At 63.1% G+C, this 46011-nt stretch carries 46 protein-coding genes and 1 tRNA gene (1 of these 47 cut by a window edge); 31 read left to right on the top strand and 16 right to left on the bottom strand.

What is annotated here, in order from left to right; translation table 11 throughout:
* Positions 1–133, bottom strand: the start of a protein-coding gene (locus JHD67_RS05110; RefSeq protein WP_199097979.1) for a ligand-binding sensor domain-containing diguanylate cyclase. The gene continues 2879 nt to the left of window position 1, outside the view; the window shows 133 of its 3012 coding nt (coding positions 1–133); its start codon is at positions 131–133; its stop codon lies off the left edge, out of view.
* A gap of 205 nt (positions 134–338) precedes the next feature.
* Here JHD67_RS05110 and JHD67_RS05115 point away from each other — a divergent pair, with 205 nt between their 5' ends.
* From JHD67_RS05115 to JHD67_RS05175, 13 genes are all read left to right on the top strand, one after another.
* A complete protein-coding gene (locus tag JHD67_RS05115; protein ID WP_199097981.1) occupies positions 339–1004 on the top strand; it encodes a response regulator transcription factor in 666 nt (221 codons plus the stop codon).
* Positions 988–2370: a histidine kinase dimerization/phospho-acceptor domain-containing protein gene (locus JHD67_RS05120; protein ID WP_199097983.1), complete on the top strand. Its 1383-nt coding sequence runs from the start codon at positions 988–990 to the stop codon at positions 2368–2370. Before JHD67_RS05115 ends, JHD67_RS05120 begins: the two co-directional genes overlap by 17 nt.
* Before the next feature lie 109 nt (positions 2371–2479).
* Positions 2480–3505 (top strand): efflux RND transporter periplasmic adaptor subunit, encoded by a 1026-nt coding sequence (locus JHD67_RS05125; RefSeq protein WP_199097985.1) that lies wholly within the window; start codon positions 2480–2482, stop codon positions 3503–3505.
* Position 3506: 1 nt separating this feature from the next.
* The gene (locus JHD67_RS05130; RefSeq protein WP_199097987.1) at positions 3507–6575 is read left to right on the top strand and encodes a CusA/CzcA family heavy metal efflux RND transporter; all 3069 of its coding nucleotides are present in this window, start codon (positions 3507–3509) and stop codon (positions 6573–6575) included.
* Between the two features lie 116 nt (positions 6576–6691).
* Positions 6692–8008, top strand: coding sequence for a TolC family protein (locus tag JHD67_RS05135; RefSeq protein ID WP_199097989.1), 1317 nt, complete (start codon positions 6692–6694; stop codon positions 8006–8008).
* A gap of 46 nt (positions 8009–8054) precedes the next feature.
* The gene (locus JHD67_RS05140) at positions 8055–9398 is read left to right on the top strand and encodes a replication-associated recombination protein A (protein ID WP_199097991.1); all 1344 of its coding nucleotides are present in this window, start codon (positions 8055–8057) and stop codon (positions 9396–9398) included.
* A 67-nt stretch (positions 9399–9465) separates the two neighbouring features.
* On the top strand, positions 9466–10041 hold the full coding sequence (locus JHD67_RS05145) for a hypothetical protein (protein ID WP_199097993.1): 576 nt from the start codon (positions 9466–9468) through the stop codon (positions 10039–10041).
* A gap of 142 nt (positions 10042–10183) precedes the next feature.
* Complete coding sequence (serS, locus tag JHD67_RS05150) at positions 10184–11464, top strand: serine--tRNA ligase (RefSeq protein ID WP_199097995.1); 1281 nt, start codon at positions 10184–10186, stop codon at positions 11462–11464.
* A 10-nt stretch (positions 11465–11474) separates the two neighbouring features.
* On the top strand, positions 11475–11837 hold the full coding sequence (locus tag JHD67_RS05155; protein WP_199097997.1) for an LrgA: 363 nt from the start codon (positions 11475–11477) through the stop codon (positions 11835–11837).
* 430 nt (positions 11838–12267) lie between these two features.
* Positions 12268–12357 (top strand) — tRNA-Ser (locus JHD67_RS05160).
* Between the two features lie 294 nt (positions 12358–12651).
* Complete coding sequence (locus tag JHD67_RS05165; protein WP_199097999.1) at positions 12652–13914, top strand: site-specific integrase; 1263 nt, start codon at positions 12652–12654, stop codon at positions 13912–13914.
* A gap of 29 nt (positions 13915–13943) precedes the next feature.
* Entirely contained in the window at positions 13944–15719 is a 1776-nt protein-coding gene (locus JHD67_RS05170; RefSeq protein ID WP_199098001.1) for an AAA family ATPase, read from the top strand.
* A gap of 17 nt (positions 15720–15736) precedes the next feature.
* Positions 15737–16171, top strand: coding sequence for a hypothetical protein (locus JHD67_RS05175; protein WP_199098003.1), 435 nt, complete (start codon positions 15737–15739; stop codon positions 16169–16171).
* A 3-nt stretch (positions 16172–16174) separates the two neighbouring features.
* Here JHD67_RS05175 and JHD67_RS05180 read toward each other — a convergent pair whose 3' ends face one another.
* Positions 16175–16459, bottom strand: a complete 285-nt coding sequence (locus JHD67_RS05180) for a hypothetical protein (RefSeq protein ID WP_199098005.1) — start codon at positions 16457–16459, stop codon at positions 16175–16177.
* A 380-nt stretch (positions 16460–16839) separates the two neighbouring features.
* Between JHD67_RS05180 and JHD67_RS05185 the strand changes: the two genes are divergently transcribed.
* On the top strand, positions 16840–18504 hold the full coding sequence (locus JHD67_RS05185; protein ID WP_199098007.1) for a MobA/MobL family protein: 1665 nt from the start codon (positions 16840–16842) through the stop codon (positions 18502–18504).
* Between the two features lie 26 nt (positions 18505–18530).
* Here JHD67_RS05185 and JHD67_RS05190 read toward each other — a convergent pair whose 3' ends face one another.
* From JHD67_RS05190 to JHD67_RS05200, 3 genes are all read right to left on the bottom strand, one after another.
* Positions 18531–19193 carry a hypothetical protein gene (locus JHD67_RS05190; RefSeq protein ID WP_199098009.1) on the bottom strand — a complete coding sequence of 221 codons (663 nt, stop codon included), beginning with the start codon at positions 19191–19193 and terminating at the stop codon, positions 18531–18533.
* 348 nt (positions 19194–19541) lie between these two features.
* Complete coding sequence (locus JHD67_RS05195) at positions 19542–20240, bottom strand: hypothetical protein (protein ID WP_199098011.1); 699 nt, start codon at positions 20238–20240, stop codon at positions 19542–19544.
* Positions 20241–20515: 275 nt separating this feature from the next.
* A complete protein-coding gene (locus JHD67_RS05200) occupies positions 20516–20824 on the bottom strand; it encodes a helix-turn-helix transcriptional regulator (RefSeq protein WP_199098012.1) in 309 nt (102 codons plus the stop codon).
* A gap of 185 nt (positions 20825–21009) precedes the next feature.
* On the opposite strand from JHD67_RS05200, the gene JHD67_RS05205 reads away from it, so the two are divergent.
* Positions 21010–21366, top strand: a complete 357-nt coding sequence (locus tag JHD67_RS05205; RefSeq protein WP_199098014.1) for a hypothetical protein — start codon at positions 21010–21012, stop codon at positions 21364–21366.
* A gap of 8 nt (positions 21367–21374) precedes the next feature.
* Positions 21375–21944 carry a hypothetical protein gene (locus JHD67_RS05210; RefSeq protein ID WP_199098016.1) on the top strand — a complete coding sequence of 190 codons (570 nt, stop codon included), beginning with the start codon at positions 21375–21377 and terminating at the stop codon, positions 21942–21944.
* 64 nt (positions 21945–22008) lie between these two features.
* Here the strand turns inward: JHD67_RS05210 and JHD67_RS05215 are convergent, their stop codons facing one another.
* Complete coding sequence (locus JHD67_RS05215; protein ID WP_199098018.1) at positions 22009–23670, bottom strand: site-specific integrase; 1662 nt, start codon at positions 23668–23670, stop codon at positions 22009–22011.
* 205 nt (positions 23671–23875) lie between these two features.
* The gene (locus tag JHD67_RS05220; RefSeq protein ID WP_199098020.1) at positions 23876–24319 is read right to left on the bottom strand and encodes a hypothetical protein; all 444 of its coding nucleotides are present in this window, start codon (positions 24317–24319) and stop codon (positions 23876–23878) included.
* 274 nt (positions 24320–24593) lie between these two features.
* On the opposite strand from JHD67_RS05220, the gene JHD67_RS05225 reads away from it, so the two are divergent.
* Entirely contained in the window at positions 24594–24926 is a 333-nt protein-coding gene (locus JHD67_RS05225; RefSeq protein ID WP_199098021.1) for a hypothetical protein, read from the top strand.
* Between the two features lie 119 nt (positions 24927–25045).
* Here the strand turns inward: JHD67_RS05225 and JHD67_RS05230 are convergent, their stop codons facing one another.
* A complete protein-coding gene (locus JHD67_RS05230; RefSeq protein ID WP_199098023.1) occupies positions 25046–25288 on the bottom strand; it encodes a hypothetical protein in 243 nt (80 codons plus the stop codon).
* Positions 25289–25463: 175 nt separating this feature from the next.
* The gene (gene arsH / locus JHD67_RS05235; RefSeq protein ID WP_199098025.1) at positions 25464–26186 is read right to left on the bottom strand and encodes an arsenical resistance protein ArsH; all 723 of its coding nucleotides are present in this window, start codon (positions 26184–26186) and stop codon (positions 25464–25466) included.
* A 40-nt stretch (positions 26187–26226) separates the two neighbouring features.
* On the opposite strand from arsH, the gene JHD67_RS05240 reads away from it, so the two are divergent.
* From JHD67_RS05240 to JHD67_RS05265, 6 genes are all read left to right on the top strand, one after another.
* The gene (locus JHD67_RS05240) at positions 26227–26571 is read left to right on the top strand and encodes a metalloregulator ArsR/SmtB family transcription factor (RefSeq protein ID WP_199098027.1); all 345 of its coding nucleotides are present in this window, start codon (positions 26227–26229) and stop codon (positions 26569–26571) included.
* A 17-nt stretch (positions 26572–26588) separates the two neighbouring features.
* Positions 26589–27101 carry an arsenate reductase ArsC gene (locus JHD67_RS05245; RefSeq protein ID WP_199098029.1) on the top strand — a complete coding sequence of 171 codons (513 nt, stop codon included), beginning with the start codon at positions 26589–26591 and terminating at the stop codon, positions 27099–27101.
* Entirely contained in the window at positions 27094–28182 is a 1089-nt protein-coding gene (gene arsB, locus JHD67_RS05250; protein WP_199098031.1) for an ACR3 family arsenite efflux transporter, read from the top strand. Before JHD67_RS05245 ends, arsB begins: the two co-directional genes overlap by 8 nt.
* Before the next feature lie 95 nt (positions 28183–28277).
* Complete coding sequence (locus tag JHD67_RS05255) at positions 28278–28598, top strand: hypothetical protein (RefSeq protein WP_199098033.1); 321 nt, start codon at positions 28278–28280, stop codon at positions 28596–28598.
* A 19-nt stretch (positions 28599–28617) separates the two neighbouring features.
* Positions 28618–28902: a hypothetical protein gene (locus JHD67_RS05260; RefSeq protein WP_199098036.1), complete on the top strand. Its 285-nt coding sequence runs from the start codon at positions 28618–28620 to the stop codon at positions 28900–28902.
* 45 nt (positions 28903–28947) lie between these two features.
* Positions 28948–29196 (top strand): hypothetical protein, encoded by a 249-nt coding sequence (locus tag JHD67_RS05265; RefSeq protein ID WP_199098038.1) that lies wholly within the window; start codon positions 28948–28950, stop codon positions 29194–29196.
* Between the two features lie 360 nt (positions 29197–29556).
* Here the strand turns inward: JHD67_RS05265 and JHD67_RS05270 are convergent, their stop codons facing one another.
* Positions 29557–30426, bottom strand: a complete 870-nt coding sequence (locus JHD67_RS05270; protein WP_199098040.1) for an EamA family transporter — start codon at positions 30424–30426, stop codon at positions 29557–29559.
* 227 nt (positions 30427–30653) lie between these two features.
* Between JHD67_RS05270 and JHD67_RS05275 the strand changes: the two genes are divergently transcribed.
* Positions 30654–31190 carry a hypothetical protein gene (locus tag JHD67_RS05275; protein ID WP_199098042.1) on the top strand — a complete coding sequence of 179 codons (537 nt, stop codon included), beginning with the start codon at positions 30654–30656 and terminating at the stop codon, positions 31188–31190.
* A 74-nt stretch (positions 31191–31264) separates the two neighbouring features.
* On the opposite strand, the gene JHD67_RS05280 is transcribed toward JHD67_RS05275, so the two are convergent.
* The gene (locus JHD67_RS05280; protein WP_199098044.1) at positions 31265–32101 is read right to left on the bottom strand and encodes an META and DUF4377 domain-containing protein; all 837 of its coding nucleotides are present in this window, start codon (positions 32099–32101) and stop codon (positions 31265–31267) included.
* Between the two features lie 186 nt (positions 32102–32287).
* Between JHD67_RS05280 and fabV the strand changes: the two genes are divergently transcribed.
* Complete coding sequence (gene fabV / locus JHD67_RS05285) at positions 32288–33493, top strand: enoyl-ACP reductase FabV (RefSeq protein WP_199098046.1); 1206 nt, start codon at positions 32288–32290, stop codon at positions 33491–33493.
* Positions 33494–33710: 217 nt separating this feature from the next.
* Positions 33711–35129, top strand: a complete 1419-nt coding sequence (locus JHD67_RS05290; protein ID WP_199098048.1) for a deoxyribodipyrimidine photo-lyase — start codon at positions 33711–33713, stop codon at positions 35127–35129.
* Here JHD67_RS05290 and JHD67_RS05295 read toward each other — a convergent pair whose 3' ends face one another.
* Both JHD67_RS05295 and JHD67_RS05300 read right to left on the bottom strand, forming a co-directional pair.
* Positions 35130–36335: a cation:proton antiporter gene (locus JHD67_RS05295; RefSeq protein ID WP_199098050.1), complete on the bottom strand. Its 1206-nt coding sequence runs from the start codon at positions 36333–36335 to the stop codon at positions 35130–35132.
* Positions 36336–36370: 35 nt separating this feature from the next.
* The gene (locus tag JHD67_RS05300; protein ID WP_199098052.1) at positions 36371–37867 is read right to left on the bottom strand and encodes an MFS transporter; all 1497 of its coding nucleotides are present in this window, start codon (positions 37865–37867) and stop codon (positions 36371–36373) included.
* Positions 37868–38125: 258 nt separating this feature from the next.
* Here JHD67_RS05300 and rnk point away from each other — a divergent pair, with 258 nt between their 5' ends.
* The 4 genes from rnk (at position 38126) to JHD67_RS05320 (ending at position 42582) form a co-directional block, all read left to right on the top strand.
* The gene (gene rnk, locus JHD67_RS05305) at positions 38126–38536 is read left to right on the top strand and encodes a nucleoside diphosphate kinase regulator (protein WP_199098053.1); all 411 of its coding nucleotides are present in this window, start codon (positions 38126–38128) and stop codon (positions 38534–38536) included.
* A gap of 275 nt (positions 38537–38811) precedes the next feature.
* A complete protein-coding gene (ligA, locus tag JHD67_RS05310) occupies positions 38812–41229 on the top strand; it encodes an NAD-dependent DNA ligase LigA (protein ID WP_199098055.1) in 2418 nt (805 codons plus the stop codon).
* A complete protein-coding gene (gene epmA, locus JHD67_RS05315) occupies positions 41226–42182 on the top strand; it encodes an EF-P lysine aminoacylase EpmA (RefSeq protein WP_199098057.1) in 957 nt (318 codons plus the stop codon). Before ligA ends, epmA begins: the two co-directional genes overlap by 4 nt.
* Before the next feature lie 4 nt (positions 42183–42186).
* Positions 42187–42582, top strand: a complete 396-nt coding sequence (locus tag JHD67_RS05320) for a VOC family protein (RefSeq protein ID WP_199098059.1) — start codon at positions 42187–42189, stop codon at positions 42580–42582.
* 97 nt (positions 42583–42679) lie between these two features.
* Here the strand turns inward: JHD67_RS05320 and aqpZ are convergent, their stop codons facing one another.
* Positions 42680–43378 (bottom strand): aquaporin Z, encoded by a 699-nt coding sequence (gene aqpZ / locus JHD67_RS05325; RefSeq protein ID WP_199098061.1) that lies wholly within the window; start codon positions 43376–43378, stop codon positions 42680–42682.
* Positions 43379–43591: 213 nt separating this feature from the next.
* Between aqpZ and JHD67_RS05330 the strand changes: the two genes are divergently transcribed.
* A complete protein-coding gene (locus JHD67_RS05330; protein ID WP_199098063.1) occupies positions 43592–44920 on the top strand; it encodes an MFS transporter in 1329 nt (442 codons plus the stop codon).
* 9 nt (positions 44921–44929) lie between these two features.
* On the opposite strand, the gene hflD is transcribed toward JHD67_RS05330, so the two are convergent.
* Entirely contained in the window at positions 44930–45553 is a 624-nt protein-coding gene (gene hflD / locus JHD67_RS05335) for a high frequency lysogenization protein HflD (RefSeq protein ID WP_199098065.1), read from the bottom strand.
* Positions 45554–45563: 10 nt separating this feature from the next.
* The coding region (locus JHD67_RS05340; protein ID WP_343214309.1) for an aminomethyltransferase beta-barrel domain-containing protein at positions 45564–46011 on the bottom strand (448 nt) is incomplete at its 5' end.

Here is a 46011-nt window from a genome sequence, read left to right on the forward strand (position 1 = left end):
GCGGCAGACCATCGCTGACGCTCAGGCGTTCGAACCACGGGGTATCGAATGGCGCCCATGGATCATTGGCCAGCACGACATGACAGGGCAGCAGGTTCAGCAACAGAGCCGCCAGCCAGGCGATCCAGCGCATGCCTGGGGCGATACTTGCCCTGCGGAGGTCTTGCGTTTTGGCCATGTGCCTCGCCCTGCGCCCCACGCCTTCGTGGCGTCTGGGCGAACATGATAGCGGCCAGACCCTATTGCCACATGCTCTATGATGCCGCGGACCTCGGGCAGGCGCGTTCGTCCAGCGCCCTTGTGTCATTCCCGCATCTCCCGACCGAGCCCGTATTGTCATGCGTCTTTTGATCGTTGAGGATTCACCCGCCCTGGGCCGCGATCTGCAGGCGGCACTGTCACGCGACGGTCATGCCGTGGATCTCGCCGGCGATGGCGCACAGGCCTTGGCGTTTGCGGGGGCCTACGCTTATGACGTGCTGGTGCTTGATCTGATGCTGCCCAAGGTGGATGGCTGGGAGGTGCTGCAACGGATTAAACAGGGGCAGGGCGCGCCGGGCGTGCTGGTGTTGTCGGCACGCGATCAGGTTACGGATCGGGTTCAGGCCCTCAACCTGGGTGCCGACGACTATCTGGTCAAACCCTTTGCCTACGATGAGCTGCTGGCGCGCATCCTTGCCGTGTCGCGGCGCGGCGGTAGCCAGTTGCCGCTGCTTGTCGCAGGTGCGCTGGAGGTGGATCCTCGCGCGCGGCTCGCACGTGTCGACGGCAGCGTACTGGCGCTCACGCCCAAGGAATACGGTCTGCTGGAAACCTTGCTCAGCCAGCGCGGCACCGTGCTGGCGCGAGGCGCCTTGTTCGAACATTTGTATGACGCGCAAAGCGAGGCATCGGACAAAGTGATCGAGGTACTGGTGAGCACGTTGCGCGGCAAGCTTGCCCGCGCCGGTTTGCCCGACCTGATCGAAACGCGGCGCGGGTACGGCTATGTCATCGCTGCGTAGTTGGTTGTTCCAATCCATTCACGGGCGCCTGCTGCTGACGCTGTGCGTGGGCCTGAGCCTGCTGATGGCCGCCATGTTCGTGGTGCTCGACTACAACATCGACCGTCGCATCTACGAGCGCCTGGATAGCGATCTGTTGCAGCGCGCCCATGGCATCGTGAAGCTGCTGGAGACGCCGCCGGCCGAGGTCGCCATGGCGCGCCTGCAGACCTTGCATCCGGCCTACGCCGGGGGCGGCCATACCGAATACCTTCAAGTCTGGGATGCTCGCGGGCGCACCTTGCTGGTGTCCGGCAGCAATGCGGCGGGGCGGCTGGAGATGCCCGCGCAGGTGCCCGCCCATCGGCCGCTGTTCTACGATCTCGCCTTGCCCGACAACCATCGCGGACGTGCGGTGGCGCTGACCTTGCTGTTTCCCGGTTCCACCGAGCCGGCCACTATCGCGGTGGCCGAGGAGCGCGAGCATGTGGATCGCTTTGAGCGAAATATCCACGTGGCATTGCTGGGTGGTGTGCTGGGCACGGCCTTGTCGGCCGCGTTGTTGGCGATCGTCACGGTGCGGCGCGGCTTGCGGCCGCTGTTGTCGTTCGGTGAAGCGGCGCGGGTGCCGGAAAAGCCGCCACACCTGCCTCATCAGCATTTGCCGCAGGAGCTGACGCCTTTTGCAGAAGCGCTCAACGGCGCGTTTGATCGGCTGCATGCCGGCATGGAGCGCGAGCGGCGATTCTCGCGTGATGTCGCCCATGAACTGCGCACACCACTGGCCGAAATGCGCGCGGCGGTGGAGCTTGCCCAGCGCGACGCGGTGGTGCCCGGTGCGCTGGATGGCGTAAAAGCCGCCATGGATCGCATGCAGCGTTGCATCGATGGCTTGCTGGCCTTATCCAGCTACGAGTCCGGCCTGGCCCGGCCCGAGCTGGAGCCGATGGATGTGGTGCCGCTGCTGCGGCGTGCCGGTGCCGATACGCGTGTGCATGCGCCCTTGCCGGCAGAGGCATGGGTGCAATCCGATTCCGCACTGCTTGAGCGCATCATCGATAACCTCATGCTCAACGCCCTGGAGTACGCGCCACCGGATGCGGTGATCGACGTGGCGCTGATGTCCCAGCAGGGCGCGTGGTGGCTGCACATCGGCAACGTGGCACCGGATCTGGAGGCAGCCGACCTGCCGCATTTGGGCGAGCGCTTCTGGCGCAAGTCGCCCGCGCGCGAGGCGAATAGTCACGGCGGCCTAGGGTTGGCGCTGGCCGCCACCTTGGCGGCCGTGCTGGGGCTGCGGCTGAGCTTCCGCCTGGATGAGGGCATGTTGTGGGCCTCGCTGGGGCCGCTGCCCGATATCCAATCCATTGCCCTGCCTGAGCGGTAAGCCCTGGCCGTGACCATGCGCCGCAGTCAACGCATCGGCGGCTTTTCTTAAGCGCAGCCAAAGCTCCGCGTTCCGATACTCGCCACCGAAGCGATATCGGAGATTAAGCATGCGGTGCTGGCTTGTTGGCTGCGGGTTCCTAGCCCTTTACACGGCGGCGGCCTGCGCTGTAGATGCATCCGCGCAGGTGCCCATGGCGGTGGTGACGCGGATTGAGCGCGTGCCCCTGGAGCAACTCCCCGCGACCGCGCGGTTGCCGCTGCAAGGCACCGCCGTGGTGACCACGCCGCTCCCCGGCGTAGTGCTTGCCGTGCTGGCGCGCGAGGGCGATACGGTCAAGCGCGGACAGGTGCTGGCGACCGTGCAAAGCCGCGAAGCGATGACGCTGGGGGCGGAATTGGCGGCGGCGCAGGGCGCTTATCGCGTTGCCTCCGCGCAGGCGGAACGCGATCGGCAATTGTTGAGCGAAGGCATCGTGCCGCAGGCGCGCGTGCAGGCCAGCGACGCGTCGCGTGATGCTGCCGCCGCTCGCCTGCGCGAACTGGATGCGGCCCGCCGATGGGCACCTGCCGCCCCGGGCGGCATGGGCGTTTATGAACTGCGCGCGCCCGCGGATGGGCGCATCGTTGAACGTAGCCTGCAGCCTGGCAGCACCGCGGATGCGCTGGCTAAGGCATTCGTGCTGGTAAGCGCGGAGCGTGTGATGCTGGAGGTGCGCGTACCCGCGTCCGTGGCGGGTGAGGTGCGGCGCGGCCAGGACGTGCAGACGCGCGATGGCGCGCGAGCGCGTGTAACCGAGTCGGCGGGCGTGCTCGATCCCGCCAGCCAGACCGTGTTGATCCGCGCCGAGGGCGAGGCGGCAGGTCTGCTGCCTGGCGCACAGACGCACGTCACCCTGTGGTTACCCGCGCCACCGGAGGTGGTATCGGTGCCGTTGGCGGCGCTGCAAGGCGAGGAAGGTGGCGAACGGGTGTATGTGCGGCGGGGCGCGAGCTTTCAAGCGGTGAAAGTGAGCACCCTGGCGCGCGATGGCGATACGCGTCGCCTTGTGCGCGGCGGGTTGAAACCGGGCGAGCAGGTGGCGACGGGCGCGCTGGATGCCTTGCAGGCCGGCGCGGCGGCGGAAGGGCGTTGACATGCTGCAGCGGTTGATCGCCTTCTCCCTCGCGCAGCGGTTGCTGGTATTGCTCGCGGCGCTCGCGCTGGTCGCCGCTGGTACATGGGCCTTCCTGCGCTTGCCCATCGATGCGTATCCCGATATTGCGCCGACCCAGGTCAAGTTGATTCTCAAGGCTCCTGGCATGACCCCCGAGGAGGTGGAAAGTCGCGTGGTCGTGCCGTTGGAAATGGAGCTACTGGGCATTCCGCAGGCGGCGATGCTGCGCTCCACCACCAAGTACGCCATGGCCGATATCACGCTCGACTTTGCCGAAGGCACCGATATCTATTGGGCGCGCCAGCAAGTGTCCGAGCGTTTTGCCAGCGCTGCGGACGCGCTGCCTGGCGATGTGCGTGGCGGTCTTGCGCCCATCGCCACGCCGCTCTCGGACATGTTCATGTTCACCATTGAAGGTGGTGGGCTGAGTCTGGCTGAGCGCCGCAGTCTGTTGGACTGGACCATTCGCCCCGCGCTACGCACGATTCCTGGCGTGGCCGATCTCAATGCCTTGGGCGGCGAGGTGCGGAGTTTTCTGGTAACGCCCGATCGTGCGCGGCTGTCTTCGGCCGGCTTGCATTTTCGTGACGTGGTGGATGCGATCGAGCGTAACAACCGTAACGATGGCGCGGGCCGTTTGCGCGACGGCGACGACACACTGATCGTGCGTGCCGCCGGGGCCATGGTTACGCTCGATGATGTGCGGCAGGCGGTAGTGACCGTGCGTGATGGCGTGGCAGTGCGCGTGGGCGACGTGGCGACGGTGAGCTATGGCGCGCTCACGCGCTACGGTGCGGTGACGCGCGACGGTGAAGGCGAGGCGGTAGAAGGCCTGGTGGTGGGTTTGCGCGGTGCCGATGCCTCGCAGACGGTAACGGCGGTGCGCGAGCGACTGGCCGAGTTGCAACGCGGCCTGCCCGCCGGTGTACGCATCGAAACCTTCTATGACCGCAGCAGCCTCATCCAGCGCGCGGTGCGCACCGTGCAAGATGCCCTGATCGAAGCCAGCGTGCTGGTAGTGCTGCTGTTGCTGTTGTTCCTGGGCAATGTGCGTGCGGCACTGGTGGTGTCCGTCACACTGCCGTTGGCGGTACTTTTCACCTTCCTGCTCATGCACCTGTTTGGCATGAGCGCCAACCTGATGAGTCTGGGTGGCCTCGCTATCGCCATTGGCATGCTGGTGGATGCCGCAGTGGTGGTGGTGGAGAACGCGGTGAGCCGGCTGGCGCCCGAGGGCGAGTATGCCCAAGCCTCGACGCCTTTGCAGCGCATCTATCTCGCAGTGCGCGAGGTGGCGACGCCGGTCACCGCGGGCATCGTCATTATCGTGCTGGTGTTCATGCCGCTGCTCAGTCTGCAGGGGCTGGAAGGCAAGCTATTCGGTCCGGTGGCGCTGACCATCGTATTTGCGCTGGCCGGTTCCCTGCTGCTGTCGCTCACGGTGATCCCGGTGTTGTGCTCCCTGGTGTTGCGCGAGGGCGCGCATCGTGAGCCGTGGCTGATGCGCCAGCTCGAGCGCGGTTATCGGCCGCTGCTGGATGGGTCATTGCGTCATGGCCGTGCCATGGTGGTGATCGCGTTGCTGAGTCTGGGCGTGGGTGCACTGGCCTACATCAACGTTGGCAAGACCTTCATGCCTACCATGGACGAAGGCGACATGTTGATGCAGTTGGTCAAGCCGGCGTCGATCTCGCTGGAAGCCTCGCGCGATCTCGACCTCAGGATCGAACGTGCCGTACGTGCCAAGCTGCCCGAGGTAGCGCATGTGGTGGCGCGACTGGGTTCGGACGAACTGGGCCTGGACCCCATGGGGCTCAACGAGACCGACATGTTCCTGCAGCTCAAGCCGCGCAAACAGTGGCGCGGCCCGGATACCGCATGGCTGGAAGGTCAGCTGCGCGAGGTGATGGATGGTTTCCCGGGTATCGAATACGGCTTTACCCAGCCGATCCAGATGCGTGTATCGGAGATGCTCACGGGGAGTCGTGGCGACGTTGCCATCAAGGTATTCGGCCCGGATTTGTCGCGCCTGAACCATCTCGCCAACCAGGTGGCGGCCATTCTCGAACGCACCCGCGGCAGTCAGGACGTGATCGCGCAAACGCAGGAAGGCATGCGCTATCTCGGCGTGCGCATCGACAGACAGGCAGCGGGGCGCTATGGCCTGGATGTGAGCACCGTGCAGGACGAATTGCGCGCGCAATTGGAAGGCCGCAATGCCGGCACGGTCATCGAGCAGCAGCGCCGTACGCCCATCGTGGTGCGTGGCGCTGAACAGATCGCCAGCGCGCCCGAGCGATTCGGGCAGATCAGCGTGGCGCGTGGCGACGGCGGCGAGGTGCCGCTGGAGCAGTTGGCGACGCTGGAATCCACCAGCGGGCCCGTGCAGGTACGCCGCGAGAACGCCTCGCGCTTTGCGTTGGTGCAGGCCAATGTGAGCGGGCGCGATCTGGTCGGTTTCGTCGATGAGGCCCGTGCCGCCGTGGAGCGTGAGGTGCATCTTCCCGCCGGCTACAGCGTGAGTTGGGGCGGCCAGTTCGAGAATCAGCAACGCGCCGCCGCACGCCTGGGATTTGTCGTGCCGGTGTCGCTGGGCATGATCTTCCTGGTGCTGTTCTTTACCTTCGGCCGCGTGCGCGAGGCGTTGTTGATTCTCTGCAACGTGCCATTCGCCCTGGTGGGCGGCGTCGTGGCGCTATGGGTTGCCGGGCAGTACCTGTCGGTGCCGGCGGCGGTGGGCTTTATTGCCCTGCTGGGCATTGCTGTGCTCAATGGCCTGGTGTTGGTGTCGCACTTCATTCAACTGCGCACCAGCGGCATGGCGATGCCTGAGGTGGTGCGCGAGGGCGCATTGCGTCGCCTGCGCCCCGTGCTGATGACTGCCTGCATCACCGCCTTGGGGCTGGTGCCGCTGCTGCTGGCGAGCGGCCCCGGTTCCGAGGTGCAGCGACCGCTGGCCGTGGTGGTGATCGGCGGCCTGGTGACATCCACCGCGTTGACCTTGCTGTTGATGCCAGTGTTGTTCCGACGCTTTGGCGCGTCGAGGTAGGAAGGCATGCAAAACGTACTGAAACGACGCGCCCTGAGCGCACCGTGTCGACGGGCGAAGGTGTCGGCCTCGACCTGGCTGCCTAAGCGACCGATGGACCACGAGGGGGCGCCGATATGAAACGGCTTTGGTGCTTGCTCAGCCTGGCCTGTGCGCCGGCATGGGCGGTAGAAGCGGCGGACCCGATGTTGCCGCCGGCAGAGCTGGTGCTTCGCGCGGTAAGCGAAGTGCCCGAAGTGCGGGGTGCCGAGGCGGGCCTGGCGCGTGCGGACGCCCAGGCACGTATGCGCGCCAGTGGCAGTTATGAAACCCAACTTACCCTGATTCCGCAGCAGCGCCGCGTGCCCGGCGATCGCAACTACAACGAGTGGGAGATGGATCTCACCCGCTCGGTGCGCTTGCCCAGCAAGGTGCGACTGGATCGCGAAATCGGCGCGAGCGGTCAACAGGCCGCCCAGCTTGGGCTGGAGGATGCGCATCATGCGGCCGCGCGTCACTTGCTGGCCTATTGGTCCGATTGGCAGCGTGCCCGGGTGGAGCGCCAGCAGTGGGAGCAGTTGGTGGCCATTGCCCAGCGTGATCGCGACGCCGTGGCGCGTCGGGTGGAGCTGGGCGATGCGGCGGTGCGCGATCGGCTGGCCGTGGAGGCCTTGCTGGCCCAGGCCCAGGCGGCGCTGGCGCGCGCGCAGTCGGCGCAAACGCAAGCCGAGCTGGCCTGGAACAGCAGCTTCACCCGTTTGCCGCTACCGCAGCGCGAGCCGCTGGCCGATTACACGCCACCGGCATTGGAGGGCAGCGATGAAGGCTGGGTAGGGCAGATCGTGGCGCGTAGTCACGAAATCGGCGCCACGGCTGCATTGGCCCGGCAAAAGGACGCGCAGGCACGTCGCGCACGGGCCGATCGCCTACCCGACCCCACCGTGGGCATTCGCGTGCTCAACGACCGCAATGGCCGCGAGCGCGCGTACGGCCTGGTGGTGGGCATTCCCCTGGGCGGCAGCTATCGCCGCGCGGAAGCTGCGTCGACGGCTGCCGATGCGCAGCTTGCCGAGGCCGAGCTGTCCCTGGTGCAGCGGGATATCGAGCGTCAAGCCCGGTCCGAAGTAGCCGCCGCGCGGGCGCAGCGGGAGATCTGGCAGCGCCAGCGCGAAGCACGCGACGCCGCCCGCGAGCACGCCGGCAAGGCCGCTCGCGCCTATGCACTGGGCGAGAGCGGTATGGCTGAACTGTTGGCGGCCCGCCGTATCGAACAGGAGGCCGTGCTGGCCGAGCGCCAGGCCGCCATTGACGCGCTGGAGGCGGTGGCTCGCGTGCAGGTGGACGCTCACGCGCGATGGCACCGCCACGACGACGCCGATGACGCCGCGGCCGGTGATACGCCGAGCGCTGCCGGCATACGCCTGCCGGCGTTGGGCAATCAGGCCGGTAGGTAGTCGCCGGACGGGCCGGCGGCCGGGCCAATGCCCTATCATGCAGGGCATGTCACGCAGCGATTTGTACGATGCGCCGGGCTTGTTCGCCGAGCCCGACGACCTGAAACCCCTGGCCGAACGCATGCGGCCGCGCAGCCTGGATGAAATCGTCGGCCAGCAGCGCGTGCTCGCGCCTGGCAAGGCGTTGCGGCGCGCGCTGGAAGCCGGCCGTGTCCACTCGATGGTGCTGTGGGGGCCGCCCGGTTGCGGCAAGACCACACTGGCCTTGTTGGTGGCCCGCTATGCGGACGCTGATTTCCGCGCCATTTCCGCCGTGCTCTCCGGCCTGCCGGACGTGCGCAAGGCGCTGGCCGAGGCGGAAGGGAATTTCGCCCAGGGGCGCCGCACCGTGTTGTTCGTGGATGAGGTGCACCGCTTCAACAAGGCGCAGCAGGATGCCTTCCTGCCGCACATCGAGCGCGGCATCATCATTTTTGTGGGCGCCACCACCGAGAACCCGTCGTTCGAACTCAACTCCGCCTTGCTCTCGCGCTGTCGCGTGCACGTGCTGGAGGCGGTAACGGCCGACGATATCCAGGTGGCTTTGCGGCGCGCGCTGGGCGATAGCCAACGCGGCCTGGGCGACATGAATCTGGAGGTATCGGACGAATCGCTGCGCCTGATTTCGCAGGCTGCCGATGGCGACGTGCGCCGCGCGCTGACCCTGCTCGAAATCGCCTCCGAACTGGCGCAAGACCACCGCATCGACGAGGCCACGCTGACCCAGGTGCTGGCCGACCGCACGCGCCGCTTCGATAAGGGCGGCGAGCAGTTCTACGACCAGATCTCGGCGCTGCATAAATCCATCCGTTCCTCCGATCCGGATGCCGCCGTGTACTGGCTGTGCCGCATGCTCGATGGTGGCGTGGACCCGCTGTATCTGGCGCGCCGGCTCACCCGCATGGCCGTGGAGGACGTGGGCCTTGCTGAGCCGCGTGCCTGGCGCATGGCGCTGGATGCCTGGGATACCTTTGAGCGGCTGGGCAGCCCCGAAGGCGAGCTTGGCCTTGCGCAGTTGGCCATCTGGCTCGCCATCGCGCCCAAGAGCAACGCCGCCTACATGGCCTACAACCAGGCGCGAGCGGTGGTGCAAAGCACCGGCACCCTGGATGTGCCCATGCATCTGCGCAACGCGCCCACCAAGCTGATGAAGGGTCTGGGTTACGGCCAGGGCTACCAATACGACCACGACGCCGAAGGCGGTATCGCGCTGGATCAGCAGTGCCTGCCCGATGCATTGGAAGGCACCGTGTTCTACGAGCCCGTGGAGCGTGGCCTGGAGCTGAAGCTGCGCGAGAAATTGCTGAGTCTGCGCGAGCAGCGGCGCGAGGCGCGTGCCCGCCGCCGCTAGTGCTTGCCGGGTTGGCAATGCGGGCATAGATTGCCTGCACCAACAATCGCGAGAGGAGGGCGCAGTCATGCGAGTACTCGTTGCCGCACTGATGGGCGGAATCGTGATGTTCCTGTGGGGCGCCGTGGCTCACATGGCGCTGGGCTTGGGCAATGTCGGCATGCACCAGCCGGTGGCCGAGGACACCGTACTCGCCGCGCTGCATCCCGGCCTGGGTGAGCAGCCCGGCGTATACATCCTGCCGTCGATGGACCCGGCCAAGTTCGGCGACAAGGCGGTGACCGACGCGTATGCCGCCAAATCCAAGGCCTCACCGTACGCCTGGGTGGTTTACCTGCCGCAGGGCGAAAACCTGATGGATATGAGTGGCCAGCTACCCCGCCAATGGGCATCGGACACGTTATCAGCGCTGGCTTTGGCCTTTGTGATGGGGCTGGCCGCCTTCAGCTTCGCCACGCGCGTGAGCATTGCCCTGGCAGCGGCCGTATTTGCCTGGCTCAGCACCATGGTCCCGTACTGGAACTGGTACCGCTTCCCCCTCAATTTCACTCTCGCGGCGTTGATCGAGCAGGTCATCGGCTGGTTACTGGCGGGTGCGGTGATGGCCTGGTGGCTAGGCCGAAACCGCCGGCGCGGCGCTTAGCCGTAGGCTCGTTACCCCGCATGGAGCGGGGTAACGGCGTGCTGGCTATCCGTGCGGCGGGCGCAGCCCCGGCGCCGACATTGCGGCTTCCACGGCCCCGCAGCGATAATCGGTCGTTCTGAGTCAATTACCTGGATTGATCATGCTGGACCCCGCACTGCTGCGTTCGCGCCTGGCCGAAACCGCCGCGCGCCTCAAGGAAACCCGTGGCTACGAACTGGATGTAGTGGCCATCGAGGCGCTGGAAACCCAGCGCAAGCAGCTGTCTACCGAGACGCAGGAGCTGCAGAACCTGCGCAATACGCGGTCCAAGGCCATTGGTCAGGCCAAGGGCAAGGGCGAAGATGTCGCCCCGTTGATGGCCGAAGTGGCCGGCATCGGCGACAAGCTCAAGGCCAACGAAGCCGCCCTGGCCGACGTGCAGGCCCAGTTGGCCGCCATTTCGCTGGGCATTCCCAACATCCCGCACGAGTCCGTGCCCCTGGGCAAGGACGAAACCGAAAACGCCGAGCAGTTGCGCTGGGGCACCCCGCGCACGTTCGACTTCGACGTGAAGGATCATGTGGACCTGGGCGCCCGCCATGGTTGGCTCGACGCCGATGCCGGCGCCAAGCTTTCCGGTGCGCGTTTTACCGTGCTGCGCGGCCAGCTTGCACACCTGCATCGCTCGCTCGCGCAGTTCATGATCAACCTGCATACCGGTGAGCACGGCTACCTGGAATGCAACGTGCCGCTGATCGTCAATGGCGACACCATGCAGGGTACCGGTCAACTGCCCAAGTTCGAGGAAGACCTGTTCTCCACCCACGTGGGCGACGCCAAGCGCTACCTCATTCCCACCGCCGAAGTGGCACTGACCAACCTCGTTGCCGACAGCATCGTGGAGGCCGATGCGCTGCCCATGCGCCTTGCCGCACACTCCATGTGCTTCCGCGCCGAAGCCGGCAGCTACGGTCGCGATACGCGCGGCATGATCCGCCAGCACCAGTTCGAAAAAGTCGAAATGGTGCAGATCGCCACGGCGGAGCAATCGCACGCGCAGCTGGAGGAAATGGTCGGCCACGCGGAGAAAGTGCTGCAACTGCTCGGCCTCCCGTACCGCAAGGTGCTGCTATGCACCGGCGACATGGGCTTTGCCGCCATCAAGACCTACGACCTGGAAGTGTGGCTGCCCAGCCAGAACACCTACCGCGAAATCTCCTCGTGCTCCAACTGCGGCGACTTCCAGTCGCGTCGCATGCAGGCCCGCTGGCGCAACCCCGCCACCGGCAAGCCGGAGCTGGTGCACACCTTGAACGGCTCAGGGCTCGCTGTGGGTCGCACCCTGGTAGCCGTGATGGAGAACTACCAGAACGCCGACGGCTCCATCACCGTGCCGGAAGCGCTGCGCCCCTATATGCGCGGCCTGGAAAAGATCGCCTGAGGCCGATGGCATGAGCAGCGCGCGCTGGGACAAGGTGGAGTTCACCGCCAGCTACACGCTGCTGGCCATTCTCGCCACGGAGCTGCTGACACGCCTTGGCCTGGTCAGCATGTTCCCGGTGCCCACGGTGGATCTGGTGCTTTCCATCACCGCCACCGTGCTGGTGCTCGGCGCCTTCTGGTTCGCCCGCCGCAGCCGCGCCGCGCGCCTCTGGGTCATCGCCTTTGCCGCCGCCACCCAACTGGTGCCCATGGTGATCCGCCAGCCGGTGCTGCTGCTCCCGCTGCTAGGCGCCGCCATTCCTGTGGGCATCATGCTGTGGGCCATGATCGCGCTATCAAAGAAAGGGCAGGGCAGCACGCCCCATTCCTGATAGCATGTAACCCCCGTCAGGCGATGGGATACGCTACCGCAACCGCTCCGCCCGGCATTCCTGCAAGAGCAGGAACCCAACGCCCTCAACCGGCGTTGCATAATTTCCGGAGCGATGGTCGAGTGGTTTAAGGCAGCCGTCTTGACGCGAAGGCAGGAGCCGAAGCGAACATCGACGCATGTCGATGGCCCTGAGGGGGCGAAGGGCAGGATGCCCGGAGTCAAACTGCCGTAGCGGCGCGTATGGCGCGCCTGTTGCGGAGACAAATCGGAGAGATGGCCGAGTGGTTTAAGGCAGCAGTCTTGACGCGAAGGCAGGAGCCGAAGCGAACATCGACGCATGTCGATGGCCCCGAAGGGGCGAAGGGCAGGATGCCCGGAGTCAAACTGCCGTAGCGGCGCGCATGGCGCGCCTGTTGCGGAGACAAATCGGAGAGATGGCCGAGTGGTTTAAGGCAGCAGTCTTGAAAACTGCCGTAGGTGTAAGCCTACCGTGGGTTCGAATCCCACTCTCTCCGCCACAACCGTAAGTCTTTCATTACTGGACGTTTGCCAGTAATCGAAAAGGCGGCACCGGGCCCTTCGGGGTTGGTCAACCGCCCATGCGTCTCGCACATCATCTCCTTCGCCGCGCCAGCGGCATGTGGCACTTCCGCATCTATATCCCCAGAGACCTGCGACCGGTCTTTGGCGTCTCCGTCCTCAAACGATCCCTGGGCACCCATGACCCGGGTGCCGCACGGGCGTGTGCTTACGCATTGGGGGCTCGGTGTGCTCAAATCTTCGCCAGTGCCCGAGCCAAGGGAGAGGGGACCATGGCGCATGATCTGGATGATCTGCTGGCAAACATCCGGCGTTTCGAACTCAATGATGGGCCAGAAGGCCTGTCACTCAAAACCACCGGCACCGCTGCGGACAACGCAGCGGCCTTGAAGGCCCTCCAAATGGCGATGGCCCGGCGCGCTTCCATTGCACCGATGGAGAGTGATGGTGCCCCCGCCTCCGCGCGCATCGTCCCCAAGCCTCGAAGCAGCGCGCCCACCCTGGCCGAGGCAACCAAGGAATACGAGGAAGTTGACGCTAAGAACGTCAAAGCCAACACCTGGGAGCAACGGCAACGGTCATGCGCCTCCTTCCTCAAATACATCGGCGCTGGGGTGAAGGTAGACGAGGTCACGCGCCCTATGGCTGCGGCCTGGGCCAATCAGCTCCAACGCGATGGCCTTACCAAGCGCTATGTGGCCAACATGGTTTCCCATGTTGCCCAGATCTTCGAAAGCCAAATCCGGATGGGTCACCTCACGGTGAATCCCGTCAGGGGTGTCGTGGTCATGAAGGCCGCGGACAAAGCGGCCCGGCGCAATCAGGGGCATGCCTGGGAGGCGTTCGAGTTGGCAGATCTGCCAAAGATCTTTGACCCCTTGGCGATGAAGCGTATTCGGCAGGCGCACGTCCGATGGGGAGCCTTGATTGGTTTGTATAGCGGTGCGCGCGTGTCCGAGGTCGCCCAGATCTACCTGCGGGACTTTGAAGAGATTGATGGCGTGCCCTGTGTTCGTATCACCAACGATAACGATGGTCAGTCGTTGAAGAACGAGAACAGCAAGAGACTGGTTCCCTTGCATCCCGACTTGATCCGCCTGGGCCTCTGGAAGCGAGTGGAGGCACTGCGAGAACGCGGGGAGGATCGCTTGTTCCCCACTATTCCGGTGAACCCCAAGGTTAGTCCTGGCAACGCCATTTCCAAGGGTTTCTCTTACCACCTTAAAAGCGTTGGTATCCAACCCCGGCGGGCGGTCGGCACCATTGGCTTCCATAGCCTCCGAAAGAACATGATCCAAGTGCTTCAAGGGTCACCGTTGCCAGCGGAGCGCCGCCGCGCTCTTGTAGGGCACGAAGCGGGAGAGGATGTCCATGAGGCGGACTACATGCGTGCCTGGACGCCTAAGGAGCTCTCTCAGTGTTTTCCCGAAATTCCTTGGGGGAAGTGGCTCAACTTCAAAGGACTGTTGCCGCTCCTTGATTTGGAGGCCGCTTTGATCGAGCGCAGGTCGGCCCCGAGGCGGACCAAGAAATAGTTGAACGACCAGGACACAGGGGAAAGGGAATGCACGGGCTCAGTCACCTTTACATCGAGAATTTTAGGGCATGCCGGCGCGTGCTTCTCACGCTGGGGGACTACACACCCTTGGTCGGACAGAACAACACCGGCAAATCCACGATACTGGAAGCCATCAAGCTCGTTCTGTCGGCCAAGACCCTGGCCAAGACGGACGCCGCTGATCCCCAGCAGCCGGTGATCATCGCCGCCTGCATCCAGGGCATCACCCCGGAACTGCTCGGGCTGATTCCAGCCCAGAACCATCGGGCAGCGATCGAGCCTTACTGTGGTGATGGCCATCTCTGGATCCGTATCGTGGCTGCCGGCGCCAAGCCCAAGCAGGAGGTATGGCAGCCCGCTGATCCGCTGGACGAACTCGGTGTGCCCACGGGATGGCGCAGCTACCCCACGGGCCTTCCCGATGCGGTGCGCGCGCTCTTGCCGGAAGCCCTGCACGTCGTTGCGATGGATGATGTCGAGGAAGACTTGGGCAAGGGCAAGGCCGGCAGCACCATCCGTGGGTTGCTCGATGAAATCATGGCGCCGGTGCTTGAAGCTCATGCGGAAATCCAAAACGCTCTTGATGCCGTGCGGAATGTCCTGGGTGTAGACGGGGCGCAACGGTCTCGCTTACTCACCCAGTTCGATGCCGATGCGACCAGTGCGTTGTCCGAACTGTTCCCGGGTCTCTCGTTGGGCATGGACGTGCCTGAGGTCGAGATCAAAGAGTTTTTCAAGACTGGCGATTTGTATGTGACGGATGCCGTCAGTGGCGAGCGCCGACGATTTGATCAGATGGGCACAGGAGCCCAGCGCGCCATTCAGATGGCCTTGATCCGATTGCTTGCGGACATGCGGCACGGGCAAGCCCGAGGCATTGCCAGGCGCGTGCTGCTCATTGATGAGCCCGAGCTGTTCTTGCACCCACAGGCTGTCCGCACGGTTCGAGAGGCTCTGAAAACCCTTTCCGCTGGTGGCTTCCAGGTGATTTTCGCCACCCACTCACCGTTGATGATCAGCCGGGACAATGCACCGGACACCGTTATTGTTCACCGCAATCAAGCCGGAACGGCGGTCAAGCGGCCGTTGCGGGAAGCGGTGATGCAAGCGGTTGAGGCAGGCCCCGATCAGGCACGCACGCTCTTCACGCTTGGCAATGTTGCCGACATTTATTTCTCAGACAAGGTGATCTTGTGTGAGGGCAAGACAGACCAACGATTGCTTCCCTTGATTTACGAGAAGCTGAGGGGGAAGCGACCCGAGCTGGATCATGTCTGCCTCGTCTCTCTGGGTGGGGCCGCCAACATCATCAAGGGCATGGCCGTCTTAAAAGCCATGGGAATCAAGTGCGGTGCCATCGTTGATCTGGACTTTGCCTTTGTGGATGCCCGCAAGGGAACAGGGGCATTGCTCGACAAGGATGGAGCGGACATCGCCAAGGCCAAGGCGGTGCTTCAACGGTTGCAGGGAGAGCTCGGGTTCCGGCTGGGTGACAATGGTTTGCCAGCAAAGTCACCGGATTTCACCGCAGCCCAGGTCTGGTCGGCGATGGCTGCTGACGAATACGGGGCCCTCGTTGCTGGCGAGGTTCACGATGCGCTGGTGGCCCAAGGTGTTTGGGTCTGGTCACAAGGCTGCATCGAAGACGTGCTGGGCATTGACGATAAAGGTGAGGATGCCATCCAGGGGCAAGAGGATCGTTTGGTCGGCTTGACTATCGCTGAGCTAAGGGCGCAGCTTCCGGTGACGGAAGAATGTATTGGTTGGATGGCTATGGCGTGAGGAAGGGGTAAATCAAGATGACACCAAAGCGTATTTCCGCGAGCGGTTCTGGCGCGTATCAAGTTGCTCGTTGGGCCGAAGAAACTCAGGAGCCAAACGGTGCCCAGAGTTTGAGGAATGAATACTTTGTTGTGGAGCTGCAAGGCTTCGGGCCAATTTCTGACGGACTATCTGAGGGGGTTGCCAGGGCAGAAGTAGAAGATCGGAACAAGGACTTTTTGCTAGGTGTTCAGAACAATGGCTCATCACGATTGGCAGACGAATACAGGAAAAAGTTAGATCCGGAACGTTTGCGAGCCTTTAACCAAGCGCTTCGTGAGGCCGCGGCGCATCTCACCCATGCCGACGATGACATGTCAGAACCATCGTTGGGCGATTTGGAAGGAGATGAAGAGCCCCCAAAGCACCCGAGGCTTCGCCGTCGTAGACCTGGGAGCCCCACTATTAGTTAATTGTCATGACTGTTCATTGTGCTGTCCCAAATCATTGGGAGCGGGCTCTTCCGGCGGATCGTTGAACCTCACGACAACGCGATGCCCAACCGGGTAGTTGTGGATGAACTGCCAAGTCCGCACCCATTTGGGGTTCTCCCAACGCTTCTCGCTTAGTTCAAGAGCGCGATCGGCGGCTTCCACGGCCTCCTCAGGAGACATGTGGGTCAGTAGTGCGGTGAATGATGCCAGCCAAACTTGTTTCTTGGTGGGTTCATGGGGGTTGATCTGATAGGGGTAGGTGTTCACTCGGAGCCTCCGTTTTGCCGGAAACCTAGCCCAAAGCGACCGGCCGTCAAGGTGGCGTGGCCGCGCACCTAAGACGGGGCATCAAAGCCCCGATCAAGAGCAAAACACTAACTGCAAAACCAAGGCGCGTCTTAACTGTTGTTCCAACAGGACGCTCAGAGCAAGGTAACCCCTGAGATCAAGAGATAACCATCAAGAGCCACGGCTTTGAACGGATATCGCGACCATAAAGTTAGCCGTCACAGATGCAAGATTTTGTCGGCCCTTGGTCCTTGACGCGCTGCGGTTCTTTGCTTGCATGTCTCGATGTGCTGAGAACCTGGCAACTGGTGCTCAGCGCACCCTGATCAGGATGATCTCCCACCTTTAAAAGGACTTCGATGACACTGCATGCGCGCCCACACCTTTCCACCCATGGCCGCTCTGATGGCCATAGCGCCGTGGCTGGCGTCGCCTACCGGCTCGGTCTCAGGCTTTACGACGAGCGCGCCAAGAAATGGCACGATTTCCGGCAGCGCCGCCTGGGCGATCACATCGCCGATGCGTTGACGATCGTTCCCGATGGCGCTCCGGAATGGGCGACGGATCCACAGATGCTCTGGAATGCCGTGGAGGCCGCAGAGAAACGAAAAGATGCCCAACTTGCTCGGGACTATCGAATACCCATCCCCCTTGGTGTTGGACTGGAAGAGGCCAAGCAGATGGCCATTGCTGTGGCTCGCCAGATCGTTGAACGGTTGCATACCCCCGTATCGATTGGCCTGCACCGTGATGCAACCAAGACTGCCTTGGGCTTGCCGAAACCTGCGGCCAAGAGGGGTTATCACGCGCACCTGTATTTCCCAACGCGTGCGCTTGAAGAAATCGGTCAGGCCGATGGCAGCTCTGCATGGGGGTTGGGAACCAAGTTCTCGTTTCTCACCAACAAGCGGACTTCCGCGGGCTTTGTTGAGGGCTTGAATGCAGCATGGGCTGACCTCGCCAATCACTTTGCCCAGGTGGCTGGACTGACGGCCACCTATGATCACCGAAGCTATGTGCGCATGGGGCTGGACGTCGAGCCGCAGCGAACTCTGGGGGCTGCCGTCACGGCGATGGAGCGCAGGGGTTTCTGGACTAGGAAAGGTGAGGAACTCCGAGGACAAATCGTGGTGGAAAGCGAAGTGCTCCGGGTCTCACAGGCAGATGCTCTCGAAGCGCAGCATGCACAGGCAGTGCAGGACGTCATCCGGGAATGTGTGGCCGATCAGTTGGCTGGCTTGCAGGTGGCACAGGAGGAGGTCGCCGCGGTCGTCCAGCAAACCCCGGTGACCGTTGATGAAGTGCCGGCGTCCGACCTGCCATCCCCCGGGGCTGCCGACGCCTTGCCTGATGGAGAGCCTGGGTCACTACTGCACCGTTTCCGTCAGGCGGTGCCGGTGCCTGAGGATCCAGATGCATTGCGTGTCTATGTGCAGGTCGTGGGCATCATTCGGTTGGTGGAGCGAGTGCTGTCGGCGCTGGCCAATCTAGTGAGCCGGAAATCCCAGCATGAGGAGGACCGGAGTCGACGGGTGATGGCTCGACTGGATGCCGAGTTTCAGGTGGATCAGGCGCGCCGGAGGCGGACAGCGGCGAGAGAGCACTTGCAGGCATGGGAGGAGGAACACCCGGTGCGCATGGCAGCGGCTAAGGCTGCGGGGCGGAAGCCTGCTGAGTGGGTCTCGTTGAACGATGTGGTTGATCAGGAGGACACCAAGGTCCAGGAGGCCAAGGCTGCGCGCCAGTTGCACATGACTTATATGGAAGCCATCGACCAAGCGGGTGCTCAGATCGTCACCGAAGAAAATGTCCAGAAGAAAGAGCTTAGCCAGGCGCTCGATGGCATCCAGCAGCTCAGTCCAATCCTGGTGACCAAACTGTTGTCCGTCAGTGATCAGGGTGAACGTGCGTGGCTGGAAGCAGCCAAGCCATCTGAGGAACAACAATCACACGGCGAGGCCCTCCCCGCAGTTTTGCCGAGGGTGGAAAAGTTCGAGTTCCGGCGGCACCGCAGAATTCATTGATCCAGTCCAGAAGACCCGGCGCGCGTTCAAAGCCGCGCGTCGCCTGATCGGGCAGTTTTGGTCTGGGTCCCCTTGCGCCTTCTTCGGTTCCACTCTTTTTGGGCCAGCACCAAGTCCATAGCAATCTTGGTGACTTCCGGCTCCAACTCGGTGCTCACCTCCCACATGTCGTCGCGCAGTTTCGACAAACCCTTTTCCGTATAGACATCGTATTTGGATTTGTAGAGGCGCTCGCTCTTCGGGGGCGCCCCCAGATACCTATGAGCCAGCGTGTTTCTCAACTGGTTCAGTGCTTGCACATTGGATTTGGTCTGCTTGGAAACTGCCCGGAACCCCGCGACAAGATCCAGCTTCTGGATCAGGTAGGTCTTGTCCAGCATTGCCTGGACCGTGCGCCGTTGAGCAGTGTTTCGACGGCTCTTTCCAAAGAGGTGCCTGAGAATAAGCCGCGTCAGGGTGTCGTCGAGTTCGACGTAATGAGTAAGGACAATGGATCTTGTCACTCGATCTTTCATCTGGCGAAGCTGAGCAATGACCCCATCCCGGTCCCCTGTCCAAAAATCGGTGACCGCCCGAGGGGTCAGTTCATTCTGATAGAGGATGCGATCGAGCTCGATATACAGGCGTTGCTCATAGGGCGAGAGCGTCTCCTCCTCTACTGGGGCGATCGAGAGCTTTTTTGGAGCCATATGTTCGACCTCAGGTGATGATTGAAGACGCTGCCCGACGGCTGGTCACTTCTTTTTCGTAGGCGGGGCCTTGGGTGGTGGCGTGGTGCTCTGTTTTGTCGGCAGCTTTTTAATGGTCGGTGGCGAAATGCCATCGTTGGCCATGACCGGGATGGATTTACGTGGTGGCCGGGTCATTGTGCTTCCTCCATGTTCGGTAGAAGGGGCATTACTTCTTTGGCGGCGGCGGTGCCGGAGCTGGTGCGGGCGCTGGTGCAGGGCTCGGGGGAAATGGTTTGATGTTCGGAGGTGGTAGGCCCTTTTCTAAACGGTCATGCGGCATGGCAGGTGTCCCCCTGTCTGAGTGTTTCAACGAGAGGCCTTCGATTGATCTCGGCTATCTGTATTCGTTGCGGCCCTAGGTGGCTGTTTAGGGGCGTTGAGTTGTGGTTCGGATGGTGGTTGAGAAGCAACGATGGGTGCATCGTTTAAGGTGATGGTGGTGCTTCCAGTGGGCTGGCTCGTCGGGTAAGCCAAGGCAGCCGGGTCTTCTCGCTGGGCCACATTGTTAGCCACAAACCAGGTCATCAGTGCCACGCCCAGAACAAAGCACGCGCCCGAACCGACATTCAAATAGTCAGTCCATGCTGACCAGTGGTTGTGTTCCGGTTTGGCCTTGTCCTGTTCCCCTTCGCAATAGACCTCATAGGCCAGATCTCTCTGGCGGCGTATTGCTTTCTGGCCTACGAGATAGGAGATCAACACGATGATCATGGCGGCCAGAAAACCTCCCCAGGAGGCGTAAAGGGCCCATAGACAGACCGCTTTTCCAGCGGGAACGATGTCTTTGATGAATGTGAGCGACAAACCCAGTGCCCCTGTCGAATACAGAAGGACGGCTTTGTCATAGGCCTCTGCGTTTGAGACCTCGCGCTTGAACAGTTCGGCCTCGAATGCCTGATACGCCTGCACGGCCTCCGGTGACGGAACGAAGGGTGTCTGCCCGTCCGTCGATGGGTTTGTGCCAGCCCCGGCACCATCCGGGTGCTTGTTGCTCTGCTTCGTCATGCCTGACTGCGCCCCCTGTTGACGCATCTTGGGTGGACAAGGCCACCGTCTTGGGCGGCGGCCATTGTCACGTTATCTCATTTCTTTGGGGGCGGCGGAGCGGGAGCAGGAGCGGGCGCGCTGGGGACCGTTCTGGGAATGCTCGGCGGCGGAATCCCGCCTTGATGTCCGCTTCCGGGCGGTGCGCTCGTGGGACTTGGAGGTGATGCGACCATGGCAGCGAACTCCTTTCGGCTGGACAGCGATTGGACGTGTGGGTTGATGCTGACCTTCAACTACTTTGAGGCTGGCTTCTTTCGGATGAGCGATTTGGCAGGAGCGGTTCCCGCTTGCAAACGCTTTTCCAGTTCTTTGACGAAGGCAATCCAATCCCCTCCATAGATGCCAACCAGGTCCCTGACCACAAGCAGCGGCAGGGTTCGATCACTGGCTTCCAGGTCGCTGATGCCCGTCTGGGCGATCCCCAGGCGGGTGGCGGCTTCCAATTGGGTCATGCCAGCGGCCACACGCAGTTCCCGCAGTAGCTGGGCGAGGACCGCGTGGTCTGGCCGATGTAGGGAAGTCGGTTTGTGCGTCTTGGGCATGGCGGCCACCGTAGCCGCGGCCTCTGGATACCCCAAATTCAGATATTGATCCCAAATAGGGATATTCTTCGACCGCGCAAGGGGTCTTAACGGTCTAGGTACCACTCCTTGCTAAGCGCCAGGGCCGGAGAGTTGTTGGGCGTTCGCCGGCTGGGTAACCGACATCAAGAATGAGGGAGCAGGGTATGAAGATCGCAGCGGTGAAAGTGGCAGTGGTGGCCTTGATGGTGCTCTTGCTGAGCGCGTGCGCCACTCAGCAGATCGGCAGGGATTTCGATGAGACGCAACTGTCCACCTTCAAGCCCCACGAGACCACCATGGCCCAGGTCATTACAGCCCTGGGGCAACCGGTGGAGAGGGAAGCCTCTGACCAGGGCACGCGTTTGCATTACCAGTGGATCAAAAGTGGCGTGAGTGCCGCGAGCCTCATTCCCTTTGTCCACACGACTGATCAGACGGATGCCAAGGATGCTTTCCTGTATTTCGACAAGGAGGGCAAATATCTCCGGGCCGAAACGAACGAAACGCACGACCACGCGTGAGCCCGACGATGAAACCTAACTATCGTGTGGTCGAGGCCGACGGCTGGCAGTTGATCGAGACGCAACCTGCGCCATTGCCGAAGCGGCTGGTCTTTTTCGGTGCCGTATTCGGGTTCGTCCTGGCGTTTCTGGCCACCGTGTTCACGCCACCGCACTCCGCCTTTATCGGTGCCGGCGGGAGCCATTTTCTTGTCTTCGTCATCGTGGGTGTGCCCGCTGGCGTTTGGTTCTTTCGCTGGCGGGCGGCTCGGACACGCCGCGTGCCAATTGCACCTTTCGCCATTCGGTGGGATGCGATTCGTTTGCCCTCGGGTGACATCATTGCCCGAGAGCGGATTGATCGCCTCGTGTTGAGCAACACCCAGCAGGTCAGCCCAGTGTTGGTCGGCGGGACCGGCATGCGGGGCGCGACGATGCTGGCGCAAGGCGAGGCCCGGGAGCGGTTGGCAAGCGTGAGCTACGCGGTGGCCGTGGAACACCATGGCGGCAGCAGCGTGCTGGCCGCCGGTTTGACCTTGCCGCAGGCCAATGCCCTGTTCGTGGAGGTGACGCGTCGTCTGGACGGTTTCCAAGCCTGACCGGAACCGGCGAGACCATGAGTGAGGGTCGCATCTCCATCCTTGGGGGTGCGACCCTTTTTCTTCATGCTTTTCGAGGCCCATACACGGCGTCCAGTTTGGACAGCTGCTGCGAGAGGCGGGCCGCCTTCTCGAAGGCATGATCAAAGCGGGACGGCTCATAGGGTGCGTGCTCGATCAAGGGAAACTGGATCGCTTTGAGGTCCGCGTCGAGGTCCTTGGGGCCACAGTTCTTGATGTAGTGCTCCCGCAGCACGCTTTGGCCGGCGCTGTGCCCGAGAAGCAAGGCGAGCCGATCGTGGCGCACGTTGCTTCGGTCCCCCAGGGTGGCAAAGCAGTGACGGAAGGAATGGAACGTCAGTGACGGATGCACGATGCCGCACGATCTGCGGAGGAAGATCCGGTTGAACCAATCGGAAATGCAATCGCCTGGCCCATTCGTTCCCCAAACCACGTCGGGAAAAAGAGTGGTCCGTTTCCAGTGCCGGGCTTGTTCAGCGAAGTCGATAAACCCACATTCGAGGATCTTAGGATGGATGGGCAGGAGGCGGCGGGACATCCGGTTTTTCAGGCGCTGGCCTGGGCGGTCACGAGTGACATCGATGCACCACATCCCGCTCATCTGCACCACGTCATCAACGTATAGCTGCCCGATTTCGTTCACGCGCATCCCTTGATAGAGGCCAAGGATGGGTGCCCAGTATTGATACGGCGTCTTGTGGGCGATGTTCTGGTGAACACCGAACATCCGCTGCAACTGTTCATCGGAAAACGGTGCGCGCGGTCGTCCGAAGTCCTGATGTCGTTGATAGAGCCTCACTCCACGAAGCAAGCCTGGGGTGATTTCCCCGCGCCTTTCAAGCCAGTGAAAGAGGGCTCGCAACCGTTCGATGTGCTTTTGCTGGGTGCGCAGATTGAGAGGTGGCCGGTGAAGCCGTTGAGCCTTGGCGATGATTTCAGGGGCCCTCATGTTCCGGAACTCCCGACGTTTGCTGGCATGGGCAGGCCACATGCTCAATGCATGGATGAACATGTCACCATCGGTCACATTGATTTCTTGCAGCTGTTTGTCACCGACGAGCTCCATGAAGATCCGATAGGTCCATAGGCTGTCCACGAGCACGGACCGGCTGCATCGCCGTTGTTGCAGGAGCCCCAAGAACGTCGGCAGACGATCAGACAACCGCAGGGGCTCTGCTTGGGTCGTGATGACCGGGTGTGATGAGTGCCAGGACACTAAGTGATCGTGGTGCTGACGCAGCTGTTGCATCAGGTGGTGGCCCTGGGGCGGCAAGCCAGGGATGTAGAGCCCATTGCGATGGCGCGGCCCCTCAACAACGGGGTGGTCGGATGCTTCGAGGGATGGTGTGCCGTGGGGGAAGAGGCTGCGCTGATGTCGCTCCGATGGACGCTCACGGGCTTTGCGTTCTGTCCCACCCACCCGCATTGGCGTCCCAGCTTTCCCTTGGCGGACTTCAGTGATCAGAGCGTTTGCCTTTCCCTCTAACTGGGCCAGGGCAACTTCAACGGACTGGTTGGAACGGACAATGACACGTTGCCCATCTTCCGTGGTGGCATAGAAGCGGTGGCGTTCTGCGGGCGGCGGTGCGGCGCCGATGGACTGGATGATCTGGTCGGCCAGGGCGGCGGCTTCCGACGAGGGCGCGCGGGCATGGGGCAAAGAGGGGATGGGTCGCAAAGGGCGACCGGCGCGGGAGGGGGACATGATGGCTCCGAGAGGGATGGGGGAACGACAAAGGCCGTGAGACATGGTTGTCTCGTCCCTCATCCAAGCCTCGTCCCAAATTTTGTCAACGAAACTTGGGCCGCTCAGTTAGACGAATCCCCTATAACTGCGAACGGTAATGATCGTCAGAGAACGCGCACCAAAATGCCGATATCTCCGGGGGCGTGTATCGAGACCATTGCTGTCACTGGGTTGCGATCAGGCGCACCACATGGGCGGCCTGTGCTTCGAGCGCGGTCTCGGGCACGTCTTCCCACCCCGAGCGCTTCAACAGCCCCCGGATCACAGGGATTGCCTCAGTCTCGCAAGGTGACTGCCAGCGCTCCCAGTCAATGGGTTCTAGCCCACGCGTGTGCAGGTGCCCGTGCAAGCGGTGCTCCCTCAGTTTCATCAGTGCCCGCCCGATGTCCCGGATGCTCAGCCAGCGATTGATCGCCTGGGCAACCAGCCGCAGGCGAACACGGTGTCGATGGAGCGCCAGCCGCGGATCTAAGTGGATCAGTTGAAGCACCAGGTGTTCGGGCTCCGTCAGCGGCTCCATGCATACCGGCGGCTCATGCAAAAGCGACAGCGCCTGCGCGCCGCCGCTTTGGGTTTGCGTAACCGTTACATCGCTTTCCGGTGTCATCACTCATTACGACGTCTGGGGTTTGGTGGAGGTGGCATGACCCCAAACCCACACTGGAAAACGTAAATAACGGAGAGCGCCGCGCGTGGGCGCGAAGCATGCGCCCCCAAACCGATCAATCCCTTGTCTTCACACTGGATTGCAATGAAGGTTGTCGGCTGCCGTTACCGTTACACACTGACTGGCGGGGCGGCAGACTGAGGCGACAGCGTCACACTTGCGCAAAGGCCGTGTTCGCCTAGGGTGCGTTGACGTCTCCATGCAAGGATTGCAGATGACTCGCGGCCAAAATCCGTTTCTTTCCTTAGTCATCGTGGTGGTGGCCTTCGGGCTCTGGGCGTTGCTTGTCGCCACTGCGCCTCAGAACCTGTTTGGGTTCTGGCCCGGCCTCCTGGTTGGCATCATCGGGTGCACTGGTTGGCGCATGCTTCGACCGCTGCCCACCCTCTGTCAGGCCCGGCGTCGGGTGTTGCTTGCAGGCGTTTTCATGGTGGCTGGGCTCGCCCTGGCGTTGAGCCCGCAGCGAGACATTCCGACCGCTGCACCGTTCGGGGGCTTGGTGTCTCTGACGATCACCTTTGCCATGGATCGCCGACGGCTCGCCTGATCTCTCATCAGGATCTTCGCCGGGCAGGCTGGGCGTTAACAAGTGGGTGGGCGCCGGCGTCGCCAGCGCCCACCCCGGGCTTACCTCAAATCAAGCGAACAGCGTTCGGGCAGGACGGATCAATCGAGCGGGCAAGCGTCCAGCAGATACACCCGGTCCACTTCCACGATCCGAATTCGTCCCTCCTCTCGAAGCTGGTAGAGGGCGAGGTTGAAGTAGAGGTCGCCGTAGGTCCGCCAGACGTCTCGCAGGCTGTCCATGGACACCTGCCAGCCGTGAGGCGGTGCCCATCCAATGACATCACAGGCCATGATGGCGTTGCGGGCGGCGTTGACGAAAACAAGGGGATGAATTTCACGCATAAGAATGGCTCCGAGTTGATGTGAAAGGGCAGGAGCGTTCGAATGGAACTCTCTTGCCAACATCAAATTGAGCGTTTGCAAAAATCGCTCAGGGGCCGGATTTCTGGGGATCAAACATCCATTTTGGAAACGCCCAATTTCATTTATTTTTTCTTCGGAAAAGTGCGGGGTTCGGTCATGCCTTCTCGATCGCGCCAGCAGCTTCCGCTAGGGTGCGCTGGATCGCATCACCTTTCCGCTCGCTGTAACGGCTGACCAGGTAGTCGCTGCGCCCGCGCACCATCAGGGTGAACTTCATGAGTTCTTCCATGACGTCCACCACGCGGTCATAGAACGCAGAGGGCTTCATGCGCCCCTGTTCGTCGAACTCCTGCCAGGCCTTGGCCACGGATGACTGGTTGGGGATGGTCACCATGCGCATCCATCGGCCAAGCACCCGCAGGGCGTTCACCACGTTGAAGGATTGGGAGCCGCCGCCGACCTGCATGACCGCGAGGGTGCGGCCCTGGGTCGGACGCACGCTGCCGTCTTCCAAAGGCAGCCAATCAATCTGGTTCTTGAAGACACCGGTGATCGTGCCGTGGCGCTCGGGGCTGACCCAAACCTGTCCCTCGGACCAGTTGGACCATTCCCGCAATCGCTGCACCTCAGGATGGGTGGCCGGCACGCTGTCGAGCAGCGGCAGCTGGTGGGGATCGAACACCCGGGTTTCGGCACCCAGGTGGCGCAAGATCCGCTCGGCTTCCAGGGCGAGTTTCCGGGAGAAGGATTGGGGGCGCAGGGAGCCGTAGAGGATCAGGATGCGGGGTGGGTGGCCGGCGTCTTCATCGGCGCGGAGCCGGAGGGCGTCTGGGCTGGGCAGCAGGTCGGCATCGAGGTGGGGCAGATCGGCATTCATGGGCTTGTTCGGAATCCAATGTTTCTATTATTCTAGTTTTATGGAAACGAATGACGCAATCGCCGCACTGACCGCGCTGGGCCACGCCAAGCGCTTAGCCATCTTCCGTCTGTTGGTGGTCGCCGGGCCATCAGGCCGTATGGCCGGGGACATCGGGGACGAACTGGGCATGCCCGGCGCCACCTTGTCCTTCCATCTGAAAGAGCTGGTGCACGCCGGCCTGATCACGGCGGAGCCCCAAGGGCGGTTCGTCTGCTACCGGGCGGCCTTCGAGGCCATGAATGGCCTGATCGCCTACCTGACCCACAACTGTTGCGCGGGCAGCCCGCAAGCCGAGTGTGCCCCCGTGGCCGCGGCTTGCTCGCCCGGCGATGCCTGCTGCTGATCACCTGAGGATTGCCCGTGACCCATCGTGTTCTGTTCGTTTGCACGGGCAACTCTGCCCGGAGTGTCTTGGCTGAGGCCACCTTGCGGGCCTGGGGTGGCGCTCGGTTCGAGGCGTTCAGCGCCGGCAGTCAGCCCACCGGTCGGATCAATCCCTATGCGTTGGAAACCCTCGTCGCCGCGGGCATGCCGACGGCCGGTCTGCGCAGCAAGTCCTGGGATGAGTTTTTGGGAGATGGGGCGCAGCCCATTGACCTGGTGGTGACTGTTTGCGACAGCGCGGCGTCGGAGCCGTGCCCGGTGTTCTTCGGCGATTTTGTGCGCACTCATTGGGGGTTGCCGGATCCGGCAAGCGTGGAAGGGAACGACGCTGAAAAACGGGCGGCCTTCGCGCAGGCGCACGCCATCATCAAGGCGCGCCTCATGGCGTTCCTCACTCTGCCAGCGGAAACCTGGGCGGACCGTGAGGCGTTGAAGGTCGCCCTGGATCGCATCGGATTCATCCAGTCCGAGGACGCCGCCCATGTCTGAGGTGGCACGTCCGGCCATCGGGTTCTTTGAGCGTTATCTGACCCTGTGGGTGGCGGCCTGCATCGTGCTGGGCACAGCGCTCGGCCATTGGTTGCCGGGACCGTTTGCTGCCTTAGGGGCCATGGAAGTGGCCAAGGTGAACTTGCCGATCGCGGTGCTGATCTGGCTGATGATCGTGCCCATGCTGTTGCGGATTGACCTGGGCGCCATGCGTCAGGTCGGCCGTCACTGGAAGGGCATCGGCGTCACGCTGTTCATCAACTGGGCAGTGAAACCTTTTTCGATGGCATTGCTGGCCTGGCTCTTCCTGCGCCACGTCTTTGCCGGGCATCTGCCTGCGGCCCAGGTGGACAGCTACGTGGCCGGGCTGATCTTGTTGGCCGCCGCGCCATGCACGGCCATGGTGTTTGTGTGGAGCAACCTGTGCCAGGGTGAGCCGAACTTCACGCTCAGCCAAGTGGCCATCAATGACAGCATCATGGTGGTGGCCTTCGCTCCCTTGGTTGCGCTGCTGCTCGGCGTGTCGGCCATCACGGTGCCCTGGGCCACCTTGGTCCTTTCCGTGGCGCTCTACATCGTGGTGCCGGCCATCGGTGCCGCGGTGTTGCGGCGGGTGATCCTGGCGCGCGGAGGAGAGGCGGCCTTGGCGAAATGGCTGCATCGCCTGGGCCCTGTGTCGCTGGGTGCGTTGCTGATCACGTTGACGCTGCTGTTCGGGTTCCAAGGCAAACAGATCCTGGCCCAACCGCTGATCATCGCCATGCTCGCGGTGCCAATCCTGGTGCAGGTCTACTTCACCTCGGGGTTCGCTTACGTGTTGAACCGCTGGCTCGGTGTCGAGCATTGCGTGGCGGGGCCCTCGGCGTTGATCGGGGCCAGCAACTTTTTCGAGTTAGCGGTGGCGGCGGCAGTCAGCCTGTTTGGCTTGAACTCGGGCGCAGCGCTGGCGACCGTTGTAGGTGTGCTGGTCGAGGTGCCGGTGATGCTGTCCGTGGTCCGCATCGTGAACCGCTCCAAGGGGTGGTATGAGGGGAAGGGGGCGCACCAACTCGCTAAGCAAGGCATCTCGACACCCGAGTAGGGGCGGGGCTCGGTGACGTCGCCAAGGTGCCTCCTTGTTGCGCGAACACGCCGCCATGTAGAAACTCACCCTCATGGACCAAGGAGGGGCTTCCAGTGAACCTCAGATATCCGGGCAGCTTTTTTGAAGCCAATGAGTGGTTTGAATGGGTCTACCCGAATGCAAACCCTTTCATTGATGTCGCGGCGATCCCTCGCAACTTTCACACCAAGCATTTAATCCTGGACGAGCTCCAGGTTTATCCGAGCTATGGTAGTCAATCCCAGGTGCCGGTCCGAAGATTGCTTATCTATCGGCAGGAATTTCTCAACGATCTTCATGCTATGGGTGGCTACACCCTGGTCACATTGAACGGCACGCGCGTGAAATCCGGGAGGCCGCCACGCCCATTCAGTCTGACCTTGCCATGCCCCTAAAAAGGACTAGGATGACCTCATGAAGCTGCCCATTGAACCGCACATCCTTGAAGAGGCGAACACTCATTGTGGCTCGCCTGAGGAACTGTTGCGTTTTTTGAAAGAGGCAGGTGTGAGCCAGTCACGGAGTTCGATGGCACTCGCTGAGTTGATGCATCTGTCTCATGCCAAGGCCAAGGAGCTTGTCTTGACGGCTGAGGTTTGGTCAGAAGAGAGCCGGCAAGATGCCCTTGACCTGCACGATGGCCTCTGGTCCAGCGTAAAGATGCGAAACGCCGCGAGACCTTCTCGCCCCAGGCACTGAGAAAGAGAGGTCTCAGGATCTGAGACCTAAGGGTGGCTTCCTACCATGGCAGCGCTCCGCTGCGCCTCCCTCATGGAAGCCATGGCGACTACCTTTTCTGTTGGTATCACCTGTTCCTGTGGCAGCACTAAGTTTGACCGCCCTGAGAACCCCCGGCCATCCGATGTCATCACCTGCCAGCGATGCGGGAAGAAAACCCGCTGGGACCAGCTGGTGAAAAAGGCCGGTGAGCAGGCAGTGAAGCAAGTGAAAGATGCGATGAAGGATGTTTTCCGGCGTGCCGGTTTCCAGTAACTGCTGAGATGGTAGTCTGCCCAGACCTTGGTCACTCAGTGAGGTCAGTGCCTCCCCGAGGTCTTAGTGCCGCTACGGCATGGTGGGAGGGCTGTGGAACTGAATCCCACTCTCCCCGCCAATAATGAAACAAGCCGCCGTAGGGCGGCTTTTTCTTGGGCGTTGCGGTAGGAGCGGATGTATTAGATCTACGCTTTCGGAGCAGAAATTTTTTAGGTGGCATCAACGTCGGTGATGTTCTTGGCGCCTGCCCAGCGGGCGCTTCAAGATCAGTATTGGCTACTAGAGGTGGTCGTGGTCATCCTGCCTTAGCGCGTGGCGAGTTCATCGCGCGAGGATGATCCGCAGTAACACGATGAATCACTCCACCGCAGGTTTTCTGGCCCCCAGGGCTGCCCCGCCTGATGCCGCGATGATCGCGGCGATGGCGATCCATTGAATGGCATCCAGTCGTTCGCTGAGGAACAGGGTGCCGGTCATGGCGGCTACGGCGGGTTCCAGGCTCAGCAGCACGCTGAAGGTGCGTGCGGGCATGCGCGTTAGCGCGACCATTTCCAGTGAATAGGGCACCACCGAGCTGAGGATGGCGACGCCCAGGCCCATGGGGAGCAGGGCGGGTGTGAGCAGCGCGCTGCCGGCGTGAGCGAAGCCTACGGGCACGGCCACCAGGGCGCCGATGAGTATGCCAAGCGTTACCGCGTCACCGCCGTAGGCGGCGCCGGCCTTCTGGCCGAACACGATATAGAGCGCCCAGCCTACGCCGGCGGCGAGCGCGTACAGCACGCCTGCCGGGTCCAGCGCATGGGCGGCGCCACGTAGTGGCAGTAGCAGTAGCAGGCCGATCACGGCCAGGGCGATCCACACGAAGTCGAGCGCGCGGCGCGAGTGCAGCAGTGCGATGGCGAGTGGGCCGGTGAATTCGAGCGCGACGGCGATGCCTAGCGGAATCGTGCGTAGCGACATGTAGAACACCAGGTTCATCACGCCGAGCGAAAGGCCGTAGCCCCACAGGGCGCGCCAGTTGCCTTCGCGTTTCGTGGGGCGCCACGGGCGTCGCACGGCCAGCATGATCAATGCGCCGAGCCCGAGGCGAAATGCCGTAGCCCCTTGCGCGCCGACCACGGGGAACAGTTGCTTGGCCGTGGCGGCGCCGCACTGATAAGACGCCATGGCGATCAGCAGTGCGCCGAGTGCGAACAGCATGGGGCCGAGCGAGAGACGAGGAGGCATGGGGCGATGGGGAGTGTTTGTAGTCGGATGATGCCTGCAAGGCGGGGTCGGTGTCCGTGTGCCACGCGAGGTTGCTGACAGCTGGCGGCAGCAGCGTCATGGTGACCCACTTCGGTTAAGCGGCCGGTGCCATTTCGCCTAGCCCGGACTGGCTAGCTCTATGGTTGCATTTGCCGCGCGTGTCGCCGCGCGTATGGTCGTGCCCCAAGGACCCAAGGAGTTGTGCCATGGGAGTGACCGTTGTGGACCACGCGCATGAGGCGCCCTTGGTGCTTCCCGGGTTGGGGCGGCGCGGGCAGACGCTGGTGATGCAAAACGGCGTGGTGGTGTTTGAGTACGCAAGCGACGCGAGCGTGGGGTGGCGCCGAGCCCCTTTGAGCTGTCCCGTGCTGGATCTGGGGAGCTTGCATGTGCCGGGCATGCAGGAGCGCGCCACATGCTGGGCTCCAGCGTGCGAGCGGGATGGCTATGCGTTTGCAGGGGAGTGGCCGCAGGCCGCGCGCATCACGGTGGTTGGTGATGTGGAGGCCTCCCCGAACGCGATGGATGGCGTGGTTGCGGCGGGTGGCGGCAAGCGGCATGCGCAGTCCGTGGCGGGCTGGGCCGTGGAGTGCACGCGCGCTCGGCAGGTGCGGGGCGTGGTGTTGCTTGAGGCCGAAGTGGCGGCGTTGGGCTCGGCGGGCTTGTTGCGCCTGGTCTATTCGCTATTCGTAACGCTGGCGCATCCCGCCGTGCGAGAGGTCGCCGTACCTTCGCCGCTCTGAGCGGGCAGGCGATAGGACGCACATGAGCGGCGGGTTGCGCGGCGGCGCGGTTAGGCCGCGCCGCCGGGGCTTATTTACTGGGAGACCTTTTCCGTCTCCACCACCATGTCCAACACGTAGGTGGTGTTCGGCGCATCGGCCGGCACGTTTTTCAGCGCATAGCGCTTCAGGCGCAACACGTTGCGGGTGCCCGCCTCGTGGGTGTAGCCCTCGATATCCTGATTGAGCGGCTGCCAGTCCCCCGGGCTGCCGGTCTGGATGCCCTGGCTGTCGTAATGGCGCTCACGTACTTGCAGGCACTGCTTGTTGGGAATGAGCGGGTGATTGCACGGCACGGTTTGCGCGGCCACTTCGAAAAACACGGTTTCACCCGGTCCGCCGTAGCGCGTTTCAGCCGTGGGTTGGCCGGTGAAATGCAGGGTGTCGCCGCCTGCGGTTACCAATTGCAGCTGTGGGCTGGCGTTGTCGCCGCTCTGGCTGATCGTGAGATTGCCCTGCAGGCGTTGGCTGATGGCGCCATCGAGCGCGGCCAGCGCCGGGTCGCTGCACGCCATCATGGTGCTCATCATGGGGCTAATCTGCAGTTGATGCTGGTTAAGCGTGTAGCGGCCACCCATGGCGTTGCAGGCGTTGCTCACGGCGAAACGGCCGCCATTGAAGCTGAGTTCCACCGGCTTGTCGGCACGCACGAACAGGGCGTCGATGCGCTTGCCGCTGCTATCGGTGGCGTCGGTAAGCTGCCAGTGGTACTGGCTTAGCTGGCTGGCATCCACGGCAGCGGCGGCCGGCGGCGCGGAGCTGGCCGCCGTGGGCGGGGCGGCGGCGGATGCGCCCGGGGCGGGTGCCGTTCCTTGGGGGCTCTGCGAGCAGGCGGCGAGGGCCAGGGGAAGCCAGAGCAGGCGATATTTCATCGGGGTTGCCTCCATTCGTTGCTTTCTTCCGGCCAAGGGCCGGGCGTGTGTTCCCATCTTGCGGGTCGGCGCGTCAATGCGGCCTCAACGTCGCAGGGTACGGGTCGCACGTGAATCCCTACGGAAGCGCATGGCTGCGGCCGCGGGTTACCATACGGGTTTGCGTCATTCCCCAGGAGTCATCGCGTGATCATCAATCCCAAGGTGCGTGGTTTCATCTGTGTCTCGGCCCACCCGGTCGGATGCGAGCGCAACGTGCTCGACCAGATCAACATCACCAAGGCTCAGGGCGATTTGGGTCCGGGCCCCAAGCGCGTACTGGTGATCGGCGCCTCCACCGGCTACGGCCTGGCTTCGCGTATTACGGCTGCCTTTGGTTATGGCGCGGCCACCCTCGGCGTGTTTTTCGAAAAGCCCAGCAGCGAAACCAAGACCGGCACTGCCGGCTGGTACAACTCGGCGGCTTTCGACAAGTTTGCTAAGGAAGCGGGTTTGTATAGCCGCTCGATCAACGGCGATGCGTTCTCCAACGAGACGCGCCAGCGTGCCATCGAGATGATCAAGAACGAGATGGGCGGCAAGATCGACCTGGTGGTCTACTCGCTGGCCTCGCCGGTGCGCAAGCTGCCGGATACGGGCGAAGTGGTGCGCTCCGCGCTCAAGACCATTGGCGAAACCTTTACCGCCAACTCGATCGATACCAATCGCGACACGGTGGTGCAGGCGTCGGTGGAGCCGGCGACCGAGCAGGAGATCAAGGACACCGTCACCGTGATGGGTGGCGAGGACTGGAAGCTCTGGATCGATGCGTTGAGCAGCGCCGGCGTGCTGGCCGATCACGCCAAGACGGTGGCTTACAGCTACATCGGTACCGAAATTACCTGGCCGATGTATTGGCACGGCACGCTGGGTCAGGCCAAGCAGCATCTGGACAACACGGCCAAGCAACTGGTGGCCGAGCACAAGGCCGAGCATCTCGACGCGTACGTGGGCGTGATGAAGTCGGTGGTGACCCAGGCGAGCGCGGCGATCCCCGTGTTGCCGCTCTACATCGCCATTTCCTTCCGCGTGATGAAGGAGAAGGGCATCCACGAAGGCACCATCGAGCAGATCAACCGCCTGTTCCGCGACCGCATGTACCGCAAGGACGGCGTGCCGGGCGAGGTGGATGCGGAAGGCCGTCTGCGCCTGGACGATTGGGAGCTGCGTGAAGACGTGCAGCAGGAGTGCAAGGCCCTGTGGCCCACGATCACCACGGAAACCCTCAATCAGCTCACCGATTACGCAGGCTACAAGCACGACTTTCTGCAGTTGTTCGGCTTTGGCCGCAAAGACGTGAACTACGAAGAAGACGTAAGCTCCGATCGCCGCTTCGACGTCGTCGAACTCTGATCGTGCGCCCGTCGACGTCATTGGCCCGAATGGCGTCGACGGCTTGCACGTGAGCAGTCGCACAATGGCTCGCCCTTCCTGCGAAGGAGGCAGGCCCTTCTTGATACCCGAAAGGCCGGTCAATCAGCGTCTTTGGGGTCGTTGAAGCGCCGAAGTCGTGCATTTATGGCCCAAAGGCGGTGCATACAAGTAGCGCCTGGCTGACTAAGCTGCGCCGATGTCCACCGCTATCGTCTGGTTTCGCCGCGACCTTCGCCTTGCCGATAACGCGGCGCTCAGCGCCGCATGTGCCGCGCACGAACATATTCTTCCGCTCTATATCCACGCCCCGCATGAAGAGGGCGAGTGGGCGCCGGGTGGCGCCAGTCGCTGGTGGCTGCATCATGCGCTGGGGTCGCTGGATGCGGCCGCGTCGGCGCTGGGTGCACCCTTGCACATTCGCCAGGGCGACAGCCTCGCCGAATTGCGACAACTCATCGCCAGCACCGGTGCCACGGCGGTGTATTGGAACCGCATCTATGAGCCTGCAGCCATGGCGCGCGATAGCGTCATCAAGAGCACGTTGCGCGAGCAGGGCGTGGAGGTGCACAGCTTTAACGCGGCGTTATGGCGTGAGCCCTGGCAGGTAGAGACCAAGCAGCAAGGGCCGTATCGCGTATTCACGCCATTCTGGCGCTGCCTGCGCCCGCAGCTGGGCGAGCCGCAACCTCTGCCCATACCCGCACTGCGCGGCGGCGTGTCGGCCCAAGGCGCGGTGCCGTTGGAGGCTTTGCGTCTGCTGCCTGCGATTCGTTGGGATGTCGGCATGGCCGAGGCGTGGCTACCCGGCGAGCAAGGTGCGTGGGAGCTTTTGGAAATCTTTGCGGATGACGCCATTGCCGATTACGCGCAGGCGCGGGATATCCCGTCGCGTCACGGCACGTCGCGGTTGTCGCCGCACCTGCACTTTGGCGAAATTTCACCGCGCCAGATCCAGCGTTATCTGATTGATCGGGCGGACGCGGTGGATCGCCGTCGCCGGCCGGATATCGAGCCCTATTTGCGCGAGCTGGGCTGGCGCGAGTTTGCGCAGCATCTGCTGTACCACTTCCCGAATACACCCAAGGCCAACTTCAATACCCAGTTCGATGGCTTTCGCTGGGCAAGCGACGATGAGGTGTCGCTGGAACGCTGGCAGCGTGGGCGTACCGGCATTCCGCTGGTGGATGCAGGCATGCGCGAGCTGTGGCACACCGGCTGGATGCACAACCGCGTGCGCATGATCGTGGCGAGCTTTCTCACCAAGAATCTTCGCCTGCATTGGCATCATGGAGCGCGCTGGTTCTGGGACACCCTGGTGGATGCGGACCTGGCCAACAATACCCTGGGCTGGCAGTGGGTGGCGGGCAGTGGCGCCGATGCGGCGCCGTACTTCCGTGTGTTCAACCCGGTAACACAAGCGCAGAAATTCGACGCCGAGGGACATTACCTGCGGCGCTGGTTGCCCGAGTTGGCACAGGCGCCGCTGCCGTTGTTGCACGAGCCATGGAAGGATGCGTCACTGCTCAAGCGCAGCGGTTATCCGGCGCCCATGCTCGACCTGGGCGAGTCGCGGCAGCAGGCGCTGGGCGCTTATCGCGCGATGCGCGGCGAGTGATCAGTGTGAGGCTGGCTCGTCGGCAGTCTGCTCGGCTGTGCCGCCGCGGCGCAGCAGCCATGCCAGCACCGGTGGCGTCACCATGGCCGTCAGCAGCGACATCGCCACGATGATGGCGTAGATCTGGTCGGTAAACACGCCCGCCGTCAGGCCCAGGCTGGCAATGACCACGCCGACTTCGCCGCGCGGCACCATGCCAAAACCCACGATGGTGGCGCCACGGCGGCCCAGCGAGAGCGCGCCGAGAAAGCCGCCGATCAGCTTGGAGGCGATGGCGATGGCGGTGACGATGAGCAGCATGAGGCCCGCTTCCGCGTTCGCCAGTTGGTGCAGGTCGATCTTGCTGCCGGTGATGACGAAGAAGAAGGGCGTGAGCAGCGACAGCAATGGCTGGGTCTGCTTCTCCAGCGTGTGCTGCTGGCGCGTTTCGGAGGCGATCATACCGGCCAGGAAGGCGCCGATGATGGCGGCGAGGCCAAACAGGGTGGAGACATAGGCTAGGCCAAGGCACAGGGCGAGCACGATGGCGAGCGCCGATTGTGGGTTCTGCGGCTTGTCCAGCCAGCTGGAGTTCCAGCGCATTACGCGTGCGCCACCCACGCCGATCACCGCGATAAAGCCGATCGCGCTGAGCAGCACGGCGCCCAGGTGGAACAGGTCCACACCTTCACCGCCCTGCAGCGATACCACGACACCCAGCAGGAGCATGGCGAGGATGTCGTCGATTACCGCCGCGCCAAGGATGACCTTGCTCTCTTTGCGTTGCAGGGCGCCAAGCTCTTGCAGCACGCGTGCGGTGATGCCCGCCGAGGTGGCAACAAAGGCGGCAGCGATAAACAGCGAGCGACTCCAGTCAAAGCCGCTGCCATGCGCCCACATGCCGCCCATCGCGAACGGCACCAGCACGCCAAGCACGCCCACAAGAAAGGCGACCTTGCCAACGCGCTTGAGATCTTCCAGGCGCGTCTCCAGGCCGACCGAGAACAGCAGCAGCACCACGCCGATTTCGGCCAGCACGTCCAGCGGGGTGCCGGCGGCGACCTGGTCCGGCATGATCCAGCCGAGCATGGAGGGGCCCACCACGCAGCCAGCAGCGATTTCGCCGACTACGCCCGGTAGCTTCAGTCGTTGCGCAATTTCACCGCCGATCTGTGCGGCGACGAACACAATAAAGAGCGTAAGCAGGATGTCGCTGGCGTGATGCATGAGAAAAAAGACAGGCAGCGGGCAATGCCCGCATGCTACATGCTCGTGCGTGAGCCTGTCGCGCCATCGGCTGCGCCGCGGCCGGGTTTACCCGATTGCAGTCGACTGAACACCCAGCTGGCTGTCGCGGTGACCACGCCCAAGAGCAGAACGGTCCAGCGGAAGGCGGGAATGTAGTCTTCGGCGGTGTGGCCCTGCAGCAAGGCCTCCATCAGCAGGCTTGCCAGGGCGATGCCGAAGCTCATGGACAGATATTGCGCTGTGGATGCCATCGACGAGGCCTGTGAAGCGTACTTCACATCCAGGTCGTTATAGATGAGCGTGTTCATGGCGGTGTACTGCATGCCCATGAAGCCGCCGTAGATGTACACCATGACAGCGATAAGCCACATGGGCGAACCCTTGCCTAGCAGCGCGAAGGAGGCCAGCATCATCGCCACGACCAGGGTGTTGGTGAACAACAACCTCTGATAGCCGTACTTGTTGAGCAGCCGGTTGATCATCCATTTGGCGGTGATCGAGCCCAGCGCCTGCGGCACCATCATCAAGCCGGCCATCAAGGGTGACCAGCCGCAGCCCACCTGCAGGAACAACACCAGCAGCAGAAACATGCCCGACACGCCCAGTCGCGTGAACAGGTTGCCCGCCAGCGACACCCACACGCTGCGCACGCGCAGCAGGTTGAGGTCCGCTACCGGGTGTTTGGTGCGGCGGCTGTGCCAGACGTAGACGCAGCCCAATACCACGGCGAGCACGCCGTAGATGGCAATGCGCACCCACTCGCCACCGCCTCCGCTGGCCACTTCGGAGGCGGTCAGCAGCATGGCCGAAGCAGCGGCAAACAAAAGGAACCCGATAAAGTCGAAGCCATGCACCTTGTCGAGTCGGTAGTCGGGCATGCTCTGGCGGTTCATCCAGAGCCCGGCGAGGCCGACCGGCACATTGATAAGAAAGATCAGTCGCCAGCTGGTGAACTGCGCCAATGCACCGCCAAGCATGGGGCCGAGCACCGAGCCCATCAGGCCTACGGTGGCGACCGTGCTCATGGCGCGCACAAAGTCGCGCTTGTCGATACTGCGTACGAGTACGTAGCGCCCCACCGGCATCAGTGCCGCGCCACCCAGCCCTTGCAGTACGCGCGCAGCCACCAGTTGGGGAAGCGATTGGGCGATGCCGCACAGCAGTGAGCCGACGGTGAACGTGGCAATGGCCGCGGCAAAGATGCGCCGCGTGCCGAAGCGGTCGCACAGCCAGGGGCTGGCCGGGATGAAAATGGCCAAGGTCAGCACGTAGCTGGTGAGCGCGGTGCGCATGCCCAGCGGCGTTACCTTGAGCGCCTCGGCCATGGCTGGCACGGCTGTGTTGACGATGGTGGAGTCCAGCGCCTGCATAAAGAACGCGGCGGCCACCAGCCAGATCAGCCCTCGATAACGTTCACGCGAGGAAGGGGTGGGGGGTAAGGGCACGGTCGCCGGCTCGCCCGGGGGCGGGACGGGGAGGAGCGCCTCTGGGGTGGCGAGGTTATCGGGCATGGCCCTTCATGATACCTGCTATGACAGCTTGCTTTTGGGCCGGGTCGCGTTCAGAGTCAGCGCCGTTTAATCTTACGATTCGTGCGTGCCTGTTGCATCCAGCCCTCCCAGCGTCGGCTGGCTCGGGCGTAAACGCCAGGATCGCATGCGATCGAATACGTTAGTCAGGCGCGCCGGGGCGGTTTCGCTCCGGCGCGCCGTCTTTTTGTGGCCAGTTAGTTTAGTGGACGCGCATGCGTCGAGTGGACAGGAGTCATCATGAGCAGCAAGCCCGTTATCGTTATTTCCCGCCTGGACCTAGAGCGCATCGAGGCGCTGCTGGAGCGCATGCCGCCCATGCAGGCGACGCAGTACGACGGGCTGCGCGCCGAGTTGGATCGCGCAGATGTGGTGGAGCCCGCCCAGATGCCCGCCGACGTGGTGACCATGAATTCCGTGGTCACGTTCAAGGACGAAGCCAGCGGCGACGAAATGACTGTGAGCCTGGTTTATCCCAGTGGCGCCGGTGCGCCAGGCACGGTGTCGATCCTGGCGCCGGTGGGTAGTGCCCTGTTGGGCTTGCGCGTGGGGCAGCAGATTGATTGGCCCACGCCCGATGGCCGCAAGCGCCAGTTTCGGGTGCTGGAAATCGAATACCAGCCGGAATCGGCCGGCGATCTGCATCGCTGACCTGCGCGATTGATCGGTAGCGCACTGGCGTTGGCCAGCAGGCAGCGTCCAGTGCGCTTTTCGTTTGAAATGCCTTGCTTGGCGGAGGGCTGACCTGGCCTTAGGGTGGCTTTAGGGCGGTGAACGCCCCCGGCTTGGATGCAGGGCACACTCTGCCAGGCGCAGGCCCCGTGAAATTGGTGTGTTCGAAAAGGTGTTGCCCTGCCATCTTTGCGTTGGCCCAGGGGCGAAACGGTGGGTACAGACGCTAAACTTTGGCTTATGAGGATTTCAGCATGAGCCAGAGCATCGCCCCCGAGGCGCAGGCCCGCGCCGCCGCGTTGCGGGAAAAGATCGAGCGCGCCAACTATCGTTACCACGTGCTCGACGATCCAGAGATCACCGACGTCGAATACGATCAGGCCGTGCGCGAATTGGAAGCGCTGGAAGATGCGCATCCCGAACTGGCTACATCCGATTCGCCCACGCGCCGCGTCGGTGCGCGCGCCCAGGGCGGTTTCGCCGAGGTGCGTCATGCCATTCCCATGCTGTCGCTCAATAACGCCTTCGAACAGGATGGCGAGGGCGACCGCGAGCGCTTTCGCGAAGTTGCGGAGTTCGAGCGCCGCATCGAGCAGACACTGGGCCGCCGTCAGCCGGTGTTCTCGGTAGAGCCCAAGCTGGACGGGCTGGCGATCAGCCTGCGCTACGAGAGCGGCGTGTTTGTGCAGGGGGCGACACGTGGCGACGGCGAAACCGGCGAGGACGTCACCGCCAACCTGCGTACCGTGCGTGCCATTCCCCTGCGCCTGCGCGGCGAGGGATGGCCGCGCGTGCTGGAGGTGCGCGGCGAGGTGATCATGCTGCGCAAGGATTTCGAGGCCTTCAATGCGCGCGCCCGCGCGGCCGGCGAGAAGACCCTTGCCAACCCGCGCAATGGCGCGGCGGGTTCACTGCGTCAGTTGGATCCGGCCATTACCGCCAAGCGCAAGTTGAGTTTCTTTGCCTACGCGGTGGGTGAGGTGCAGGGCGGCGAGTTGCCGTCCACGCATTCGCAGACGTTGGCCACGCTGCGCGATTGGGGCTTTCCGGTATCGCCGGAGGTCAGCACGGCCCAGGGATTGGATGGGTTGCTTGCCTACTACCGTCGCATCGGTGCCAAGCGCGATGCGCTGCCGTACGACATCGATGGCGTGGTCTACAAGCTCGACGACTATGAAGGCCAGCGCGAGATGGGCTTTGTGTCGCGTGCTCCACGCTGGGCGATTGCACATAAGTTTCCGGCACAGGAACAGACTACGGTGGTCGAGGCCATCGAAATTCAAATAGGCCGCACTGGTGCGGCCACGCCCGTGGCGCGGCTGAAGCCGGTGCAGGTGGCCGGTGTCACGGTGACGAATGCCACGCTGCATAACGCCGATCAGGTGGCGCGCCTGGATGTGCGTGTGGGCGACACCGTAATCGTGCGCCGCGCGGGCGATGTGATTCCCGAAGTGGTACGCGTGATGCCCGAGCTGCGCCCGGAGCACACGCACGCCTGGCACATGCCTACGCATTGTCCCGTGTGCGGTTCGGCGCTGCTGCGCGAAGAGGGCGAAGCGGCTTGGCGCTGCTCCGGTGGATTGATCTGCGCCGCTCAGCGCAAGGAGGCGTTGATCCACTTCGCTGCCCGTCGCGCGATGGACATCGACGGCCTCGGCGAGCGTTTTGTGGATGCGCTGGTGGATTTCGGTTACGTGCATACGCCGGCCGATCTCTATCGACTCACGCTGAACGATTTCCTGGAGATGAAGCGCCGTGCGGACGCCGCGCCGCAAGCTCCCTTGGAGGGTGACGGTGAGAGCATCACGCCAGAGTCCACCAAGCAGGGCAAGGTGGCCACCAAATGGGCGGAGAACCTGATCGAGGCGATCGAGGCGAGCAAGCGTACGACCTTGCCGCGTTTCTTGTTTGGCCTGGGCATCATGCATATTGGCGAGAGCACGGCCAAGACCCTGGCCGCATGGCTGGGCAGCCTGGCGATGATTCGTCGCATGCCGGCGCCGGTGCTGCGCGTGTTGCCGGATATTGGCAATGAAGTGGCGGCCTCCATCGCCGGCTTCTTTGCCCAGCCGGGCAATCAAAAGGTGGTGGATGCGCTCTTGGCGTCAGGCGTTGTATTCGCCGATGAAACCCATCCGTCGCCCAAGTTGCGTCAACTGCTTGATCTGTCCGTGCTGCTCGATATGGCGGGGGTGAACAAGTTGGGCCCCAAGAGTACCAAGCTCTTGGCCGAACACTTTCCTACGCTCGATCGTTTGCTGGCAGCCGGTTCGGCACACTGGATAACCGCGGGTTTGTCATCGGCGGCGGCCACCAGCCTGGGTGCGTATCTTTCGCACGAAAAGCATCTGCGCCCGCTGCGTGCGGCGGATGAGGCTATGCGCGAGTTGCTTGCCGCCATTCCGGAGCGTTCGGCTGCCACAGGCGCGGCGCTGGATGGGCAGACGTTCGTGCTCACCGGCACGCTGGCTTCGCTCAGTCGCGACGAAGCCAGGGATCGCCTGGAAGCGCTGGGCGCCAAGGTGGCCGGTTCGGTGTCCAAGAAGACCAGCGTGGTCGTGGCTGGCGAGGCAGCGGGCTCCAAGCTCGACAAGGCGCGCGAACTGGGTGTGGATGTTTGGGATGAAGCCCAATTGCTCGCCTTGCTTGCTCAGCATGAGGGTGGCGCATGAGTCTGCATCTGGCAGGTCGGTTACACCTGCGCGCGCGTCTCTACGCGCTGATTCGCTCGTTCTTTGCCGAACGCAATGTACTGGAAGTGGAAACGCCGATCCTTTCGGCGGCCGGCAACACGGAGCCCAATATCGAGAGCTTCAGCACGCACTTCCACGGTCATGTGGATGCCGGTTCGCGCGAACGCTGGTTGCGCACCTCGCCGGAGTATCCGTTAAAGCGACTGCTCGCGGCGGGCGTGGGCGATTGTTACGAGCTGGGGCGGGTGTTTCGCAATGGCGAGGCGGGCGGTCGGCACAATCCCGAATTCACCATGCTGGAGTGGTATCGCTTGGGCTGGGATCATCACCGGTTGATGGAGGAAACCATTGCGCTGGTCGAGGCGGCCTTGGCCATGGTCGGTCGCCGTGCGGAGGTCTGGGTAGAGGGCTATCGCCAGCTCTTTATTGACGAACTGGGCATCGACCCGACGCATGCACCGATCGCGCATTTGCAGGCCGCGTTGTCCGAATACAACATCGATCCGGAGGGGCTTACGCGCGACGATTGGCTGGATCTGCTGATCACCCATCGCTTGCAGCCGCATTTTCCGGACAACCGCATCACCGTGATTCATGACTACCCGGCCTCGCAGTGCGCGCTGGCCAAGGTGCGTCCGGGCGATCCGCCGTTGGCTGAGCGCTTTGAGCTTTACCTGGGACGTTACGAACTTGCCAATGGCTATCACGAACTCAACGATGCGACGGAGCAGCGCCGACGCTTTGAACGTGACAATGTGGTGCGCCGCGCGCGCGGGCAGGGCGAAGTGCCGATGGACGAGTCGTTGCTGGCGGTGCTGGATGCCATGCCCGATTGTGCTGGCGTAGCGATGGGCGTCGAGCGACTGCTGATGTGCCTGGTGGGTACCGATGCCATCGCGGATGTGCTCAGCTTTCCGTTTTCCGAGGCTTGAGCGCATGACGCAACCGCTGCTGCCGGCCATCCATCATGTGGCGCTGATCTGCTCGGACTATGCCCGTTCCAAGGCGTTCTACAGTGAAACGTTGGGGTTACGCATTCTTCATGAGGCGTACCGCGCCGAGCGCGATTCGTGGAAGCTGGATCTGGAGGTGAGTCCGGGCGTGAGCCTGGAGCTCTTTTCCTTCCCCGCCGCGCCCCGCCGGCCGTCGCGGCCGGAGGCGCAGGGGCTGCGTCATCTCGCGTTTGCCGTGCCGGATATCGATGCGGTGATCGCTGCGTTGGGCGAGCGGGGCGTGGTGTGCGAGCCGGTGCGCGTGGACGAGTACACGGGCCGCCGGTTTACATTCTTCGCCGATCCGGACGACTTGCCGATCGAACTCTACGAGGTCTGAAGCGCGTCGGTTTTCTTGCATCATCGCCAAAAAGAACGGGGCCCAGTGCTTTCGGGTTCAAGCGAAAGCATCGGGCCCCGTGGTTAGTGCCGCGTTATCAGTCGCGCGTTTCCAGCAGGTGGCGGTAAATCAGGCCGCCAATGGCGCCGCCGATCAGCGGCACCAGCCAGAACATCCACAGTTCCGAGATCGCCCAGCTGCCCTGGAATACCGCCACGCCCGTGCTGCGCGCCGGATTGACCGAGGTGTTGGTGATGGGAATGGAGATCAGGTGGATGAGGGTGAGGGTAAGGCCAATCGCCAGCGGGCCGAAGCCGGCCGGTGCGCGCTTGTCGGTGGAGCCGTGGATCACGATCAGGAAGAACGCGGTAAGCACCAGTTCGGCGATCATGCAGGCATGCAGCGAATAGCCACCCGGCGAATGCTCGCCGTACCCGTTGGATGCAAAGCCGGCACTAGCGTCAAAGCCTGCCTTGCCACTGGCAATGGCATAGAGCACCGCGCCGGCCACGAGTCCGCCAATGACCTGGGCGATGATGTAGGGCACCACGTCCTTGGCGGGAAAGCGCCCGCCGGCACACAGGCCGACCGTCACGGCCGGATTGAAGTGGCCGCCGGAGATGTGTCCCACGGCGTAGGCCATGGTTACCACGGTGAGGCCGAAGGCGAGCGCGACACCGGCAAAGCCGATACCCAGCTCGGGAAAGGCCGCAGCAAAGATCGCGCTGCCGCAGCCACCGAAAACCAACCAGAACGTTCCGAAGAACTCCGCTCCCAACCGCTTGCCGATACTCATAAAGACACTCCTTGCCAGTTTTAATTGAGGAAAAGCTCAGGCAAATCCGTGCCTGACTTTCACTACGTCCCCGATTTGTTGTAATGCATGGGTCTTGCCTCGAACGGCGAGAGGGTAGCAAAACTCCACATGAGAGAAGGATGATTGCTTGCAGAGAGGTGGCGTGAGGTTTGTGTATGCTGTCACGTCAACTATTCCGGAGCAGGGTTGCCCATGACGCAGGTCGTCACCTCCACGCCGTCCACAGCCTCCGCCAGGGCCACGTTGGGAGGCCAGGATATTCGTACCCTGTTGCTCGCCTCGCTGGGCGGCGCGCTGGAGTTCTACGACTTTGTGGTGTTCGTGTTCTTTGCGCTGCCGCTCAGTCACCTGTTCTTTCCGCCCAACACGGCGCCGTGGCTGGCCCAACTGCAGGTCTACGGCATCTTTGCGGCGGGTTACCTCGCGCGGCCGCTGGGCGGCATCGTGATGGCGCACTTTGGCGATCGCCAGGGGCGCAAGCGCATGTTTACGTTGAGTGTGTTCCTGATGGCGCTGCCTACGCTGGCCATCGGCTTGCTGCCCGTATACGCCTCGGTGGGCGTGCTGGCGCCGGTGCTGTTGCTGCTGATGCGGGTGGTGCAAGGCGTGGCGATCGGCGGCGAAGTGCCGGGCGCCTGGGTGTTCGTGGCTGAGCACGCGCCCCCGGGTCGGGTAGGTTTTGCCTGTGCCTGCCTGACCGCGGGGCTGACCGTGGGCATCCTGATCGGGTCGCTGACGGCGGCTTGGATCAACCATCACTTGAGCCAGGAAGAGCTATTGGGTTGGGGCTGGCGTTTGCCGTTCCTGCTGGGTGGCGTGTTTGGTTTTGTGGCGGTGTGGCTGCGCCGTTGGCTCAGCGAGACGCCGGTGTTTGCCCAGTTGCGCGAGCGCAAGGCACTGAGTCGCGAGTTGCCGCTGCGCACGGTGCTGGCCGGCCATGGCGGCAGCGTGGTGCTGTCGATGGCGGTGACCTGGATGCTGACGGCGGCGATCCTGGTGCTGATCCTGATGTTGCCCAGCCTGGCGCAGAAGTCGTTCGGCATTGCTCCGGATGTGGCTTTCCTGGGCAACAGCATCGCGGCGTTCTGCCTGGGCGTGGGGTGCATTGCCTACGGCTGGCTCACTGATCGCATCGGTGCGGCGCGTGCCCTGCTGCTGGGCTCGCTGGCGCTGGTGATCGGTACCTACGCGCTGTTTGCCGATCTGGCGGCAGGCGCGGCGCACTTTCTGCCGCTGTATGCGCTGGTGGGGTTCCTGGTGGGTACCGTGGGCGTGGTGCCGACTGTCATGGTGGCTGCGTTCCCGGCCGCCATCCGTTATTCGGGGCTTTCCTTCGCCTATAACGTGGCCTACGCGGTTTTCGGGGCCAGTACGGCCACCCTGATCGGTTACCTGGCCGAGCGCGCCGGGCATTTTGCTCCGGCGCATTATGTGGCGTTGACCGCGGTGGTCAGCATGGTGGCCGCTCTGTGGCTGCTGTTTGCACGCCGTTCGGCGGCCGAGGCATTGGCAGAGGGCTGAGGTGCCCCGTCAGGCGTTGTTGAGCGTGGAGCCGGTGAGCAGGCCGCGGGCCAGCATGCTGCATTGCTTGCGATACAGCAGCAGCTGCCACTGACGGCCACCCAGCTGGCGCCACAGCACGGCCGAGCGCACGGCGGCGAGCAGGCCCGTGCGCACTTTTTCCACCACGGCGGGCTGCTGCAGTTGCTGCGGGTTGCCCGTGACCATGACGCGCGGCTTCAGCGTGGACAACGTGCTGGCATAGAGCTCCGCCAGCCGACTGATGACCTGCGGCGAGTCGGCGCCGAAGTGCTCCACCTGGCGCTGCGCGGCCACGATGCCTTGCTGCAGTCGCTCAAGCAGGTCGCTGCGACGCGACAGGCTGCGCTCCAGGCGCATCACGGTGAAAGCCATGCGGGTGACGGCGACATCGCGGTTGCTTTCATCGAGCAGGGTAATGAGCTGGCGCAGGCCTAGGCGGACCGCCGCGACATCGCCGTACACACCGACGACCGAGGGCGCATTGAGGCGAAACACGCTGGCGGTGCTGGCGGACATGGCAACGTCGTCGCAGCGCCCGTCGTTGGCGAGTTGTTGAGCAAGCGTGGCGGCCTGGAATAGTCCGGCCAGGGCGAGCACGCGCTCTTCGGTCATGGCAAAAGCTTCAAGCACGGGAAAAGGACTCGCGAGGGATGGGGGCATCATTCCAACCGCCGTATGGCGCGTCGGTGCGGTCGATCACAGCGCCACCCAGGCAGGTGTCGCCATCGTAGAACACCACCGACTGGCCGGGCGTCACGGCGCGTTGGGGCTGGTCAAAAATTACTTCCAGGCCGTCGTCGCGCAGGTTCACTTCGCACGCCTGGTCGGCCTGGCGATAGCGCGTTTTGGCGGTGCAGCGAAAGCGCGTGGCGGGCGGCTCGCCGGCCACCCAGGTGGGCGACTCGGCGTGCAGGCGCTGCGAATACAGCCAATGGTTCTCTCCACCCTGGGCCACGTAGAGAATATTGCGGGCGACGTCCTTGCCCACCACGTACCAGGCCTCGCCGCTGGCGCCGTGGCGGCCGCCAATGCCCAGGCCGTTGCGCTGGCCGAGGGTGTAATACATCACG

Source organism: Dyella sp. ASV21 (assembly GCF_016428975.1).
In the GTDB taxonomy this organism is placed as follows: Bacteria; Pseudomonadota; Gammaproteobacteria; order Xanthomonadales; family Rhodanobacteraceae; genus Dyella.

What these genes read in the sequence shown, in the direction of transcription:
- JHD67_RS05210 (WP_199098016.1), top strand. Translation starts at nt 21,375, where the DNA reads ATGAAACCTAACTATCGTGTGGTCGAGGCCGACGGCTGGCAGTTGATC.
- rnk (WP_199098053.1), top strand. Translation starts at nt 38,126, where the DNA reads ATGAGCAGCAAGCCCGTTATCGTTATTTCCCGCCTGGACCTAGAGCGC.
- JHD67_RS05270 (WP_199098040.1), bottom strand. Translation starts at nt 30,426, where the DNA reads ATGCCTCCTCGTCTCTCGCTCGGCCCCATGCTGTTCGCACTCGGCGCA.
- JHD67_RS05120 (WP_199097983.1), top strand. Translation starts at nt 988, where the DNA reads ATGTCATCGCTGCGTAGTTGGTTGTTCCAATCCATTCACGGGCGCCTG.
- JHD67_RS05230 (WP_199098023.1), bottom strand. Translation starts at nt 25,288, where the DNA reads ATGCGTGAAATTCATCCCCTTGTTTTCGTCAACGCCGCCCGCAACGCC.
- ligA (WP_199098055.1), top strand. Translation starts at nt 38,812, where the DNA reads ATGAGCCAGAGCATCGCCCCCGAGGCGCAGGCCCGCGCCGCCGCGTTG.
- hflD (WP_199098065.1), bottom strand. Translation starts at nt 45,553, where the DNA reads ATGACCGAAGAGCGCGTGCTCGCCCTGGCCGGACTATTCCAGGCCGCC.
- JHD67_RS05165 (WP_199097999.1), top strand. Translation starts at nt 12,652, where the DNA reads ATGGCGCATGATCTGGATGATCTGCTGGCAAACATCCGGCGTTTCGAA.
- JHD67_RS05220 (WP_199098020.1), bottom strand. Translation starts at nt 24,319, where the DNA reads ATGACACCGGAAAGCGATGTAACGGTTACGCAAACCCAAAGCGGCGGC.
- JHD67_RS05190 (WP_199098009.1), bottom strand. Translation starts at nt 19,193, where the DNA reads ATGGCTCCAAAAAAGCTCTCGATCGCCCCAGTAGAGGAGGAGACGCTC.
- JHD67_RS05215 (WP_199098018.1), bottom strand. Translation starts at nt 23,670, where the DNA reads ATGTCCCCCTCCCGCGCCGGTCGCCCTTTGCGACCCATCCCCTCTTTG.
- JHD67_RS05280 (WP_199098044.1), bottom strand. Translation starts at nt 32,101, where the DNA reads ATGAAATATCGCCTGCTCTGGCTTCCCCTGGCCCTCGCCGCCTGCTCG.
- JHD67_RS05265 (WP_199098038.1), top strand. Translation starts at nt 28,948, where the DNA reads ATGGCAGCGCTCCGCTGCGCCTCCCTCATGGAAGCCATGGCGACTACC.
- JHD67_RS05115 (WP_199097981.1), top strand. Translation starts at nt 339, where the DNA reads ATGCGTCTTTTGATCGTTGAGGATTCACCCGCCCTGGGCCGCGATCTG.
- JHD67_RS05205 (WP_199098014.1), top strand. Translation starts at nt 21,010, where the DNA reads ATGAAGATCGCAGCGGTGAAAGTGGCAGTGGTGGCCTTGATGGTGCTC.
- JHD67_RS05125 (WP_199097985.1), top strand. Translation starts at nt 2,480, where the DNA reads ATGCGGTGCTGGCTTGTTGGCTGCGGGTTCCTAGCCCTTTACACGGCG.
- JHD67_RS05130 (WP_199097987.1), top strand. Translation starts at nt 3,507, where the DNA reads ATGCTGCAGCGGTTGATCGCCTTCTCCCTCGCGCAGCGGTTGCTGGTA.
- JHD67_RS05225 (WP_199098021.1), top strand. Translation starts at nt 24,594, where the DNA reads ATGACTCGCGGCCAAAATCCGTTTCTTTCCTTAGTCATCGTGGTGGTG.
- JHD67_RS05140 (WP_199097991.1), top strand. Translation starts at nt 8,055, where the DNA reads ATGTCACGCAGCGATTTGTACGATGCGCCGGGCTTGTTCGCCGAGCCC.
- JHD67_RS05195 (WP_199098011.1), bottom strand. Translation starts at nt 20,240, where the DNA reads ATGACGAAGCAGAGCAACAAGCACCCGGATGGTGCCGGGGCTGGCACA.
- arsH (WP_199098025.1), bottom strand. Translation starts at nt 26,186, where the DNA reads ATGAATGCCGATCTGCCCCACCTCGATGCCGACCTGCTGCCCAGCCCA.
- JHD67_RS05185 (WP_199098007.1), top strand. Translation starts at nt 16,840, where the DNA reads ATGACACTGCATGCGCGCCCACACCTTTCCACCCATGGCCGCTCTGAT.
- JHD67_RS05275 (WP_199098042.1), top strand. Translation starts at nt 30,654, where the DNA reads ATGGGAGTGACCGTTGTGGACCACGCGCATGAGGCGCCCTTGGTGCTT.
- epmA (WP_199098057.1), top strand. Translation starts at nt 41,226, where the DNA reads ATGAGTCTGCATCTGGCAGGTCGGTTACACCTGCGCGCGCGTCTCTAC.
- JHD67_RS05170 (WP_199098001.1), top strand. Translation starts at nt 13,944, where the DNA reads ATGCACGGGCTCAGTCACCTTTACATCGAGAATTTTAGGGCATGCCGG.
- JHD67_RS05175 (WP_199098003.1), top strand. Translation starts at nt 15,737, where the DNA reads ATGACACCAAAGCGTATTTCCGCGAGCGGTTCTGGCGCGTATCAAGTT.
- JHD67_RS05200 (WP_199098012.1), bottom strand. Translation starts at nt 20,824, where the DNA reads ATGCCCAAGACGCACAAACCGACTTCCCTACATCGGCCAGACCACGCG.
- JHD67_RS05295 (WP_199098050.1), bottom strand. Translation starts at nt 36,335, where the DNA reads ATGCATCACGCCAGCGACATCCTGCTTACGCTCTTTATTGTGTTCGTC.
- JHD67_RS05260 (WP_199098036.1), top strand. Translation starts at nt 28,618, where the DNA reads ATGAAGCTGCCCATTGAACCGCACATCCTTGAAGAGGCGAACACTCAT.
- JHD67_RS05290 (WP_199098048.1), top strand. Translation starts at nt 33,711, where the DNA reads ATGTCCACCGCTATCGTCTGGTTTCGCCGCGACCTTCGCCTTGCCGAT.
- JHD67_RS05240 (WP_199098027.1), top strand. Translation starts at nt 26,227, where the DNA reads ATGGAAACGAATGACGCAATCGCCGCACTGACCGCGCTGGGCCACGCC.
- JHD67_RS05155 (WP_199097997.1), top strand. Translation starts at nt 11,475, where the DNA reads ATGAGCAGCGCGCGCTGGGACAAGGTGGAGTTCACCGCCAGCTACACG.
- JHD67_RS05300 (WP_199098052.1), bottom strand. Translation starts at nt 37,867, where the DNA reads ATGCCCGATAACCTCGCCACCCCAGAGGCGCTCCTCCCCGTCCCGCCC.
- serS (WP_199097995.1), top strand. Translation starts at nt 10,184, where the DNA reads ATGCTGGACCCCGCACTGCTGCGTTCGCGCCTGGCCGAAACCGCCGCG.
- JHD67_RS05135 (WP_199097989.1), top strand. Translation starts at nt 6,692, where the DNA reads ATGAAACGGCTTTGGTGCTTGCTCAGCCTGGCCTGTGCGCCGGCATGG.
- arsB (WP_199098031.1), top strand. Translation starts at nt 27,094, where the DNA reads ATGTCTGAGGTGGCACGTCCGGCCATCGGGTTCTTTGAGCGTTATCTG.
- JHD67_RS05320 (WP_199098059.1), top strand. Translation starts at nt 42,187, where the DNA reads ATGACGCAACCGCTGCTGCCGGCCATCCATCATGTGGCGCTGATCTGC.
- JHD67_RS05330 (WP_199098063.1), top strand. Translation starts at nt 43,592, where the DNA reads ATGACGCAGGTCGTCACCTCCACGCCGTCCACAGCCTCCGCCAGGGCC.
- aqpZ (WP_199098061.1), bottom strand. Translation starts at nt 43,378, where the DNA reads ATGAGTATCGGCAAGCGGTTGGGAGCGGAGTTCTTCGGAACGTTCTGG.
- JHD67_RS05145 (WP_199097993.1), top strand. Translation starts at nt 9,466, where the DNA reads ATGCGAGTACTCGTTGCCGCACTGATGGGCGGAATCGTGATGTTCCTG.